This is a genomic window from Acinetobacter sp. 24-47-64 (assembly GCF_057737055.1).
The window spans coordinates 402,737-460,407 of the sequence record NZ_CM173215.1; the positions used below are offsets into that span (position 1 = coordinate 402,737).

Below are 57,671 nucleotides of genomic sequence, written 5' to 3' on the forward strand. Positions count from 1 at the left end.
ATCGCCATCATGAATATTGCACTTGCGGCATGTAGCCAGAATGAATCGCCACATATTGAACACATCAACCAAATTCAGGAGTCGCATACGCCTGAGTCTTCTAACTCATTAACGAATGTTGCAGGTAAGGCACGCCCTCCAGTTCAAGAAAAAGCGGATACAACACCGCAGTCTGTTGCTAAAGAATGGCAGAAATTTGTAGGTCGCTACCAAACCACGATGCAATGTGATGATGGCTTTGCTCGTTGTGATAAGGGTGAAGCTGAGTTTATTATCAATTTATTGGCTGATGGCACAGCTCATCGTATTTTTATGCATCGTGGTAAGGTTGAATTTACAACGCAACGTCAATATCGCCAAGACCGTTGGTTGTACGATCCGCATCACCATCAAATCATTATTTTGAGAGAGAGTGGGGTTCAATTTTTTTACGATTTGGATGAGCAGGGTAATATGGTCATGGATCTTGATAAAATTGCCAATGCAACGCAAGTGAACCAAACTTTCTTTAAAGACAATCCGCTTCCGTCACGTGCATATACTTTGCAACGTCAAAAGCTTTGAAGATATAAGAATTGATACTCTATGAGGGTAGCTTGTAGTATATTGCAGGCAATAAAAAAGCCTTTCAAGATGAAAGGCTTTTTTAAGAATCTGGTGGGTCGTCCGCGACTCGAACGCGGGACCAACGGATTAAAAGTCCGCTGCTCTACCAACTGAGCTAACGACCCATAGAGGTTTCAAAATAAGTGGTGGGTCGTCCGCGACTCGAACGCGGGACCAACGGATTAAAAGTCCGCTGCTCTACCAACTGAGCTAACGACCCATCTCGTTTTGATGTTGCGTATTTTAGCAAGTTATTTGAGTAGCGCAAGTAAAAAATATAAAACTTTGTTACGTTTGGCTAGAAATGACACAATTTCGTGTTTTCTAGCCAAAAAACAATCGATTTTAACTTAAAAACGATATTTATACTGTTCAATATTTTTCAAAATCTCTTCATTTAAATCGCAATATGCATCTTCATTTGGTAATAAAACCAAAATACGATCTGAAGTTTTGTCTGGAAAATAAGCTTCTTCCTTTAACTTACTCTTTTGATATTTAAATGTTCCTGTTGTTTCGAGTGTTTTCTGTACACGTAAGAACACTGGAACTGCATAGCTAGGCAAAGATTTCTTAAAGAACTGAGCCATATCGGATAAATCTTGCTCATTCAGTTCAGCACCTTCTGCTAAAGTGATGGCTGCCATACCTGCACGACCATTAGTATTTGGAATTTCAACGCCGTATACCACTGCTTCTGTGATCTTTTCATAATCACTACAAATATTTTCAACTTCAGTTGTAGAGACATTCTCACCTTTCCAGCGGAAGGTATCACCGAGACGGTCAACAAATTGAGCATGGCGGCACCCGATATCTCGCACAAGGTCACCCGTGATGAAATAAGAATCTCCTTTGGTAAAAACATCATGCATGATCGAGGATTTATTCTTTTCTGGATCGGTATAACCATCAAATGGCGAGCGATTGGTAATTTTACCAATCAATAAGCCTGTTTCACCTTTTTTGACTTTAATACAATGACCTTTTGCATCGCGAATAGGAGCTTCTTTTTCCTTGTCATATTGGATGATGGCATAAGGAATAGGAGAGAAACCTACGGTATTGTCGAAGTTTAAAATATTGGAAAAGCCGACATTGCCTTCACTTGAAGCATAAAGTTCGAGCACTTCTTCAATACCAAAGCGATTTTTAAATTTATCCCAAATATTTGGACGCATGCCGTTACCAATCATCTTGGTGACGCGATGATTGCGATCTTGGTGTGATTCAGGAGCATCTAGAAGATAGCGACATAGCTCACCAACATAGCCAATTGCTGAAGCATTAAATTTTTGAACATCTTTCCAAAAAGAAGAGGTTGAGAACTTACGACGAATCGCTAGTGTCGAACTACCAGCAATTACACCACACCAGCACACTACCATGCCTGTAGCATGATAAAGCGGTAAAGTGACATACATAACGTCATCTTTATTTAGATTAAGGACATGACCATATGTGCCATACGCTAACATCCAACGACTATTGGTAAAGACTACGGCTTTTGGTAAACCTGTTGTGCCAGACGTATAGATGTAGAATAAGCCGTCAGCACCAGTCACCTTATGTGTTTCAGCTAGATTATCTTTAGATTCAGATAAAATTTCTTGTGCAAGATTATGATAGCCATCAGGTGCTTGACCAGCATTTTGGCGTGTATTTTGATCAGCCAGCCAATAGAGCTTATCTTTTGCGACAGTCAGTTGTTCGCGTACTTCATCTACAGCTTCACGGCATTCTTCACCGACTATTACGCCGATTGGTTTAACCAAATTAATACTATGGGTAAGTACCTTACCTGTTTGAGACGTATTGACGAGTGCTGAAACAACCCCAATTTTTGCAAGACCAATGACGGTGGCAATAAGTTCACTACGGTTTTCAACAATGACCGCAATCACATCACCTTTTTTTGCACCCTTAGCGATGTAGTAGTGTGCAATTTGGTTTGCCCAATCATTTAGTTGTTGGTAGGTATATTTCTGATCTTCACATAACAGCGCAATACCTTGAGGATTTTTTTGCGCTGCACGCTCAAAAGCGAGGGCAAGACCTGCTGGCGTTTTAGGAGTACGTAAATAAGCCTGTTTGAGCCCGACAAGAATATTTGGCAACTTCGTGACCAAATGTGGGAGTCGTGCTGCTACGTCTTTGATTCCAATGAGATCGTTTTGATAAGTCTGGCTCATACTGGTCCTATTTTTTGTGATATTCCGTTTAGTCTTTAATTTTTCGCAAGTTTTTTACTTGGTTTTGTCACTGAATATCTTATCCATTTTGAAAAATTGATCAATTCTGAACAGGATTTTTCAGTCAAAACTTTAAAGACCATAACAAAAAAACCTAGCCACCGTAATGACTAGGTTTGTCAAAAGCTAATGTAGTTTAAGCAAATTACTCAGCTGATGGTGTTGCTTTTTTTGGTGGGCGACCACGAGGGCGACGCGGACGAACAGGTTTATCTTCTTCCTGCTGTTCTGCATCATCCTTATCTGCTTCAGCATGTGCAGATTTATCCTCAGCACTTACGGCAACTTCCGCCACTTCAACTTTCGCAGTTTCTGCTTCTGTAGACGCAACTTCAGTTGATTCTGAAGATTTTTCTTCAGGTTGCTGTTGTGAAGAAGTTTGAACTTTTTCTTCAGTCTTCACTTCAGATTGAGTCACTTCAGCTGTCTGTGTTGCTGTTTCTTGATGTGCAACTTCAGATGTTGCATCAGCTGCTTGTGGAGCATCCGTAACAGGTGCTTCAACTTTCACGGCTTCTTGTGCTGCAACTTCTTCAAGGCGCGCTTGTTTTGCTTGCTCTGCTGCAAGTTTTGCAAGACGACGACGCTCACGTGGATCGTTTGCAACACGCTTATCAGACACTGGTTTTGGAGGTGTTAAGTCCAACACAGGTGCAGGCTCTTTTTCAGCTGGAGCTTGTTGAACAGCGACATCACGTGTTACTGGTTTTTTCTCAGTAGCAGGTTCAGCAGATTGAGTATTTAAACTCGCTGCATACTGTTCAGTGAACTTTTGCAATGCGCGATTGAAGGTTGGAATTAATCCAAACTGCTCAATCAATACAGAGCAATCCGCACCATAAACATGTTGAATTAAGCTTAAAACCGTATGTTGTGCTAAAGCTGGCACTTGTGAAGGGCGAAGCTTCGGCGCATCTGATTTTGCTTTCTGGTCATGTTGATGCTTGTTACGACGACGTTGACGTGGGTCGTTACTTGCACGTTGTGGTGCTTGTTGAGGTTTAACCTCAGCTTCAATGACAGGTTCATCAACCGTAATTTCCACTTGAGGTGCTGACACTTCAGCGTCTGTCACAACAGGTGCTGGAGCAGTTGCTACAGGTGCTGCTACTTCAGGCGTTAATGCAACAATCTCACTTTGTGCTTGATCAACATTAACCACTAACGCTGTTTTAAGCTCATCATTACGAGGTACATCAATTAAATCAACTTTAACTTGAGCTTCTGGAGCAACAGGTGCTGAAGATTGCTCTTGATTTAATACACTTTGATCGCGGTGACGATTTGGACGTTGTGGACGTTGTGCATTACGGTCACGACGTGGCACAGCTTGTTCAGTTTGTGCTTCGAAAGCTGTCTCGTTTTGTTGAGGGCGCTTTTGATGACGTTTCTGATCACGCTGTTCTTGGCGTTGCTCATGACGGTTTTCATTGCGTGACTCATGACGATTGTCTTGACGTTGTTCATGGCGAGGTGCCTGTACAACTTCTTCAATCACATGTTGATCTGCGTTAACTTCGCGTGTGTCACGTTGCTTATTGCGATTTTTCTTGTTATGACGTTGTGGACGCTCGTCTTTTTCAGCTTGACGTTCTTGGTCGCGTGTATCATTTTTCGCAACAGGCGTATGTGAAATATACGCATTTGTTTCAACTGGTGCAGATGCTTCAATTGCCACAGGTGTCACAGGTGCAATTTGACCGAATTGACCACGACTTACGGCACCACCGTTCACCATTTGTTCAATTGCAGCCGCTGCAGAATTGGCTGTACGAGATTGATCAATCGTACTCGCTTGTTTTTGAACAAACAGATTTTCTAACCATGCGCATGGGCTAGTTGCTGGAGCAGCTACTGCTGGGGCAGTTTTTTGCGCTACCGCAGGTTGTGTAGCATTTTGGTTATTTTTATGACGCTTATTGCCTTTTTCCTGCGTTACAGGGGCATGCGTAGGTGGAGCTGTATGCTCTTCTTCTAAGTGCCATTCTGAAGACTCATAACCCAACTCTTTTTCACTAGAACGAGTCGCTTCAGTACGTTCATAGCTGGTTGGTGCAAAGCCTTCCGGATTATACGAGATTTCGTAATGTGGCGTTTCTAAATGCGGGTGTGGGAGTACAGTCACACGTACATTTGAAGTTTGCTCCAAATACACGAGGCTATGACGTTTTTCATTGAGAAGGAATGCTGCAATTTCAACAGGAACTTCTACTTGAACTTCACCTTGACGCTCACGAAGTGCAATTTCTTCAACTTTACGCATGATCGAAAGTGAAAGAGAGCGTAAGTCACGAACCATACCTGTGCCATGACAACGTGGACATACATAGCCAGTCGCTTCTTCTAAAGAAGGACGTAAACGTTGGCGACTCATTTCCATTAAGCCGAAACGAGACAATTGACCGAACTGGATACGTGCACGATCACTTTGAGTTGATTCACGCAGTTTCGCTTCAACCATACGTTGATTACGTTCTTTGGTCATATCAATGAAGTCAATCACGACCAGACCACCGATATCACGTAAGCGAAGTTGGCGAGCGATCTCTTCTGCTGCTTCTAAGTTAGTACTAAGCGCAGTTTCCTCTACATCGTGACCACGAGTAGATTTTGCAGAGTTAATATCGATCGAAACCAATGCTTCTGTTTGGTCAATGACAATTGAACCACCAGAAGGAAGTTTCACTTCACGCTCGTAAGCTGTTTGAATTTGACTTTCGATACCAAAATGAGCAAATAAAGGCTCATTCAAAGTATATGTTTTTAACTTGTCTAATTGGTTCGGCATCACGGCTTTAACAAAGTTATAGGCTTCGTTATAAGCTTGTTCAGAATCAATTAAAATTTCTGCAACATCATCACGTAAATAGTCGCGAATTGCACGAGTAACTACACCAGCTTCCTGATGAACCAACATTGGAGAAGGTCCAGAATTTGCTGTACTTTGGATGCGTGCCCAAAGATCGAGAAGGTGCTGAAGATCAAGTTGCAGCTCTTCTTGTGAGCGACCAATCCCTGCAGTACGTACAATCACGCTCATCCCACGAGGTACATTTAAAGACGCCAACATTTCTTTCAATTCTTCACGAACTGAACCAGAAATTTGACGACTAATACCACCACCTTTCGGGTTGTTTGGCATTAAGACCAAGTAACGACCAGCAAGGGAAATAAAAGTTGAGAGAGCAGCGCCTTTGTTGCCACGTTCCTCTTTTTCAACTTGAACTAAAAGTTCAGTACCTTCAGTGATTAACTCACGAATGTTTGAAGTTTGACGAGGGTCAGCTTTGTAATATGAGTTTGCGATTTCACGCATTGAAAGGAAGCCTTGACGGCCTGCACCATATTCTACAAACACAGCTTCAAGAGATGGCTCAACGCGAGTCACATGACCTTTGTAGATATTGGCTTTCTTTTGTTCACGAGTACGATTTTCTAAATCGAAATCGTAAAGACGGTGACCAGTGATGAGTGCAACGCGAACTTCTTCGGCATGTGTTGCATTGATCAACATACGTTTCATGGGTGTAACACCTAATAGTGATACACAAGCAAAACATCGCGATTTACGTAGCGAACATCAACCCGCATGGATCAATTCCTAGATCACCATAATTAGATTGATCTAAGTGTATTACCGGCCTTTATTGATGGGCTTCGGTATTTTGATTCACGTATTGATGATGGCAATACGGCTTTAATCCTGTCACTGATTAAAGAAGCCTGAACATTCACTGGCGGACTAACGGTGCATTGGATGTTCGTTACTTTCACTGTCACATTGCTCGAAGATCATCTCTTCAATTTTTTGATAGAGTGTCTTGATACGGAATTATCGTCGTATCTTTACAAATTGTGCAGATCCAATGCATCTAACGTTATAGCCTGAATGAGAAATCAGGTTGCGACCATTCTGATGTGTATCAGTTAACGTTTAAAAACCAACATAATTTGTTGGCGACATATTTTTTTAAACAAACTGATTTATGTGCAAAAGCACAATTAAACGCAACAGTTTGTCTTTTTGCCGATATAATAAGCCTTCGGCGTTGGCATATTCTTTTGGGACCATTCCGAGTTTATGCTAAACAAAAATTTAGTTTGAATTTCAAAATTTTGAAATCTCTAAACAAATGTTCACTTACGGCGGTATCCGTGCGCTGACTATAGCAAACCTTAGATCATCTGCCTATGGGCTACACAGACATTTCTAGTCAATTGGGTAGTCTAAATGATCAGTTTTTAATCGAATTTAGTATTTTTTTAGGTCAACGTAACTGTATGAATTCTACGCAAGAATGGCAAAGCGTCACTTGGTTTGAAGTGGATGAGCACCAATTGGGGCAACGCATCGACAATTTTCTATTCGCTCGTCTTAAAGGAGTACCGAAAAGTCGAATCTATCGTTTAATTCGTGAAGGTCAGGTGCGGGTCAACAAAAAGCGTGTGAAAGCGGAAACTAAATTGAATATTGGCGACCAAATCCGTGTTGCACCGATTCGTTATGAACAAAAAGATGAATCTCAAGCTCCAGTATCAGACAAAGTCGCGCAGGGCTTGTTAAGCCGTGTGATTTATGAAGATGAAGGTCTTTTAGTGGTGAACAAACCTTCTGGGATTGCGGTGCACGGTGGAAGTGGTGTGGCGTATGGCTTAATTGAAGGCTTACGCGCAGCGACAGGGAAAAAATATTTAGAACTGATCCATCGTATTGACCGAGATACTTCAGGCTTGGTGATGATTTCTAAAAAGCGTAGCGTATTAAAAACACTTCAAGATATGCTTCGTGAACACAAGATTCAAAAAACTTATGCTGCTGTGGTGAAAGGCCAAGTAACACTAGATTCCCAATTAATCGATGCACCATTACATCGCTATGAGTTAGCCAATGGTGAACGTCGAGTGCGTGTATCTAAAGAAGGAAAGCCTTCAAAAACCCAATGGAAGGTAGCAGAACGCTTTATGCATGCATCACTCGTGTATGCATCACCGCTTTCTGGTCGTACACATCAAATTCGCGTACATGGACTCAGTATTGGTCATCCCTTGGTGGGTGATGAAAAGTACGGGCATGAGACGGAATATCGTGGACCTAAACCACGTCGTTTATGTTTACACGCAATGCGCTTAGAGATTCCTGGATATCCAGTAATTGAAGCACCATTGCCTGAGGATATGCAAAGCCTGGTTGCACAACTTCGCGCACAAAAAGCGGATAAACCTGTAGTGCAGTCTCAACAAGACTGATTGCGTCTCAGTGGTTGTGTAAGGATTGAATCATTGTGTCATGACGAGGTCATGCAACGATGAGATCTTAATATGTCAATATGATATTTAAATGGCATCTACCCGATCAAAATTAGGATACAAAATATGACATCAGCGGTAAAACTCATTATTTTTGATTGGGATGGCACCTTATTTGATTCAGTGGGTCAAATTGTTGAAAGTTTAAAATTTGCCGCCAAACAATTTAATCAACCTTTGACTGATGAGGATGCTAAAAGCATTATTGGCTTAGGATTACCTGAAGTAGCGCAGGTTTTATTTCCTCAGGTTCCTGATTTACACGAGGCAATTTTACAGTCTTATTCAGCGCATTATGTTGAGCACTCGAAACATGATCGTTGGTTTGATGGTGTGGCTGAAATGTTGCATGATCTCAAAGAGTCAGGTATTCATTTGGCTGTTGCGACAGGAAAAAGTCGTAAGGGGCTAGATCGAGTACTGGGGCAAACTCAGAGTGTGAGTTTGTTTTCAGCGACACGTGCAGCCAGTGAAACAAAATCAAAACCAGATCCGTTGATGTTGGCTGAAATTTTAGCCGAAACTGGTTTTAATGCAGATCAAGCGATAATGGTAGGAGATACTTCATACGATCTTGAAATGGCATTGAATATTCGTATGCCAAGTGTAGGGGTGACGTATGGCGTTCATGTACCTGAGGTACTACAGCAATATCATCCACTTGCGGTCGTGGATTCCATTGATGAATTACATCAACTTTTAAAAAATTTGATTAATCAGTCAGTTGCTTGCTAAATCACATCGATAAAAAACCCGCTCAATTCAGCGGGTTTTTTATTCACGTTGAACTTTGATTAAAGTCTAAATAAAAGACTTTTGAAAGTAACTCCATAAATTTTTGCACAGCAATACCAGTGGCATTCTTGCGATAACTTACAAAGAGATCAAGCGAAGGTAGCTCTACATCGAGTGGACGAGTCACACTATTTTCCAAGAGAAGTGGCATAATATAGCCAGGAAGAATCGTACACCCTAAGCCAATACCAATAGAGTTAATGTTAAACAAGATATTGTCAGCTTTTTGAACAATTTTAAAAGAAACACCATTTTGTTCAGCAAAGCCTAAAATGGTGTCATGCAGGGTCTTAGATTGCTCATCTGAAGGGATCACAAAATCAATGCCATCAAGCGCTTTTACAGGAATACGATCGTACTTTGCCAAAGGGTGATCTTTAGGCAGAATAAAAACTAAAGGCTCACGGAGTACAAAGCGACTCTCGATCTCTTCAGAATCTAAACGTTGACGAGTAAAAGTAATGTCCAATTCACCTTTCTTTATGCCTTTGAATTGCTCAATATTATTTAAGCTTTGTAATTCAATTTTTAATTCGGGATTTTGAACACGTAAGTTAGGTAATACATAAGGAAAGATTTTCATTTCTGCAACTGGCACAAAACCAATGCGTAGCATTTTTTGTTTTGCTTTAGACACTTGGCGCGCCATATTAATTGCTTTTTCTGCTTGAGCAATGGTGAGTCTCGCCTGTTCCAGAAACACAGCGCCTTCTTCGGTCAATTCAACTTTTCGTTTGGTTCGATTTAGTAAACGCACACCAACATCTTCTTCTAAATCTTTGATTTGTTGGCTGAGTGAAGGCTGTGCTGTGTAGAGCTTAAGTGCAGCTTTGCTAAAATTAAGCTCTTCTGCAACTGTAATAAAATAGCGCAAATGCCGTAATTCCATATAGCCTTCCAGAGAATAATCTAAAAAATGTCTTAATGTTGCTAAAGATGAGTATAAGTGAAATTGATCAATAAGTAGATGTATTTTGGTATTTAGTTAGTGAATGAAGCATTTTTTTGTATTTTAAAATTTACATGCATTTAATTTCTTACTTAGATAGAAATTTTAGATTTCAAGATCGAACTCTCATCGTGAATGAGTGACTGATTTGTATAGGTTTAGAAAAGATTGTATCTATTAAAGTTGAAACCAATTGTTTCGGCTTTAAGTCTATGAAAAATAATAATGTAGAGAAAAGTACGTTGAAGCTTTGGGAGATCAGTTGTTCAGCGTTAAGTCACATCCTAAACAAAATTTAACTTCCTCTATTTAAGATTTCTGTGGGTGATTAAAAAAACATCAAAAATCAGAAAAAAACAACAAAATCATAAACAAAAAGAAAGTCTGAGTTGTATATGATGAATAATAGAGGGATGATTGGTGTTCTATTTCACAATTTATTGATGAAATTATAACCACTTCATGGGAATTGAGATTGATGTTGTCTTAAATGAAACACGAACAGTGTATCTTTTAAAAACATAATTTAAAAATGCGAATAGATGATGAACATAATCTATTTATATAACTGAATAATCAACTATTTCAAAATCGCTTCGGTTTAAGGTGCTTACATTTATTATGTCTAATTTGACTGATATTCCAACGACGACTTCGAGTAATCCAGAGTCTACACTTGTTGTTGGACGGAAGCCGCAAGATTCTAATCTGCACTATCAACTAAAGACTGAAGATTGTATTCGGCATGTGTGGTTTAAACCAAAACTTAAATTGGTTTCACTGGATCACCATAATGGGCAAAGATTCGTTAATCAGGAACCACGTCCTGCACAGCTCAACCAATGGAATTTATATAAATGGTTGATGGCTCGTAAAAGCTTTACCTGGCAAGGTGATTTCGCGAAAGAGCAACAGGACTTTATTCAAACCAAACGTGCTAAGCCTGAGGCTCGTCCGCATGCAGATTTAGAAGATTGGCAAGTATGGTTTGTTGGTCATGCTACGGTTTTAATTCAAATTGGTCCATATAACTTCTTAACCGACCCTGTATGGGCGGATTATGTAAGCCCAAAGCACGGGAGTGGACCGAAACGTGTTATCCCTGCAGGGATTGCACTTGAAGATTTACCACAGATTCACGCAGTATTACTCAGTCATAATCACTATGATCATATGGATTTAGCGAGTTTGAATTGGCTACATCAAAAATTTGCTATGCCGATCTATACAGGTCTAGGAAATGCAGCCTATTTACCGAAAGCATTTCATGTGATTGAGATGGATTGGTGGCAGTCTGCCTTATTCAAAGATTTTAAAATTGTCTACACGCCTGCCCAACATGGTTCTGGTCGAGGGCTTCGTGATCAAAACCTTGCATTATGGGGTGGTTTTTCAATTTTATCTGAGCATGGTCATTGTTACTTTGCTGGTGATACAGGCTATGCACAACATTTTAAAGAGATTCACCAGCGCTTAGGTGCACCAAGGATTGCTTTACTGCCAATCGGTGCATATGAACCAAGAGTATTGATGCAATATCTACATATGAATCCTGCTGATGCATTCCAAGCACATAAAGATTTACACGCAAAACGTTCACTAGCGATTCACTATCGTACTTTTCAGTTAACAGATGAAGATCGGAATCAACCTGAGTTGGATCTGCACCAAGCGATGAAAAATGCATCTAAATTTATCAGTCCGTTTTATTGTATTCGGGAAGGTAAAAAACTAATTGTTTGAATAAAAAAAACCGCTGATAACAGCGGTTTTTTTATGGAGATATTAATTAAAGTAAGCCTGGATTTCCTTGTGCTGGGTCAGTTGCACGTGCAGCCTGTGCATCAGCTACGGTCATGCCTAATGCTTTTGCAACACCCTCGCCATATGCTGGGTCACAAGCATAGCAGTTACGAATATGACGATACTTAATGAAATCTAATGCATCGCCCATTGCTGCGGCTGTATTGTCAAATAAAGCCTGTTTTTGCTGATCATTCATGAGATTGAATAATGCGCGTGGTTGACTGAAATAGTCATTGTCATCTTCGCGGTAATCCCAGAAATCTGCCGCACCAGAAATTTTTAATTGTGGCTCTTTATATTGTGGCTGTTCCTGCCATTGGCTGAAACTATTTGGTTCATAGTGTGGCAAAGCACCATAGTTACCATCAGTACGACCTTGACCATCGCGACGGTTTGAGTGAACAGGGCAACGTGGTGCATTCACTGGAATTTGATAATGGTTAACACCAACACGGTAGCGTGCAGCATCTGCATAGTTGAACAGACGTGCTTGAAGCATACGGTCAGGTGAGAAGCTGATGCCTGGCACTAAGTTACTTGGGGCAAAGGCAGCTTGTTCTACGTCTTGGAAGTAGTTTTCAGGGTTACGATTAAGTTCGAATTCACCGACTTCGATCAAAGGATAGTCCCCTTTAGGCCATACTTTGGTTAAGTCAAATGGGTGATATGGAACTTTCTCTGCATCTAGCTCAGGCATGATTTGGACGTACATTTTCCATTTCGGGAAATCACCACGTTCAATCGCATCAAATAAGTCAGTTTGAGAACTTTCGCGATCTTTCGCAATAATCGCTTCAGCTTCTGCATCAGTTAAATTCTTAATGCCTTGTTGCGTGCGCATATGGAATTTAACCCAGAAGCGTTCGTTGTTGGCATTGATAAAACTGAAGGTATGGCTACCAAAACCATGCATGTGACGGTAACCATCTGGGATACCGCGGTCTGACATGACAATCGTCACTTGATGTAATGCTTCTGGAAGTAAAGTCCAGAAATCCCAGTTGTTGGTTGCACTACGTTTGTTGGTTTTAGGATCGCGTTTTACTGCTTTGTTTAAGTCAGGGAACTTACGCGCATCACGTAAGAAGAAAACTGGAGTGTTATTACCTACTAAATCCCAGTTACCTTCTTCAGTGTAAAATTTCATTGCGAAACCGCGGATATCACGTTCAGCATCTGCTGCACCACGTTCGCCAGCAACTGTAGAGAAGCGCACAAAAATATCGGTTTTTTTACCGATTTCAGAGAATAATTTAGCGCGAGTATATTGCGTAATATCATGGGTAACAGTGAAGGTACCAAATGCCCCAGAACCTTTCGCGTGCATACGACGCTCAGGAATCACTTCACGAACGAAGTTACCTAGTTTTTCATTCAGCCATAAATCTTGTGCAAGTAAAGGACCACGTGCACCTGCTGTCATACTGTTTTGGTTGTCTACTACAGGAGCACCAGCATCAGTTGTTAAGTGGGTGACAGGACATTTTTTTGAGTCATCGCTCATATTCATTCTCCATTTATAATATATGTCTTTCTTGATGGTTGGCTGAGCATTCACTTTTATAAGATCTAGCGCTTCCAATACCAGAGACATGAACCGTTTTGTTCGATCATTCTAAAGCAACATTGTGACAAGAATGTGTGTTTTATTGAGTTTACAAATTCATCATAAATCATGATGCGTTCAATTGGAGAGTTTAATTTGTAAATAAAATTCCAATTACCCTCATATAAATTAAGGGTTTATTTGAATATTCACCAATAGAATATTTGGTTCAGGTTAAAAGGATTTAACGATGATTTACAGTAAGGTTTTGGTTGTGCAATTCTTGGATATGAATCATAAGTTTGGTTGTTTAAGTGTTTGAATCTTACTGTCATGAAGCATTGCATGATTACTTCATGACGGCGATTAACTTAAGAATCTTTGTTAAACATCAAGCACAATGATTGGTGAGCGAGCTACAGTGTTGCATAGGGTAATGCGATGTTGAATAGTGGATGAGTCAACTTCTAACTGAGTTTGACCTTCCAATTTAGTGCATACACAGGCTTTGCATAAACCTTGTTGACAACCGCTTGGCAGTTTCAGTCCAGCTTGACGCGCGGCTTCAAGTAAAGTGACATTCCCTTCAATGTCGATACTTGAATTACTCTTTTTGAAAATCACTCGACGTGTAACCCCATCAGACTCAAAACTGAGAGGAGCAGGTTTAAAATTTTCTGTGTGAAATGCTGCTGCTTTAACGCCTGCTTGAATAAGTTGTTGGCGAGCAGAATCGATTAATGCTTGAGGGGCGCAGGCATATACGTGTTGGCATTTAAAATCTCGAATATAAGGTTGGAAAATTTCAAGACTAAAACGTCCTTGTCGTAAATCAGATGTCGACTCGTTCTGAACTTTGGAGCAGATGAAGTGAACATTCAAATTCGAATGCCCCGCGATTTGACGAATCTCATTTTCAAACAAAATAGAGTTTTCATCGTGGTTAAAGTAAAACAAATGAGCTTCAGCTTTACTTTCGATACGCTGATATTTTCTTAACATACTTAAAATTGGTGTAATACCGACTCCTGCTGCGATAAAGATTAACTTCGGCGGGAGGGCGTCTAAAACAAAATCAGGTGTAGATTGTGGTGGACTTACAATCGTCACCTCTGTATTTACAGGAACATGATCATGAATATAGTGAGAAACGATGCCCGCAGGTGTACGTTTCACTGCTATTTCAAAATAGCCATCTGCGCTTTGGCTTTCATGCAATAAGCTGTATTGACGAATATAAGTTTGCCCATTTATTTCAAAGCTTAATGAAATAAATGCACCTGCCTGCCATTTTAAATGTTCCCAGCCTTGAGGCTTGCTCATTTTGAGTGTTTTGACTTGACCATTAAGCTGTATTTCGACTTGTATAACTTTTGCCGACGCATTATAGAGCTGTGGCTTGTGTAAATATGTCATGGTTGAGGGTGGCTGATATTGAATTCCTCGTTTGATACGTTTTAATAATTCTTTTGGTCGAATGAGTAATTTGAAAGGGTTATTTTTTTCTTGATTACCAAAAGGTAGAGTTCTTTTAATGAGGCTGAGCGGTATCGCTGGAATCAGCTTTTCCATGGGTGAATTGTGATAAGGCAAATGATATTTTTCACAAATACTACGTACTACAGCTTTGATTTGTCTTTGACGATTACATGCTAAATCTGGAAATAAATGATGCTCAAGATGTGTATCTAATCCGCCATAAAAGATTTCAAATGGAGGTGGATTTGGATACGGGACCTCATCATCAAGGATTTTTTTGAGAAACTGATCCAGCGGTGCATATGGGATAAAATTGGTGGTACTTTTAATCTGTCGTATGAAATATTCTTCTTGCGTCTCATCAGGTCCAGGATCTGAATAAAGCTCCAAATTTTCAGCGTGATGTTCTAAGAAGAGGATATGAAGTAAAAAACCATAGCCTATCGTTGTTGTAAGATAATTTCCGATAAAAACAGGTAATTTTTTTGACCATTTTGCAGCGACAGGTGCTTCAATAAACTGTTTTTGAGCATGAGCTTTTATGAGACGAAGTGATTGAGTAAAGGTTTCTTTGGAAAGGATCTTTCGACCTTCTGTACGTGCTGCTGATGTGGCTGTATAGAGTGTGAAATAGTAGGATGGAGTGATCATCAGCGCACTGTAAATCAGCAATTGAACACTGTGATGCCCGTACCAGCTTTGACCTGCCAAGCTTCTTAAAAAGGAATACCCTAAATCATGATCTTTGCCAACGATGTTGGTAAATGGATGATGATTTTGATGATGCATGACGCGCCATTCACGAGGATCAGTCACAAAGTCCCATACCCAGCGTTCTGAATGAAACTCGGTTGCTTGGGGGAGGTGATCATAACTTCCGTGCATGATGTTATGACCGAGCTCTGAAAATTCGAGTAGGGTGTGTAAACAACCCAGAATAATGCCCCGTCCCCAAGATTCTAAACTTATACATTCACGAATAAGTTGCTCACTGCGTAATTTTATAGCCTTTGAATATGCAGCAACATTTCGAATATGATCAATATCTTGGTCGTTCATCTCGGCTTTGGTTTTTTGATATAACGCCGTGAGTTCATTGACCAGGCTTTGCTGTTCCTCAACAAGATTGGCATACATGTTCATAAAAAATTCCATTTTCTTTTATTTATGAATATAAGAGATTGAATTCACTTGTAGAATGATAATTAAACAGTTAAATTTGACATTAGATGACAAATAAAAACGCGAATAATGATGCTTAATTCATGGAAGTTTTTAAGGGAAGCGAATACAGCTCGGGTACTATGTCATGTTGCAGAAAGCTACGGTATTACTTTTGAGCAATGCCTAGAAAATACACAACTGACGAAACAAGATCTTTATCAAGAAAATTTTGAAATCCAAGAGCGAAATGAATTACAGATCATCAGAAATATTCTGAATCTAATCTCTGATGAACATCCCATTGCGCTCGAAGCTGGGCTTCGACATCACACCACCACATTAGGGGCTTGGGGATTTGCAATTTTAAGTAGTGCCAATGTCAGAGAAGCGTTGCTGATCGCGATACGATATCTGAAATTAGGCGCAATTTTTTCTGATGTGGCTTTGCAAGAAGATGGTGAATTTACACATTTAAATTTATTTCATCATGACCTAAGTGCTGATATGCAATTATTTATTTTAGAAAGAGATATTGCGACCATCATCACACTTCAAAATGACATTCTTGGTGCTCAATTACCATTTCAGATAGATTTAGCGATGACCAAGCCTTGCTATGCAAATCAGATAGAAGAATTAACTGGTTATCCTATTTTTTATGAGAAACCACAAAGTCGAATCACGATTCAATCTGAATTGTTGCTTACCCCATTGCGTCAAGCTGATGACTTCACTTTTATCCGTTACCAAAAAGAGTGTGAGCATGTATTTCGACGCCGAAAAAGCTTAGGGGACTATAGTAAAAAAATACGCGAGTTTTTATTAAAGAATGCATCACAAATGCCGACGATTGAAGATATATCCAAAGCTTTAGCTGTCAATGTTCGTACCATTCAGCGCAATTTAGCCAATGAAGGGATTACGTTTCACCAATTGGTTAAAAATTTACGTGAGGATTTGGCAGATGATTTATTGCTGGGTACTGATCTCACAATAGATCAAATTTCTGAACGGTTGGGTTATGCAGAAGTATCTGTTTTTTCTAGAGCATTCAAGCGCTGTAAGGGTATGCCACCAGCAAAATATAGAAAGATGATGCAACAATAGCAGAACACAATACTGAGATCATATTAAGACGTTAATAAAAATTTAATGACAATTTAGGTCATCATTTGCACTAGATAATCTACTTTCAAAAGCTATACTCGATAATATAAATAATGAAGTTATAGATAAAAATTCCAAAGAGGGTGCGTTTATGTCGGCATGGATGACACATCAAATACATAATCAATTTGATGAGCTTCAAGATTACAATCTATATACAACAGATCCAATCTTACAAGAAATCTTACAGCGTTATGGCAGTAGAAACTCAGTCCATTTAAGTGAGTTTGGCGCAGTCGTAGGTTGTGAAAGCTTTTATCACCATGCTGATCTTGCCAATAAACATCCTCCTATTTTACATAGTTTTGATGCTCGAGGCAGGCGGGCAGATTTTGTTGAATTTCATCCTTCATGGCACAAATGGATGGCGTTAAATCGTAAATATGCGGTTCATGCACATCCTTTTCTAAATTTTACTCAAGAATCTGGTTGGGTGGATTGGGCAGCAAAATTCTTCCTCAGTGGTCAAGTGGAGTGTGGAAACTTATGTCCAAATTCAATGACCTTGGGCAGCATTCCATTGATTCAAAAAGAACCTGAGCTGTGGAAAAAGCTAGGAGATAAACTTTTATCCACTGAATATGATGAACGTGATTTACCAATTGCTCAGAAAAAATCGATTTGGATTGGAATGGGCATGACTGAAAAGCAGGGTGGTTCTGATGTGCGTGCTAATGAAACGACAGCTGTTCCAGTTGGGCAGTCTGGAAGAGGACAAGCTTATTTACTAACTGGGCATAAATGGTTTTTTTCAGCACCTATGTGCGATGCACATTTGGTTGTTGCTAAAACTGAGCATGATGGCTTGGCATGTTTCTTTGTTCCGCGATGGTTGGAAGATGGCACAAAAAATGCGATTCATATTCAACGACTCAAAGAGAAGGTTGGAAATCGCAGCAACTCCAGCTCTGAGGTCGAATTTAAAGAGGCTTGGGGCATTATGATGGGGGAGGCTGGACGCGGCATTCCAACGATTATTGAAATGGCAAACTATACCCGATTAACGTGTGCGGTAGGTTCAAGTGGCATTATGCGTCAGGCCCTAGTACAAAGCATTGCCTATACACGTCAACGTCAAGCATTTGGTAAGAGACTCATTGAGCAACCATTAATGCGGTCGGTGCTCACAGATCTTGCTTTAGAGACTGAAGCGGCAATGCAGTTGAGTTTCCATTTGGCTCATTGTTATGAACATGACAGTGAACTTTGTTTGGCATGGAAACGTATCATGACACCAGCAGCAAAATTTTGGGTTTGTAAAAGAGCAGTAGAAATGACTGGTGAAATGATGGAAGTCTTTGGTGGCAATGGCTACGTTGAACATGGCATCATGGCTCGTCTCTTTAAAGAAGCACCTGTGAACACCATTTGGGAAGGGTCAGGTAATGTCATGTGTCTCGATGTGCTTCGTGCTATTTCACGTGATCCTGAATCAATCGAGCATTTATTTAAAGATTTAGCATCTACTGCAAGTCACGACAAAATACTTAATGAAGAGTTGCAGGGACTGTTTAGATTATTTCATCAGGAACCTGATGATTTACAATTTATGGGGAGAAGCTTAGTCAGTCGTTTGGTTGTGCTCTCTCAAGCAGTATTGCTGAAACGTTATGCGCCAGATTTTATTGCCAATGCTTTTATTGCGACGCGTTATCAAAAATTTCATGGTCAAGTGGTGGGAATGCTTGATCCTAAACAAGTAGATGTGACCTCAATTTTAAATCGAGTATTTGCCGCTTAATTATTTTCCAAAACCCTTTTCTGATAGACAGCCAACACATAGATGCGGTTGGCTGTTATCGATACATAAAAATAAATAAGTACGACAGTGTGAAAAAATAGAATTCACTAGAATCGTGTCATTAAAAATTTTTAAATTTTGATCATATTAAAGTGAATAAAACATGTTGATCAAAAGTTATCTCCTCAATAAAGATTATTCGTCATTATGCACATGCAAAAAAAATCAAAAAAATTAAAGTATTTTTTGGTCTTAGTGGTATTGGTTGCTTTAGCTCTTTCTGTTTATTTCTATATTCAGTCACAAAAAAAGCAGCCAGAACCGCAGACCGTTGAAGTCACTCAAGGTGATCTAACGCAGATTGTTAAAGCCACAGGTGAAATTTATGCATCTGATATTGTCTCCGTGGGTGCACAAGTCTCAGGTCAAATTCAAAAGCTGTATATCAAGTTAGGACAGGATGTAAAAAAAGGCGAATTAATCGCTGAAATTGACTCGACAACACAGTTGGACAAGCTCAATACCAGTAAAGCCGAACTTGAAGCTGCGAAGGCAGACTTGGCAGCGAAACGTGTCGCTTTACAAACTTTAAAACAAAACTATCAGCGTAAATTAACCTTATACAAAGCTGAAGCAGGCTCTCGTGAAGAGCTCGAACAGGCGAATAATCAGCTTAAACAAGCGATTGCAGATGTTGAGTCAAATGAATATCGGCTGAAACAATTACAGATTAATGTGAATACAGCACAAACTGAATTGGGCTACACACAGATTCGCTCTCCATTGACGGGTACCGTGGTTTCCATGCCTGTTGAAGCTGGTCAAACCATTAACTTTGCACAAACGACACCTTTGATCGCGACGATCGCCAACTTGAATAAGATGGAAATCCGAATGCAGGTCGCAGAAGGTGACTACACTAAATTAAAAGAAAACATGCCAGTTAAATTTAGCACCTTGGCAGACCCCAATGTGAAATTAGATGGTGTGATTCAAAGTATTGATCCTGCTTTAACGACCCTGACCAAAGGAACTTACGACGATAAAAATGAAAATGCGAATGCAGCAGTGTTCTACTATGCAAGAATGTTGGTGGACAACCCTGAGCGTAAACTCAGTATCGGTATGACAACCCAAAATGACATTATTGTAAATCAAAAAAAGAATGTGCTGAAAATTCCGAAAACAACGGTGATTGGATATGGATCAGATGCCATTGTTTACCTCTATCAACCTGATACAAAACCTCAACCAAGAAAAGTCGTGACTGGAATTTCTGACTCAAATGATATTGAAATCAAGTCTGGTTTAAAGTTGGGTGAAAAAATTTTGGCAGAGGCACCTGACGATAGTGCGAATACATCAGGCGATACTTAATGAGTTTGATTGAACTAAAAAAAATAAATAAATTTGTAGGTCCAGAAAATAATCAACAACACATCCTAAAAGATGTCAGTCTCAGTATTGAACAGGGTGAGTTTATTTCGATTATTGGGCAATCAGGTTCAGGTAAGTCTACTTTAATGAATTTACTTGGATGTTTGGATCAAGCCTCTTCAGGACAGTTTCTGTTTCGTGGACAAGATATTTCCTTATTGAGTAATGATGAGCTTTCATCGTTACGTTTAAAAAGTTTTGGGTTTGTGTTCCAACGCTATAATTTATTGAATGCTTTATCTGCTTTAGAGAATGTCGCCTTGCCCGCGATTTATTCAAATTTGAATGCAGAAAACCGTGCAGATCGAGCACTGCAACTTTTAGCTCAGCTCGGTTTAGCTGATAAGAGTGACAATAAACCCAATGAAATGTCGGGTGGACAGCAGCAACGAGTCAGTATTGCCCGCGCGCTTATGAATGGTGGTGAGGTTATTTTAGCCGATGAACCCACAGGCGCTTTGGATTCTGAAAGTGGTGAAATGGTCTTGCAAATTTTGGAAGATTTACACCGTCAAGGGCATACGATTATTTTAGTTACTCATGATAAAAGTATTGCAGAACGTGCAGATCGTGTCATTGAAATTAAAGATGGACGCATTCTTTCGGATACGCAGCGTAAATCTTTAGGGCAAGTTTCTCCATCAAAAGTTTTTCATGCGGACATGAAATTCAGCTTTGTTTCCCAAGTGTATGAAGCGATGAAAATGTCTTTGCACTCAATTTTCGCCAATCGTTTAAGGTCATTTTTGACCATGCTAGGGATTATTATTGGCATTTGCTCAGTCATCATTGTCATTGCCATTGGTAATGGCGCAAAAGAAAAGTTTTTGAATGATTGGGGAGGATTGAAAACAGCAACACTTGAGATTTATCCGGGGGGAACAGCTTTAGCTGCATCTGCCAGCCGTTTAAATATGGATGATTTAAATGCTCTCAATGAGATGAAAGAAATTACCCATGTTTCTCCACATGTCAGTTTAAGCGGGAACATGATTTATCAAAATCGTAATATTGATGTGAGTGCAACAGGTGCAGATGGTTTTTATTTAAAAATTAGAAACATGAAAGTTCAACATGGTCGCTTTTTTACACAGAGCGATGTTGAACAGCGCTCCCAAATCGTAGTGATTGATAAGCAAGCTGCTGAAAAATTATTTGGACAGCAAAAATTAGCTTTAGGTAAAACAGTCTTATTTAATAAGCGTTCTTATGAAGTTGTTGGAATCGCTGAACCTCAATATAGCTCAGGTTCTTCACAAATTTGGATGCCTTATAATGTATTGATGTCGCAAATTTCAAGTAGTGATAATGTCAATCTGCTGACTGCGGTACTACATCAAAATACTGACTCAGTGAAAGCCGAAAAGAAAGTGAGGCAACTATTGATTGCTCGTCATGGTGTGGAGGATTTTGATATATACAACAGCGATGAGTCTATGAAGTCCTTTGAAAAATATTTAGGAACGATGACTTTCTTTATTTCTGCAGTAGCCTTTATTTCATTGGTCGTAGGTGGCGTTGGTGTGATGAATATCATGCTCGTTTCTGTGACCGAGCGAATTAAGGAAATTGGCTTACGAATAGCAGTTGGTGCTCGCCAAAGTGATGTGCAGGCTCAGTTTTTGATTGAATCTGCAGTTTTATGTTTAATTGGTGGCGTAATTGGTGTTGCGATCGCCTTGATCGCCAGTTTTATTTTTAATGCGATTAGCTCAGATTATAAGATGGTATTTTCATGGTCAGTTGCTATTATCGCACTGCTATTTTCAACGCTGGTTGGTTTGATCTTTGGTTATATGCCCGCTAAACGTGCTGCAAACTTAAAACCAATTGAAGCCTTAGCCCATGAATAAGAAAAAATTAGAGATGGCTGTTCAGTGAGTATTGTCTGTATTAACAGGTATTCAAAGTTCAAGATACTAAAGTTAACATTTTTTATCGTGGAATTTATTGTTGCAAATCAGTCTAATATTTTAACTGCAAATTCAATTTTTTTACTTACTAAACCGTAAGTACTTCTCATCCTTCTTCTGCCTCAAGAAGCTTTTAATTCGCCTTGTTGCACTGCCACATCCGCAGTATGACGAGGGGGAATATGGCACTTTTGCTTTAAAGCTTATTTAAAAAATAAAGATCAATAAGAACCATAGATAAATTTATCTCATGAGGCTGATATGACAAAACTCCTAACCACTAGTTTATTTGTGACCACCATTGCTTTAAGTGGCTGTAATGATTCTGATGATAAAAGTCCAAAAGATTCATCAAATCCATCTCCACTCACTTTGCAGACTTATACTCCTGGAGAGGATGCTGTTTTTGCCGTTGCATCAACTTTAATTTCAGGAAAAAAAGATGCTATTTTGGTCGATGCTCAATTTCAGAATCAATACGCTAAAGACGTAGTCAATCTGATTAAGAAATCAGGTAAAAATTTAAAATATATTTATATTTCCCATAGTGACCCTGACTATTATTTTGGAACCAATGAAATTTTAAAAGCATTTCCAAATGCTAAGGTTGTTTCAACCGCGCAGACAGCTTATTTGATACAAGCCTCTAAAGAAGATAAGTTATCAGTTTGGCAGCCACAATTAGCAAAAGGCGATGCCCCTGAAAAGATTATTATTCCTGAAGCCTTAAATTCAGGATATATGGAATTAGATGGGCAAAAGATTCAAGTCCAACTTGATCCAGAGGATTCCGCACATAGTTTCTTATGGATTCCAAGTTTAAAAACAGCATTGGGTGGTATTTCGGTCGCTTATGATGAGCATTTGTGGATGGCCGATACCAATGGTGTGCAAGGGATCGATCTTTGGAAGAAGCAAATTGATAAAATACTGAGTTTAAATCCTGAAAAAGTGATCCCAGGTCATTATGTAAAAAGTGACTTTTCACCTAAGCCATTGGATTGGATTAAAGGGTATTTAACGAACTTTAAAACAGCAGTTACTGAAAATCAAAGCTCGGAGGGGATTTTGGGATATATGAAAGCAAAGTATCCAGATCTTGAGTCGAGTGAAGAAGTGCTAAAAATGTCTGCACAAGTATTTGCCAAAGAAACCGATTGGAAAGTTGCATCTCCTTATCCGCCAATAGGACAAAAAATTCAAGTCGATTTTACGAGTTTGAAATTTGATCTTGATGTCAAAGACCATCAGAACCTAACTTTTACAGGTGCTGGTGGCGCAGTTGGGCCAGATCTTTCTGAAGCGGTAAAATATACACCTGTTGAGATTGCTAAAAATATTTTTATGGTTTATTGGCATGAGGATAAATCAGGAGATAATGTCGTTCATATTCAAGATTATAATCGAGATATCGTTTACACCAACATTGCTGGGAATGATGGAACAATTCATCTTAAAGGCAAAATACTAGGCGTCAAAGGTGTAATCAAGGACATCGGTTTACAACAAGCATTGAATAAACCATTCTTCGCTATTGGACAGACTTTGGCGTTAAACATCAATGGTCAAACGCAGCGTCTTGAATTCAAAGACCAAGGTCTTTTAAATATCACATCAGGACAAAATACATCTGCCAATATTGAATATGTAGCCACACAGGTTGGACCTGAGCAGTTTATGGTGTATTGGACAGATGATGCGACTAGAGAAAATGTTGTATTAGTCATCGATCAAAAGCAAAAGATCGTTTACCAAAATATCGCAATGCCAGATGGAAAATTTAATCATCATCGAGGTACATTTAGTCTTCTACCGAAATAATGATGATTTAGTCCTTTCTATGCTGTGTAAGAGCACCTTTGGGTGCTCGAGTTATTGATCAATTTAACATAGAAAAATGGCAGAGCTAATCTTAAACATTGTATACCTTCGATGTAGGTCATTGAAAAAACCATTATCAAGTTGCTTGTATAATGTACAAAAAAGCGTAATATCGCTTTCCCATCATGAAGGATGGATAAACTGAAGGTGATTAAAAAATGGCAAAGAAAAAAGCGTTGCCAGAAGTTGTGATTCACAACTTTGTGGCAAAACATATGCATGAAGTCAACAAAAGCCAAGTTTTTGTAGATCGTAAGAAAAATGCAAAACGTGGCTACAGCAAGCATAAAAAAGGGAGATATTCGAATGACTATCTCCCTTTTTTATATGCCTAAACACGTGAAGATTATTCTGCTCCACCGATACTTCCACAGCAATCTATATCAACATGTGATGATAATTCGCCCAGTTGGTATTCAAAACTCATCGTTGAGCCATGACCTAGCGTATGATTTGAAATAGATTTGTTAGGTGTTGAACTACTTTTTAATTTACTAACATATAAATGAAATAGAATTACCGAGATCGCTACGATCGACATGAAGATAAAAAAAGCCAATTGATCATGTTGTTACTCAGCTGTATCTCTGCTTAAACGGGGATTCGTATTAAGCATTTACAATACGATTCGATTTCACCATATCCGCTAAACCATGGTGACGGAAATAATATTCCATCCAACTTTTCACAATGAGTGGATTACTCATTTTCACCACTTCATCTAAAAGCGTTTGCGCATCTACCATTGGAACATGACAAATTGCTTTACGGACTCTGAGAATATTGCTCGAACTCATTGAAAGCGTATTAAAGCCCATTGCCATCAGTAAAATTGCTGAGAGTGGATCGCCAGCCATTTCACCACAAATACTGACAGGTTTGTCATATTTATGACACTCTTGAACTAAGCGTTGCAATGCTCGAAGCACTGAGGGATGGAAGTGAGAATAAACACTCGATACACGTGGGTTATTACGGTCGACTGCCAACAAATATTGGATTAAATCATTCGAACCCACAGAGAAGAAATCAACTAATTCTGCAAACTCACCAATTTGAAGTAAAACACTAGGTACTTCCACCATGATGCCAATTTTAGGACGATTAATTTTAACTTGTTCTTCTTCCTGAACCGCAGCTAAGTCACGCTCAATAATATAAAGCGCTTCTTCTACTTCACTGACGCTGGTGATCATTGGCAGCAAAATATGCAAATTATTCAAACCAACACTGGCTTTTAACATCGCACGAATTTGTGAAGAGAAAATCTCAGGATGATCCAAGGTAAAACGAATCCCTCTCCATCCTAATGCTGAGTTTTCTTCTTCTATTTCGAAATAAGGTAAATCTTTATCTGCACCAATATCCAAAGTACGCATCACGACTGGTTTATTGGCAAAGTGACTAAGTTGTTGACGGTAAATCGCCCGTTGCTCTTCTTCACCCGGGAAACGATCACGCAACATAAATGGAATTTCTGAACGATAGAGTCCGACACCTTTGGCACCACGTTGTACACCACGCACGACATCAATCATTAAACCTGTATTCACAAATAAGCGTACTGCAACACCATCAGGAGTGATGGCATCTTTGGTTTCATACTGTTTAAGATCTTTGGCAATTTGTTCTTCTTCTTTTTGGATGTCACGATAACGTTGACGTAAACGACGTGGTGGATTGATAAATACACGTCCTTGATAGGCATCAACAATCATTTCCACATCATCAAGTGTGGTTACTGGTAGCTCGGTGACCCCAACGACTGTCGGGATACCCAAAGCACGTGCCACAATCACCATATGTGAATTGGCAGCCCCTTCAGACGTCACAATCGCTGCAATCTTATCGACAGGTAGTTCAACCAATGCTGCCGTACTGATTTCCTCACCCACGATGATACTGTCATTACTCAGTTCACGATGACTCAGATCATCTTCTTGAAGTGCTGCTAAAATACGACGCCCAAGGTCTTTTAGGTCTGCAACACGTTCTCGTAAATAATCGTCTTCCATTTGTGCAAAGATTGCCACATGACGATCAATAACGTGTTTAACTGCACCTTGAGCCCAGTGACCATCACGGATTAACTCTTTGATTTCAGCAGGCAGGGCATTCTCATCCAACATTCTCAAGAATACGCTAAATAATGCACGTTCCTCAGACATCAAAGAATCTTGCATTTTATCATCAAGTGATTGAATTTCTTGGCGAACTGAATCAACCGCATGATCAAGTAATTCAAGCTCTTCACTGATATCTTCAGCTTCGCGGTCAGGTACTGAACCTAAATCTGCGGGTGGATAAAGAATAAGTGCACGACCTAATGCAATACCACCTGCACCTGATGATCCTTGAAATGTTTTATAGGTTGGAGAATTATTTGGCTTACGGAAAACATCAATATTTCCAACTGCATGCGCATGCGCGATAACGCCAGAAAGTTGCGCACAAAGTGTGACTAAAAAGGATTCAGCAGCTTCGCTAAAGTCTTGTGGTTCAGTATTCTGAACCACGAGAACACCCATGACTTTTCGACGATACATAACAGGAACGCCAAGGAAAGAGTTATAAATCTCTTCACCCGTTTCTGGGAAATACGCGAAACGCTCATGTTTAAACGCATTCTCGATATTGACGATTTCCTCGCGTTGCCCAACAAGTCCGACCAAACCCTCACCCAACTGCAGTGAGACATTGCCAATGGATTCAGCGTTTAAGCCTTTGGAAGCCATCAGAACATAACGTTGGTTACGTTCATCAAGTAAATAAATAGAGCACACATCTACATGCATTGCTTCAGAAATTTGGTTGACCATAATTTCTAACGAATCATGCAAACTGACAGACGCATTGATTTCTTGGACAATGCGCCGTAAAGAGTCTAATTGCATGTTCGACATGTAGCGGTGCTCCTCTTAAAGGGATGTAATTATGGTGATTATTCAAATAGTCGAAATAAAAATCAAACATTTAAATTCAATGTTTAATATAAATCATGCTATGGCAGATGCATACACAATTCCAACATGGCACGACGGTAAACATCTTTTTTGAAGTTCACCACTTGGCCTAGTGGATACCAATAGCTGACCCATTGCCATTGATCAAACTCTGGCGGATCATTTAAGTTCAACTGAATATGATTCGTTGACGCGACTAATTTCAATAAAAACCATTTTTGCTTTTGTCCGATACACACAGGATCAGAATCTGATCTGATGTAGCGAAGTGGCAAACGATAATGTAACCAACCTTCGGTCTGAGCAATTATTTGGACGTGCTCCGGCAATAACCCGACTTCTTCACGGAGTTCCCTGAAAAGTGCCTGTTCTGGAGTTTCACCAAATTGGATGCCTCCTTGAGGAAATTGCCAAGCATTGTGACCAATGCGTTTTGCCCATAAAACTTGTCCAATATCATTTGCCAAAATGATCCCGACATTCGGTCGGAAACCTTCTGAGTCGATCATTTGGCACCTAAAATTTATTAAATTCGTTGACTTTGGGTTCGGGGGCATCCACTCTCTATGCCCAACTCGAAAAGTTCAAAGTAATAATGTTTTAAAATTGCTATGATCTTAACGAATTTCTATCGACTAGCGGAGATAGATTTACATTTTTTTTCTTAAATTTCAGTTTGAACGAGTAATTTCATGAAATTGGCGTTGTTTGATTTAGATCACACCTTGTTAAATACCGACTCTGACCATTCTTGGGGCGAGTTTTTAGTCAATGAAGGCTTGGTTGATCCAGTTCGACATCGTGCCATGAATGATAAATTTTATGAAGATTACAAAGCGGGACAACTTGATCCAATTGCCTACAACGAATTCGTATTTGAATTTTTAACACAACATGACAATGAGTATTTAACCGACTTACATCAGCTTTTTATGCAAAAAGTCATTCGTCCACAAATGCGCCCAGAAGGGTTTAAAGCCATTCAGCGTCACAAAGATGCTGGGCATCAATTAGTAGGGATTACCGCAACATCAGATTTTATTACTGCACCTATTTTTCGTGAATTTGGTATTACAGAAATTATTGCAACCAATGCAGAAGTGGTTGATGGTAAATATACGGGTAAAGTCATTAATATTCCGTGTTATCAAAAAGGTAAATTGGCACGATTAGATCAATGGCTTGAGGGACGAGACGTTACTGAATCATGGGCATATTCAGACTCTATTAATGATCGATTCTTATTGGAATATGCGGATCATGCGATTGCAGTCAATCCAGATGATCGTCTTGAAGCATTGGCTAAAGAGCAGGGTTGGGATATCCAAGACTGGTCCATTTAAGACAATTTTATTCTCAAAATTCAAAATTGCTAAAGCCATTGTATCAATGGCTTTTTTTCATTTATCAGAATTGAAATAACTTGAGATGAAATTCAGCATAAATTTACAGACGCTTTCATCGCTTGTTGATATCTTATGCGGAAACAATTAACTTAAAATTAATCAAAATCATAAGGAATACAGGATGCTAAATACAGAGCCAAGAATGACCAACTTATTTGAGCAATTAGGATTGGATTCTAGCGAGCAAGCTATTGCAGAATTTATTGAAACACATCAGTTAGAAGCTGAAACCTTTTTGACTGAAGCAAGTTTTTGGTCTGAAGGTCAACGTCAATTTTTGAAAGAAAAATTATGTTCAGATGGTTCATGGGCATTAATTATCGATCAGCTCAATGAGTCTTTACATGAAGATTCATTGAAGAAAAAAGCTTAAGTAGCTCACTTGTCTTAATAAAGTAAAAAGTCATCTTATTAGATGACTTTTTAAATATCGAGTGCCGAAATTATTTCATTAAATCAACCAGTGCCTTGGCTGCCTTAGATTGGGTGCGTCCCGGATGCCAAACCATACCCAATTGACGCTGCATTTCTAAATTAATATCCAGTCTGACCAAGTCTTGATTGACTAAAGTACTTGGCAAGACAGACCAACCTAACCCAATAGAAGCCAACATGCGAATGGATTCAAGCGGATTATTGCTCATGGACACTTTAGGTTTTAATCCATTTTTTTCAAATTCTGCAAGGGTGATCTGCGCTGTATATGTTTGAGCTGCAGGTAATAAACTTGGATACTGCATGAGATCTTCAAGGCTTAAATTTTTCATATTTGCCAATGGATGAAAAACTGCAGCAACGAAAACCAAAGGATCACTCCATAAAGGAACATATTTTAAACGTTCATCTAGGACAGGGGGTAAGGTTAAGAATGCCAGCTCAAGGTCACCGGCTAACACTTTTTCATGCGCTTGTTCTGAATCTACAAAATGCACATCTAATGTCACATCAGGATATTGCTGAACATAGCTTTTTAAATGTTGCGGTAAATGATGTAATCCAATGTGATGGCTGGTACCAACTTTGAGCTTTCCTTTAATCTGATTTTGGTCGTGGCTTAAGGTGTGATGAATATCACCTAGTTCATTTAACCAATTTTTAACTTTAGGAAGCAGTGAGTGAGCCGCATGCGTGGCTTGTACACCTCGGCCAGCAGATTCAAATAATTTGACACCAAAATAATCTTCTAAACTATGGATACGTTTGGTGACAGCAGGCTGAGTGATAAATAGTTGATCAGCTGCCATAGAAATCGAACCCGTTTCCATGACTTTTATAAAAGCTTCAAAGGCAGCAAGATTCATAATTTAAACTCGGTTATGAAAATATTATTTAATTATAAAATAAATTTATATCTATTGCGAAGTAATTCTTCATAAACTGTTGCAAAAAAAGCCGCATAGTGCGACTTAGATGAGGAGGATCACAGGTGAAACTATGCGACGATATTTTCTTCCTGTTGTATCGTTTTTTTCTCCCACACTCGTTCGTGAATGAAATAAGCTACGGCTTGTACAGTAGGCTCAAGTAAACTCAAAGTAATTGCCATCCAAATGCTGCCTGTGACAAGGTAGCCTACAATCATGGCTACCGTAATGTGCATAATGTAGTAGCTTAATGTTTTTTTGAACATGCGTTGATTATCTTCAACAAATTTTTGAATATGTGCCATGTGAACATCCTCAGTTGGTGGTGATCTTGGAGATGTTTAAATGATAAGCATTCTTATTTAATCTGTAAAAGCGAATATTGTTTTTAAATTAATCGTTTTTATAGATGGTTTTTGGTGTTTAAATTGATTCTAAAAAGTTTTTAAACTAATAAAAATGATAAATTAGATTTATGTGAATAGGCCGTTATAATCGTAATTAATGACAGAATTACCCAGTCCAGTGGAGCAAATCGACATGGCAGGCGAAACCCAAAAAGCAGAAACTCAAACAAAAAAAACGTTGTACGATAAATTGTGGGACGATCATTTAGTTAAACAACGCGATGATGGTTCTTCTTTACTTTATATCGATCGTCACTTGTTGCATGAAGTGACTTCTCCACAAGCTTTTGAAGGCTTACAACTTGCAGGACGTAAACCTTGGCGTTTAAGTGCAAACGTGGCAACTCCTGACCATAACGTACCAACGTCTACGAAAGAGCGTTCTGAAGGGATTGCGGGGATCGAAGATGATACTTCACGTATCCAAGTGCAAACTTTAGATGATAACTGTAAAACATTTAATGTTGCACAGTTTGATATCAACGATGTCCGTCAAGGGATCGCACACGTTGTTGGACCTGAGCAAGGTTTAACTTTACCGGGTATGACGGTTGTTTGTGGTGACTCTCATACAGCGACGCATGGTGCGTTTGGTTGCTTGGCACACGGTATTGGGACATCAGAAGTTGAACATGTATTGGCAACGCAATGCTTAGTTCAAAAGAAAATGAAAAACATGTTGGTACGTGTTGACGGTAAATTAGGTCAAGGCGTAACACCAAAAGACGTGGTTTTAGCGATTATCGGTAAAATCGGTACAGCTGGTGGTACAGGTCATGCCATCGAATTTGGTGGTCAAGTATTCCGTGATATGTCGATCGAAGGTCGTATGACGGTGTGTAACATGGCGATTGAAGGCGGTGCCCGTGTCGGTATGGTGGCTGTTGATGAAAAAACCATTGAATACGTAAAAAATCGTCCATATGCACCGAAAGGCGAGCAGTGGGATCAAGCGGTTGCGTATTGGAATACTTTGCATTCTGATGAAGGTGCACACTTTGATACAGTGGTTGTATTACAAGGTGAAGAGATTGAACCACAAGTGTCTTGGGGTACATCTCCTGAGATGGTGATTCCTGTTTCTCAAGCAGTACCGACTTTAGAACAAGCCAAAGATGATGTGCAACGTAACGACTGGACACGTGCTTATCAATATATGGGCTTAACCGCGGGTCAAGCATTGTCTGATATTAAATTGGATCGCGTATTTATCGGTTCTTGCACCAACTCTCGTATTGAAGATATCCGTGCGGCAGCTGAAGTTGCAAAAGGCAAAAAAGTTGCAAGCACGATTAAGCAAGCGATGGTTGTTCCGGGTTCTGGCTTAGTCAAAGCACAAGCAGAAGCTGAAGGTTTGGATAAAATCTTAATAGAAGCTGGTTTTGAATGGCGTGAGCCGGGTTGCTCAATGTGTTTAGCAATGAACGCAGATAAATTACAACCGGGTGAGCACTGTGCGTCTACTTCAAACCGTAACTTCGAAGGTCGTCAAGGTAATGGTGGTCGTACACATTTAGTGAGTCCAGCGATGGCAGCAGCAGCCGCAATTGCGGGTCATTTTGTTGATGTACGTTCATTCTAAGAGGAGCAAACAACATGAAAAAATATACCGTTGAACAAGGTATCGTTGCACCTTTAGACCGTGCCAATGTCGATACAGATTTAATTATTCCAAAACAGTTCTTGAAATCAATTAAGCGTACAGGTTTCGGCGCGAATTTGTTTGATGAGTTACGTTATTTAGATGAAGGCTACTTGGGGCAAGACAACTCAAAACGTCCTTTGAATCCAGATTTTGAGTTGAACAAACCACGTTATCAAGGTGCTTCAATCTTGATTTCACGTGCCAACTTTGGTTGTGGTTCAAGCCGAGAACATGCGCCATGGGCTTTAGAAGAATATGGTTTCCGTACCGTAATCGCACCAAGCTATGCAGACATTTTCTACAACAACAGCTTTAAAAATGGCATGTTACCAGTGATCTTGTCTGAAGAGATTGTGGATCAATTATTCAAAGAGTGTGCAGCACAAGAAGGTTATCAGTTAACGATTGATCTTGAAGCACAAGAAGTGCGTACGCCTACAGGCGAAGCATTTAAATTTGAAGTTGATCCATTCAGAAAGCACTGTTTGTTGAATGGTTTAGATGATATTGGTTTAACGTTACAAGCGGCAGAAGACATTCGTGCTTATGAGGAAAGAACTAAGGCTGTTCGCCCATGGGTATTCCAAGAAATCAAAGCGTAACTGATACTTAAAGCTATAGTGCTCTGATTCAAGTCTTGCTAATATCGGTGCAAAATTATTCTTTTAGTTTTGCGCCGTTTGGTGAGGTTGGGCACAAATGAAGGCAAAAGTTTTATTACGCTATGCGTTTTTCGGATTGTCTGTCGCCGTTTTATCCGCTTGTCAGACCGTAGACCGATTACAACTGAAAAAGATTAAAGAAACGCCTGAAACCAGAAATCATGCTTTGATTTATTGCTCAGGAACGCTGAATTGTGAGTTTGAAAGATTCGATGAGCATCCCATTGTTGATGCTCAATCTCGAAGATTAGATCAGCGTGCGATCAAGCAAGGTATCGTGCGATTAAATGCTGGCTCTTTGAAAGATCCGCAAGCCTTATATCTTTCAGTTCCTGCTGGACTGCATGAAGTGGTGGTTCGCTTTTATCCGATTTCAGAGGAAAAAGCAGAAACTATTAATGTCATCCATCGCTTCGAAGCAAAAAAAGATTACCGATTTGTAATGTTTAGAGATCGAAGCAGTGGGAAAAAAAGTTTACTTGATGCTTCTGCACCAGAGCCATTATGTGTTGACTTGTTGCAAGAGCAACAAACCATTCGTCGTTTCTGCAAACCCTATAATGTTCTCAATGGACTAGGTGAGTTTGTGGAACAAAAAAATTTAAAAACACGTTAGTTCATACTAACTTTATAAATGGAAAATCTCATGTCTAAACAAATCTTGATTTTAGCTGGTGACGGCATTGGTCCTGAAATTGTAAAAGCAGCTGAACAGGTCCTCACCCGTGTCAATGAAAAATTCAATCTAGATTTAACATGGGAACAAGGTTTATTGGGTGGCGCTGCAATTGATGCGCATGGTTCACCTTATCCAGAAGTTACCTCTGAACAAGCAAAAAAAGCAGATGCGATTTTGTTAGGTGCTGTTGGTGGTCCGAAGTGGGACACAATTGAGCGTTCAATTCGTCCTGAGCGTGGTTTATTGAAATTACGTAGCGAACTTAACCTTTTCGCTAACTTGCGCCCAGCGATCTTGTATCCTCAATTGGCAGATGCTTCAAGTTTGAAACCTGAAATTGTTTCAGGCTTAGATATTTTAATTGTCCGTGAATTAACTGGTGGTATTTACTTTGGTCAACCACGCGGTATTCGTGAATTAGAGAATGGTGAGAAGCAAGGCTTTAATACCGACGTATATGCAGAGTCAGAAATCAAACGTATTGCTAAAGTGGCGTTTGAAATGGCGAAACTACGCGGTGGTAAAGTGTGTTCAGTGGATAAGGCGAATGTTCTTGAAGTCACTGAGCTTTGGAAACAAACAGTAACTCAGTTACATGCTGAACAGTATGCTGACATTAACTTGTCACATATGTATGTCGATAATGCAGCAATGCAATTGGTTCGTGCACCTAAACAATTTGATGTGATCGTAACAGGTAACTTGTTCGGTGATATCTTGTCTGATGAGGCAGCGATGTTGACTGGTTCAATCGGTATGTTGCCATCAGCTTCTTTAGATGAAAATGGTAAAGGGATGTATGAGCCTTGTCATGGTTCAGCACCAGATATCGCAGGTCAAAATATCGCAAACCCATTGGCAACAATTTTATCTGTTGCAATGATGCTTCGATATACGTTCCGTCAAGAAGCTGCAGCAAAAGCGATTGAAGATGCAGTAGGGAATGTTTTAGATCAAGGTTTACGTACAGCTGACATTATGTCTGAAGGCATGAAGAAGGTCGGGACAATTGAAATGGGTGAAGCAGTTGTTGCAGCGCTTAACTAATTTCAGTTGATTCATTCAAAACGCAGCCTATGAGCTGCGTTTTTTATTGCCGAGCTTTCGAAAGCGATATTTTTTTTAACTAAAAACACTTGAGCAAGTCATTACGTTACCGTATCACAGCTTTGCTGAAGCTGCACGTACAGGAATAACAAAATCATTTTCATCTCTCATCGAATTTCCCATTGGAATCGAGGTGTTGACTATACGTTCAAAAGTGAAAATTGCCCGCTCAGCTTGAATCACAAGATTAGACTTCAGATTAATGTTAAAAGAATTCAAATCGGTAGTTTCCCGAATATGTTGTATATCTTGCCCTACAAATTGTGAAACATAAGTGTTCATATTTTTTTGTTTTGAAAATTTGCTGTTTGGCACGCCGTAAATAGGAAAAGTGTAAATATGCAGATGAGCAAAACCACAATTTATTTAATGCGCAAAATAGTGGGGCAGTACGACGATTTTTTAGATTGAATGTGCAAATGGGCTTTGTTGGTATATATGATTGGATAGTAAATTAATAAATAGTGAGTTTAATTATTCTATAACATCTGAGTATTGATCTTCTCACAAAGACAGACGATTGCTTTAGTAGAATGGATCTCCTGTAGTTTATAAAATAAAAGTACAAAAACAAAAAAAGCCACTCAATGTGGCTTTTCGCTTACTAACACTTAGCGTGCACGGTAAGTAATGCGACCCTTAGATAAGTCATAAGGTGTCATTTCAACTTTAACACTGTCGCCAGTCAAAATACGAATATAGTGTTTACGCATTTTACCAGAAATGTGTGCAATTACTTCGTGACCGTTTTCTAAACGTACACGGAACATAGTATTAGGAAGCGTTTCGGTGACAACGCCTTCGAACTCGATAAGTTCCTCTTTATTGGCCATAGCCTACCTGATGATCAAATTGGAAAGGCGCAAATTATAGGCAAAATTTTAGAAAAAAACAAGGTTAAACCAAGTTCAGTCGGCGTTTCTATGGTCAAACTTGTCGAACAAACAAATAAAATTTTTAAACAAAAAAATGCTTAACTATGTTGTCAGTTTGGTCAATCGACTGTAATCTAATTCATAAGTTTTAAGTAAATATTAATAACATACAAGGAAGGGCACTGCGTGAGTCAGCTAACTGATGCTTCGGTTGTTCTACGATTAGGTTATCAAGCAATTCGTCGTGCTGGATTGCCCACAGAAGAAATTTTAACAAAAGCGGGTGTGGCCTTAAATCAAGTAGATCAAAATGCGCGTACGCCTTTAAGCGCGCAGTACGCTTTCTGGGTTGCTGCCGAAGAAGTCAGTAAAGATCCAGATATTGGTCTACATTTAGGTGAGCATTTACCACTGTATCGTGGTCAAGTGATTGAACATCTTTTTATTTCATCTGAAAATTTTGGCGAAGGCCTCAAACGGGCTTTAGCGTATCAACGTCTAATCAGTGATGCATTTCATGCCAAATTGGTTATTGAAGATGATCGTTGCTACCTAACCAATGGTGAACAACCTTTCTCTGAAAACCTAGTCAATCGTCATTTTTCTGAGTGCGCGATTTCAGGCATTTTAAGATTCTTCAAATTTATTACTGAAGGTCGTTTTCAACCTATATATATCGATTTTAACTTTAGCGAGGGTGCTTCAGACGATGAGTATTTCCGTGTATATGAGTGCCCGGTAAGTTTAGGCCAAAAAGAAACGCGACTTTATTTTGATCCTGCAATTTTAGATTATGTACTTTGGCAAGCCGAGCCAGAATTACTTCAACTGCATGAGCAGTTGGCGATTGAAAAATTACAGGAGTTGGCTCGATACGATTTAGTGGGTGAGGTGCGCCGTGCTATTGGATCAACACTTGAGAGTGGAGAAACAACGCTAGAAACTGTGGCAGCTCAGTTGAATATTACCCCACGTCGTTTGAGAACACAGCTCAGTGAAGCTAATACAAGCTTCCAGCAAATTTTATCTGACTATCGTTGTCGTTTAGCTAAAAAACTTTTGGCAAACACCAATGAAAGCGTAGAGAGAATTGTCTATCTGACGGGTTTCTCAGAACCAAGTACGTTCTATCGTGCCTTTAAACGATGGACCAATGAGACACCTGTTGAATATCGTAAGCGTAAACAGCGCTAAAAAAGTCCCTTCTTATGAAGGGATTTTTTTCAATTCAAAATAAAAAATCTATTCAGGCATGTTTAACCAATGAGGGCCTAGCGGAACTTTAGGCAAGTTAAACTCTTCAGGATAGTGTGCTTGGATAAAGTAAAGGCCGTCAGGTGGTGCTGTGATCCCTGCTGCTTTACGGTCTTCTGCTGCGAATATTTCATCAATATGGTCAATGTCGTACATCCCCTGACCAATTTCCAGTAAACAGCCCATAATATTGCGAACCATGTGATGTAAAAAACCATCTGCTTGGATGTCAAGAACAAGGTAAGCACCGTGTTTGATGAGTTTGCAATGGCTCACATGGCGTACAGGTTGGTTGGATTGACACGCAGCAGCTCGAAAACTTTCAAAGTTATGAGTACCCTCAAATTTTGAGGCTGCAGCAATCATTTTATCTACATCAAGTGGGTAATAAGCATGCGTTACTTGTTTGTGGAGTAAGGCAGGGCGCATGGGGCTGTTATAAACGACATAACGATAACGGCGAGCCTGCGCTTTAAAGCGTGCATGAAAATCACTATCCATTTCTTGAATCCATTGGATGGCAATATCTTTAGGGAGTGTACTGTTAGCCCCCATAAGCCAGCCACGAATTGGACGTATTGCATTTGTGTCAAAGTGAGCCACCATATTTGTGGCATGAACACCTGCATCTGTTCGACCCGCACCATGCAAAATGATGGGTTCATCAGCAATTTTGCTCAACACTTTTTCCATGGTTTCTTGTACGCTCGGCACGCCTGGTTGCTGTGTTTGCCAACCTCGATAACGAACGCCACTAAACTCAATTCCGATTGCAAAACGTGGCATTTGAACCTCTAATTTGATGAATCATACCAATGCTGTAACCATTGATCTGTGGAGGGGTATTGTAAATACATTTTTAGAATTTTGGCATAAAGATCGGCATCACTGAGTGTATCGTCGATCAAAATATCAGATGCTTGAATCCAACTGCTAATTGCATAGCGTTGATCTAATTCTCCAAACATGACCTGACTACTTAATACAATATGGCAGCCTAAGGCACGAAGCTGCTTCAAAATATCTGTGGTATCCGCATTAATTGCTAAATTACCGGTTCCATATGCTTGAAGTATGAGTACATGAGGCGGGTTGTCGATAAAACGCGTTAAATGCTGATTGAATAATTTGATTTCAATGGGGCGAAGACTCAGATTCGCAATATTGAGTTGTGTCGAGCGTTCAATATGTTGCTCAGTAATGTCGACAAAAGAACTTGATATGGGCTTGATGACATTTGTAAATGCTTCACCACAAAATGCATTTAGTGCCGTGCGATGAGTCTTGACTGCAGTTCTGGCATGAAAAATTTGATGGTTAAAGCATAAGTAAACACCATCAGACACATTTTCCATATGTTGGATGGCATGATTCAGATTATCTAAAGCATCGCTCGATGGATGCAAAGATGTCGCTACATGATTGAGCAGAGGAAATTGGCTACCTGTGATAATGACTCGACACGTATCATGGAGAAATCGAGAAAGAATAGCCGCAGCATAACTCATGGTATCGGTACCATGAATGACAATAAAATTTTGAAATTGTTTAGCTTGCAATTGTTGAATTTTTTGGATTAACAGCAACCAATCACGCGCCGTACATGCACTACTGTCTTTAATCTCATGAGCCTGAACAAGCTCGATTTGATTTTGAACGGGCAAAATTTCTTTTAATTGCGGGAAAAAATCGGCAGCAGGCATAGGCGCTAAAGGTTCACCAACGCAACCAAATGTCCCACCCATATAGATTAAAGCTATTTTTGAACTCATAAAAAAAGCAGCCTGATTAGACTGCTTCATATTAAGATTAATTGGAATCAGATTCCATGCTCTCTCGGAGTTTTGCTGCACGCATTTTTTGTTCGTCATTGTAATGCGATTCATATTCCGTAATTAATTTTTCTGCTTCATCAAACGCGCCAAATTTAATGTATTGATCCGCTAAATCTAAGTTAAGTTGAATTTCATCAACGTTGAGTAATTCAGGAAAACGTTGTACAAGAGGATCATCAGGACGATTCGGATTCATTTTTATCGCAGATGTTTCATGCGAATGACTCTGTTGCACATCCACGTTTTCATCTGATGAATTGAGGTCAAAATTAAACTCGTTTGTCGGTTCAATTGAGCTTTCTATTGTAGATTTTGAATCAAGATTTTCCTCAAAGTCGAAAGTTACAAAATCTAAATTTTGATCATTCACGCTTTGTTCTGGAACTTTTGCTGAGCTAGATATTTCAGCATCAAAGTTAAAATCATCTGAAAGATCAAAAGTGAGTTCATCCTTAGATGTTGTTTGAGAATGAGGCTGTTCCGACTGATCTGAAAAGCTAAATTCCAATGGATCTATTTCAATATTCAGTTCTTGTGGATTTTTTTCTAATGGAGAAGAGCTCAGTGCTGAATGAGAGAGATCTGTTTTTTCAACCCATTCTTGACTTAAATCAAGTGTGAAGTCGAGATTTTGGATGGACTCATTTTCTGAAGCAAGGTTCTCAGCATCAGTTGAGTGCACTGATGCTGTTTGTGATTTATTTTCAGACTGAAAACTGGAGAAATCTAAATCAAACTCTAAGGGTGCGCGATCTCCAGTCGATTGATTGGTTGTTTCAGATTCAGTCTGTGTTTGAGCATTTGGCTCGAAAGTTAAATCTGTCGTTATAAATTCTAAAGGTGTTTGCTCTTTTGATGCAGGAGTCTTCTCATCATCTTGCTCGAATGGGTGTTGTGAGGTTGGTTGCGGTGTATCTTCCATAAAAAAATCGAGTTCAAAATGCTCGTTTTGCGATGGAGTCTGTTGTTCAGTTGCCTGCTGATTTTCAGCCTGATCAGAAGGGAGCTGGTCAATGATTTCTTCATTGGTTTTATTGAGCGTAAACTCTTCTGCTAAATCCAGCTGTTCTGAGCTAAATACAAAATGAGCAGTAGGTTCAGCAGAGACATGCTCAGTTTCTTCCTCAGGAGTGCTTTTCTTCTCTTTGGCTTGTAAGGGATGTGGGTATTGTTCTGTTTCAAACACAAAGGTTGAGCTTTGAGAAGGAAGAGAAGATTGCTCTGTGGTCTCATTTGTTTCAGTGGGTGTGCTTTCCTGAGTGCTATGTTGTTCATCCTGTGATTTGATGAGATGATCAAAGGCTTGTTCTGATTGAACTGCAGGAATTTCAGTTATAAAACTGGTGCTATGAAACTGTGCAGCATGACGAGGCTGATTCTCGGTGTTCGATATATCCCGTGATTCTTTCGCAATTTCTTTATTCTGTTCCGCTTCTTTTGCAGCTTTAAGTTTGTCTTCAGCTTCATCCGCAATGTAATGTAATCCAGTGGAGCGTAAATAATTACTTAATTGTTTTAAAGCAAATTCATCATTCTGTAGGATGTGAATATCAATCAAATACGAGTAAAGCTCATGTTGTCTAGGATCACGATTCAATGCTTGATTGATTTTTGCTTCGGCTGACATATAGCTTTCTGATTGAATTAAGTATTCAATGCTGGCTTTAAGTTCATCAGCCACTGGTTCGGCACTTAAGTCTTGTGGTGCGCCATGACCGTGCTGTGAATAGGCTTGTTGTGGGGTGGAGCGAGTTTTAGGGCTTTTCTTAGCGCGTTTTACACTCACATTTTTTTTAGATTTTGTTGATCCTGTGTCACCATTTTTTTGTTTATCCTCACGTTTTTTGAGCACCAGTGCGATTAACAGCAAGACGACAAATGGAATGACATACAACATAATTTTTCCCCTTCATTGAATTCAATGAATTTATTGCAAATCTAATACCTGAGTGCTCGAAATATTGGACTGTTTTTAATCTCGATTTTTTATATTCTCAGTTCATCATTATGCATCGATCAAGATGTTCGAAATAAGAAGTGATGAGATTGTAATTTAACTGTTTTTTGTATAGATGTCATAATATTTCCTTTCAAATAGCACTCCAAGCTCTAATCAATTCAAATTGCATAAAAAAAGCCGATCTAATCAGACCGGCTTTTTATTGAAGTGACTATTAAAAATTAAGCATTTTTATAGTCAATCAAGATGCGGAGCATACGGCGTAAAGGTTCAGCAGCACCCCAAAGTAATTGGTCACCAACAGTGAACGCGCCTAAATACTCTTTACCCATATTAAGTTTACGTAAACGACCTACTGGAACAGTAAGCGTGCCTGTTACTGCAACAGGTGTAAGATCAGTCATTGATGCTTCACGTGTGTTCGGCACAACTTTAGACCAGTCATTTGCACTTGCAATGATGTCTTCAATTTCATTTAAAGGAACATCTTTACGAAGTTTTAAAGTCAATGCTTGTGAGTGACAGCGCATTGCACCAATACGTACACAGTGACCATCAATAGGTACAATTTGTGAATTACCAAGAATCTTATTGGTTTCAACTTGACCTTTCCATTCCTCTTTCGATTGACCGCTTTCAAGCTGTTTGTCGATATAAGGAATTAAAGAACCTGCTAAAGGTACACCGAAGTTTGCTGAAGGGAATCCTTCACCACGTTGTAATTCAGCAATTTTAGAGTCGATATCTAAAATTGGAGAACGTGGATCGTCTAATAGATCTTTTGTATTGTTATACAAATAGCCCATACCTGTGATGAGTTCACGCATATTTTGCGCACCCGCACCAGAAGCAGCTTGGTAAGTCATTGAAGTCGCCCATTCAACAAGATTGTTTTGGAACAGACCACCAAGACCCATTAACATCAATGAAACAGTACAGTTACCGCCTACAAATGTTTTCGTACCTTTTACCAAACCGTCTTTGATCACATTCATGTTGACTGGATCTAATACGATGATTGCTTCATCGTCCATACGCAATGTAGATGCAGCGTCAATCCAGTAACCATTCCAACCATCAGCTTTCAACTTAGGGAAAACTTCAGTGGTATAATCACCACCTTGGCAGGTAATAATGACATCCATTTGCTTCAGACTATTAATGTCTGTCGCATCCATAAGTGCTGGGGCAGTTTTACCACCAAACGCAGGGGCTTCACCACCTGCATTACTGGTAGAGAAGTAGAATGGCTCAAAATGAGCGAAATCATTCTCTTCAACCATACGTTGCATAAGGACGGAACCAACCATCCCGCGCCAACCGACCAGACCTACTTTCATGTCACTTTGCCTCGGTGCGTTAAAATAAAAAAGGGGGTTCGAGTGTATCAAAAGAGTGTATAACTGCAAGTGGTACACAATCAAAACAGCAAATATATTGTGCAATATATCTTGTTTATGTTACATGCAAAACTAATATAAATTTATGAATCATCGAAAAATTAAGAATATATAAAGAGAAGCGCTATGCTATGGATTGAGATACTGGCTGTTGTTGTGATTTGGTTAAGTTTTTGGTCTTTGATTCCGCGTGATGAGTGGTGGTTTCGAGGTGCCGATTTTCCAAGACTACAAATTTTAGCCCTAGGCTTTATCGCATTTATCCTCCTGTTGATTTGGGATGGGGAATGGGATTTAAGACGCCAAGTCATATTTGTTGGATTAATTGCTGCATTAGCATATCAATTGAAGATGGTTTTGCCTTATACCTTAATTTGGAAAAAACAGGTGAAACAGGTCCAACCAGATCAACTTGATCCATCAAAGCAAATCTCTTTAATTGTGTCGAATGTTTTAACACCAAATACAGAATATCATCGTTTGATTGAACAGATTCATCAGCATCAACCCGATATCGTATTGACGCTTGAAACAGACCAAACCTGGCAGAATGAACTTTCAGTCATCGAAGCGGATTATCCTTATCGTGTTCCAGTACCTTTAGATAATCTCTATGGAATGCATCTCTACAGTAAGTTGGAATTGAATGATACCGAAGTCAAATTCATACTGAGTAATGAGATTCCTTCTATTCATACCACAGTGAAATTACGTTCTGGACAGCCAGTTCAATTATATTGTTTACATCCCAAACCGCCGAGTCCAACTGAAGCCAAAGACTCTACATTACGTGATGCTGAATTGTTGATTGTGGGTGATCAAATTAAAGACTTGGATGAAAGTTGCATTGTCATGGGAGATCTAAACGATGTGGCATGGTCTCGTACCACACGACTATTTCAACGTATCAGTGGTTTGTTAGACCCGCGTGTTGGACGTCATTATGTCAATACCTTCCATGCGGACTATCCGCTATTACGATGGTCACTCGATCATGTATTCCACAGCACTGATTTTGCTTTGGTGAAAATGGAGCGATTACCGCATATTGGTTCGGATCACTTTCCTGTGTACGTTGTTTTACAAACTGGACGACAATTTGAGCAAGTACAGCAAGAATTAGAACAGACGGATGCTGATGAGCAAGAGGCTCAGGAGGCGATTCAAGAAGGTATTGCGAAAGCTGAGAAAGAAGAGAAACAAGTGACAGATGAAATTGCGCAAGATTATAAAGATGGCAAACAAGTGTGAATGGATGCGTGTAAGAAATTGCTTACAATGAATGTGTCTGTTGACCCATAGTCACGAAGCGAGCTTAAGCGTAATCTAAGGTTATCGGCACAGGGAGTGGGAATGGAATGATCCCAATATGGAAGACGACGCCGACGGAAAATCATCATGGAGATGATGTAGGAAAGGAAAGCCAATAAAACAATAATATGATTTTTGAAAAGCACAACCTCATCGACCCGAGTTTTACAGGATGTAGAACTCGGGTTTAGTTTATGGTGGATTTAAACGTTTAAATGCATACAGGTCGAATGAATTAAATCTCGTTATTCAGCTCTAATCTTTTATTAATGCTATGATTTGCCAAAATGAAAATATTGAGCAGATGGGGTATGAGTTTGTTTCTTAAAAATATGAAAGACATAACTACAAGCAAATCCTTCGCTTCGATCGTTGTGTTAAATGTACTAATGAGTACCAATGTTTTTGCACAAGAAGCTGATGAAAAAATGATGGATGCGGTTCCATCTCAAGAACAGGTCGTGAACACTGAAGCTAAAGAAGCTAAAGAAGCTAAAGAAGCTAAAGAAGCTAAAGAAGCTAAAGAAGCTAAAGAAGCTAAAGAAGCTAAAGAAGCTAAAGAAGCTAAAGAAGCTAAAGAAGCTAAAGAAGCTAAAGAAGCTAAAGAAGCTAAAGAAGCTAAAGAAGCTAAAGAAGCTAAAGCACAGTCTTTTGCTCAAAAAGTAACGCCTGAACCAACAGCCTATCAATGTTTTGCTGAGCAATGTCCAAGGGTGGATTTAAAAGAGATTCAAATTGATCTCAACGGAAAAGTACCAAAATTTATAACCCCTGTTGCTGTCGGTGAAATTCATGCAAATCAATGGACTCGTTTAGGTACGGAGTTCAATGTAAATTGGACAGATCAGAATCAAAATAAAACTTCAGAAAAGCTGATATTAAATGTCTTGGACATGCAGCATATCACTTTAAAAGATGAGTTAGGTCGTATCAACCGCTATAAGATGGTAGAGGCGAAAAAGCCTGATACTGATAAGAATTCAGATGTATTAGAAACACAATAAAAAAGCGGCTCCGCCGCTTTTTTTAATAAATTTTTTCAAAACCTTCGGGACGTGTTTTAAATCTACGGTGGAACCACATATATTGGGTTGGTGCTAAACGAAGTTGATTTTCAATAATCAAATTTGTTCGTGTCGCGTCTGCAATTTCATCTTCACTTGGCATATTGTCTAACGCAGGTTCAATCAAAATATGATATTTCGGATTTGTAATATCACCTTTACGGTAGAAGTAAAGTGGAATCGCGGCAGCTTTGGTCATTTTTAATATACGGCGATGTGCAGTTACAGTGGCTGCGGGTACACCAAAAAAGGGTGCCATAACGCCTTGTTTAAGACCAAAATCTTGGTCGGGACTATACCAAATAGGTCGTCCTTCTTTTAAATGACGGATTAATCCACGCATATCATCATGGTCGATTTGATTGGTATAAATCGTGGCACGACAACGGTAAATCAGCATATCTAGCAATGGATTATTTTGCGGACGATATACGACATCTGGATCAAAATACTGGGCACAGACATATCCACCTGCATCGAGTAGGGTAGAGTGTGTACCGAGTAGTAAAGCCCCACGCCCTTCAGCTTGCGCTTGTTGAATATGTTCTAAACCTTCAATCGTTACACGATCTTTAAACCATTTGGGACAATACCAAGCATTCAGTGTTTCAAAAACACCGACCATTTGATCAATAAAGACTTGGCGAGCATTTTCATAACGAAGTTCGGGCATCCATTCAGGAAAGCAGACTTCTAAATTTCTTAAAGTTGTTTCACGACGTGAACGCAAGTATTTGAAAGCTACATTTCCCATCAGATAAGCTAAACGATGCTGAATTGCCCAAGGTAATATCGCAAGGAGCATCAGAAATATAATACCAATCCAAATGCCCCAATATTTTGGCATTAAGAAAGACCACTGGAACTCTCCCGGTTGGTAGTTTTTCTGTTTACTCATATTCAAACTTGATAACAATTTAAGGTAATTCACTATATTAGCACGAACTGTTTTTTTTCGGCGAAGGCAACAATCGGATTCTTTAGCAAAACGTTCTTAGATTTTTCACATGAATTACTCATCAATAACAACATTAAGTGCCTAAAAACCTTTAACCAAAATTAGCTTGAGCAAACTTGGTGCAATTTTTGCAGAACATTTACTGAAAATGATATGAATACGAAGATGACCGTGAATGAATCAAGTATTGTTCAATGAGCCAGTCAAAAATGCACAGTATTGGTTTGCTAAATTAGAGTTAGGTTTTACCAAAGATTCAAATCGCACAATTTTGGCGCATCGTAAGCACTTTGGACCTGTTCGCGTGCAAAAGATGCTCTGGCCTGAAAAAACAGGAGTATGTCACGCCATTATTGTTCATCCACCTGCTGGAATTGCTGGTGGAGATCATCTTACCTTTGAAATAAAAATAGATCAGGATTCGCATGCTTTGGTTACCACACCTGGCGCAGGGAAGTGGTACAAAACCAATCTTAAACAAGCATTTCAACATATTCATATTCATGTCCAAGATGAGGCGATTTTCGAATGGCTTCCTCAAGAGACGATGCTCTTTAATGGTGCGAATGCAAATTCAGAAACGATCGTACATTTAGACGTTGCTGCCAGTTTTATCGGTTGGGATATGTTGGTGATTGGACGGCAAGCAAGACATGAAACTTTCTCACAGGGTGCTTACCAAAATAAATTTCAGCTTTATCAAAATCAGAAAATATTGGTTGTAGACTGTTTAAATTTTAAAGGCAATGATCGTTGGTTAAAGTCTTGTTTAGGGATGAACGGTCATGCAGTGATGGCCAGTTTTTGGGCAGTGCCTCCAGAACAATACCGGTCAAATTTCTATCTTGATCGACATATTGATCGAATTCGTGAATTAATCATGCGTATGAATATTAACGTCACATTGACGTTACTCGGTTACGTCGTGACCGCACGTTATCTCGGAAATGATGTACGTGAGTGTCATGATGCATTTGCTGCAATTCGTGCAAAGCTTCGTCGTTATTGGTTTGATCTTGATGAAGAATTCCCAAGAATTTGGCGCACATAAATTTATTCTTGTCATAGCAACATAGTTAAGTTGTTTTAACACAAATATTTGAGCACACATCTTGCATCAATATTTAAAGATAGTGAGGAAAGCATTATGGAACTAACACCTACAGAAAAAGACAAAATGCTGATTTTTACTGCGGGGCTTGTAGCGGAAAGACGCAAGGCCCGTGGATTAAAGCTGAATTATCCAGAAGCAGTGGCTTATATTTCTGCCGCACTATTAGAAGGTGCACGTGATGGAATGAGTGTGAGTGACCTCATGCATTTTGGAACAACATTGCTAAAACGGGATGAAGTAATGGAAGGCGTAGCTGAAATGATCGCAGAGGTCCAAGTGGAAGCGACCTTTCCTGATGGTTCAAAACTGGTCACTGTACATCAACCGATTGTGTGATGTCTGAGAGGAAAAATTAAATATGATTCCAGGTGAAATCATTACGTCCGATACAGACATTGAAATGAATGTCGGACGGGCAACGCTCAAAATGACGGTAGCAAATGCAGGGGATCGACCGATTCAGGTTGGGTCACATTATCACTTTGCTGAAGCGAATGATGCGTTGCAGTTTGATCGTGAGTTAGCACGAGGATATCGACTGAATATTGCGGCAGGTACAGCGGTGCGTTTTGAGCCAGGACAGAGTCGAGATATTGAACTTGTTGCACTCGCAGGTAAGCGTGAGGTGTATGGCTTTGCGGGTCGTGTTATGGGTAAGTTGGATTAAGGGAAAATAATAATGAAAATGTCACGCCGTGCTTATGCGGAAATGTTTGGTCCAACGGTAGGTGATCGAGTTCGTCTCGCGGATACTGAGCTGTTTATTGAAGTTGAGCAAGACCTCACTACCTATGGTGAGGAAGTGAAGTTTGGCGGTGGTAAAGTCATTCGTGATGGCATGGGACAATCACAACTGTTGGCTGAAGATGTTGCGGATACTGTAATTACAAATGCGCTGATTGTGGATTGGTGGGGTATTGTCAAAGCCGATGTCGGTTTAAAAAACGGCCGTATTTGGAAAATTGGGAAAGCAGGCAATCCTGATATTCAACCCGATATCACCATTCCACTTGGTGCAGCGACGGAAGTGATCGCTGGTGAAGGACAGATTCTCACCGCAGGCGGTGTCGATACGCATATTCATTGGATTTGCCCGCAGCAAGTGGAAACGGCACTGATGTCCGGTGTGACCACCATGATTGGTGGTGGTACAGGCCCTGCGGCAGGGACTTCTGCAACAACAGTGACACCGGGGCCTTGGCATATCGGGACGATGCTTCAAGCCATAGATGATTTACCGATGAATATTGGTCTACTCGGTAAGGGAAACCTAAGTCAGCCCGACCCAATTCGTGAGCAAATTCGTGCAGGGGTAGTAGGTTTAAAGCTACATGAAGATTGGGGTTCAACCCCTGCAGCGATTGATACGTGTCTGACCGTTGCCGATGAGTTTGATGTCCAAGTGGCGATTCATACCGATACCTTAAATGAAAGTGGTTTCTTGGAAGAAACCCTCGCTGCATTTAAAAATCGTACCATTCACACCTACCATACCGAAGGAGCAGGCGGTGGACATGCCCCTGATATTTTAAAAGCCATTGGTCAGCCGAATGTGTTGCCATCTTCCACCAATCCAACTCGTCCTTATACCATCAATACCATTGATGAGCATTTGGATATGCTGATGGTTTGTCACCATTTAGACCCTGCGATTTCTGAAGATGTGGCTTTTGCGGAAAGTCGTATTCGCCGTGAAACCATTGCAGCAGAAGATATTTTGCAGGACTTAGGTGCCATTGCCATGATGTCATCAGACTCGCAAGCGATGGGGAGAGTTGGTGAAGTGGTGATTCGCACATGGCAAACCGCACATAAAATGAAAATACAGCGGGGTCCTTTAGAAGGTGACAATGCCACGCATGACAATAATCGGGTCAAACGTTATATCGCCAAATATACAATTAACCCTGCCATTACGCATGGTTTAAGCCATGAAATTGGCTCGGTTGAAGTGGGGAAACTTGCAGATTTAGTGTTGTGGAAGCCTGCATTTTTTGGGGTGAAGCCTTCGATGATTATTAAAGGTGGCATGATTGCAGCTGCGCCGATGGGAGATATTAACGCTTCGATTCCAACACCACAGCCTGTGCATTATCGTCCGATGTTTGGGGCAAATGCGCGCGGTGTGCATAACACCTGTATCACCTTTTTATCCCAAGTCGCCATTGAGGCAGGTGTACATGAAAAATTGGGTCTGAAAAAGTTGATCAGTCCATGTAAAGGTACACGCGATATTCAGAAGAAAGATATGAAACTAAATACCTATTGTCCTGTGATGGAGGTTGATCCTGAAATTTATGAAGTGCGAGCCGATGGGAAATTGCTAACCTGTGAGCCTGCGGAAGTATTGCCGATGGCACAGCGGTATTTCTTGTTTTAAAGTTGTCTCTAGAAAAGATAATTACTGTGATAGGTGATAAAGTCTTATGTAATTAATAAGACTTTATCATTAGATAGAATTCATCGATTTATTTTAAATACATAAAAATTTCAGCGGAATAAACGCGTTTGCTAAAAGAAATTAAACACTGAATTAAAATATATAAATTTTAAATTTAATCGATATTAGAAGTTTTCCAAGCACAAAAAATATTAAATTTAATAGATTCATAGAGGTACTCTAATGATTGAAACTGAGAGACTAATATTAAGACAATGGAAGGAAGCAGATTACTCATCTTTTATAAAAATGGGTTTAGATCCAGATGTTATGAAATATTTTCATGAAGTTTTGACCCCACAACAGAATATTGAGATGGCGGAAAAAAATTTATGAGTTAATTGAACGAAACGGGTGGGGCTTTTGGGCTGTAGAGTTGAAAGATACTAGTGAGTTTATTGGTTTTATTGGATTGCACAATCAACCAGTGTTATTCGAATTTTCTCCATGTGTTGAAATTGGATGGCGGTTATGAAAAAGATATTGGGGAATGGGGTACGCAACAGAAGGTGCAAGAGCTGCATTGATATATGCTTTTGAAGAGCTTAATTTAAATAAAGTAGTTGCATTTACAGCTTTGACAAATAAGCCTTCAGAAGCAGTTATGAAAAGGCTAGGTATGACCGAAGTTAAGCAATTCAAGCATCCAGAATTACCTACAGGGCATATTCTTGAAAATCATATTTTATATGAAATAAATAAAGATACCTTTATAAAATAATTTTGAAATTAATTTATTAAAACTAATCTTTCTTAGACAAGGAATATACAGACCATTTTTTATCTTGAAATTGTTTGAGCCAATGTCTAATCATGACTTCAGTTTCAGAAAAAAGTGGTTGTGGAAGCTCATCAATGCTAAACCATTCCCAACGCTCAAAAATCTCAGATTCTGTCACGCAAATTTGAGTTTTTAAACGTTCATCTAAAAGTTGATAAATCGTTCCGAACGTAATCTTCACCGCCTCAGCATTTTGATCAATGATCGTATTTAAGGGTTGAATAGACTCAATATATTGACTCAGATCTAAAGCAGTTTCCTCTAACAATTCGCGTACTGCAGCATCTTCAATTGATTCATGGGCATCCATTTTTCCACCCGGGAAACACCATGAGGCAGGTTCATCATTTTTGTTTCTATAACCCAATAGAACTTTTTGACGTTGATCAATCAACATGATGCCCACGCCGATGATGGAGTTGCTTTTAATATTCATGATTGTGCACATCTAGCTGCTCTGTGTTCTACAAAGTACAACAGCGATATGACAACGCTAACTTTCAAATGTTTCAAAACATGTAATTTAAATAAAAAATCATTCACATTTATAGGGGATTTTACCTATCACTATAGTGAAGAAAACCTATTTTATTTCTCTAAAACCTCTATACCAGTGAGAATAAATCAATATTTCTACAAGATAATCCCTTAATTCAACATAGATTCATCCTTATATTTCCCTGCCTCCTTTCAAGACTAGATTAAGACATGCGCTAGACGATTTAGAACATCGCCAGCAAGGAATTTAGCAACGAGGGGGATGCGGTAAATGGTAAGGAAATATCTAACTTCTGTGGCATTGACCACATGTCTTTTCAGTAGCGCAAGTTTAGCGCTTGCCGCTGAAAATGGCGGAAGTGCTTATCCAGATGGGACAGAGAGTTTTTTTGGTGGCGCAATGCCGCCACCTGGGATGTATCTCGTCAGTTATAACCAATACTACAACGCAGATAAATTTAAAAATGATTATCCAGTATTTGATGATTTTAAAATTGATACTTTTGCCACAGTTGCTCGTGGTGTCTATGTCAGTGACAAAACATTTTTAGGCGCGACATGGGGCATGCATGCATTCCTTGTATATGCCCATGCAGATCTTACATTAGGTGGTCGTCAAGATGATCACATGTCAATGGGTGATCTCATTATCGATCCATTCTTATTGGGTTGGCATAAAGGGGATTGGCATGTGGCGACAGGTGTCGACTTTTATATTCCAATTGGCTCTTACAACAAAAATAGACTCGCAAATATTGGGCGTAATTATTACACCATTCAACCGATTATCTCGACCACATACTTAAATAAACAAGGTATCGAAGTCAGTACCAAGTGGATGTATGACATCAATTTCGAGAATAAAGATACCAAATACGAGTCGGGTAATGCTTTGCATGTCGATTACTTAGTCGCGAAACACATGGGACCTTTGGCGGTTGGTGTTGGTGGTTACGTACATCGTCAGCTTGAAGGTGACTCAGGTGAAGGTGCCGTTTTAGGTGATTTTAAAGCTAAAGCAGCCAGCGTAGGACCACAGGTTCGCTATCAATTCCCTAAAGGATATGCAATCGCAGCGAAATATCAAAAAGAATTTGATGTTGAAAACCGACCAGAAGGTCAGAAGTTCGCAATTGATATCACCATTCCATTTTAAAACATTGTTACCCAAACATTAGAGCAAGCATATAGAGGTAAGGCCATGAAAATTGAGAATCAAGAATATGCAGCAGGCAGTGCTGGAGCTGTCGATTATTTAGTGGTGAATGAGTTTTCAGGCGGTATTGTGGGACCAAGCCAACGTATGCTGGGACCTTTAAAAAATGGTGGAACGTTAAAAACAGGCACACCGCCTGGCTGTTGGGGTCCAATGATTACACCTGCATTCCAAGGTGGTCATGAAGTGACACTCCCTGTCTTTATTGAAGGTGCAGAGGTAGGTGATGCTGTCGCTTTAAAGATTAAGGATATGCATGTCACTTCTACAGCAACCTCATCGGGTGTGATGCAATTTGTTGAAGGGCGTTATAAAGGCGATCCGTTTGTTGCGAAATACTGTGAAGCATGTGGTACAGAGCAACCAGCAAGTTATGTAGAAGGAATTGGTGAAGATGCGATTCACTGTAAAAACTGTGGGGCAGAAGTCAGTGCTTTTCGCTTTTCACATGGTTATGTGATTGTGTTGGATGAAGAAAACAAAGTGAGCTTGACGGTCAATCAAGAGATTGCCAACAAGTTAGCAGGCAATGCCAATGAGCTTTCTGCACTGCCTGAACATGCAGCGCAACATTCAATCTTGTCGCTTGCACGTGCTGATATGCCAGGGGTTGCTGCGCATATGCGTCCATTCCTCGGAAATATTGGTACGACACCTTCACGTGACTTACCAGACTCTCACAACTGCCACGACTTTGGTCAGTATTTGATTGATGCACCGCATAAATTCGGGATGACTGAAGAAGAACTTATCGCAGCCAAAACAGACGGTCACATGGATACCAATTCGATTCGTCCAGGCTGTATTTTGATTTGTCCTGTGAAAGTACCAGGTGCAGGTGTTTACATGGGGGATATGCATGCGCAACAAGGTAATGGTGAAATTGCAGGACATGCCACGGACGTTTCAGGCGAAACAGAATTACAAGTGGAAGTGATTAAAGGCTTAACCATTGATGGTCCAATTTTGCTTCAAGCACCAGATGACTTACCACCAATGGCACGTCCATTTACCAAGGAAGAGCGTGAAAAAGTGAAAGCTTTAGGTGCACGTTGGGGACAAACTGAAATTGAGGAAAGTGGTCCAATCACATTTATGGGAACAGGTAAGAACCTCAATGATGCAACGGACAATGCTTTAAATCGAGCGGCAAAAGTCACAGGTTTAAGTGTGGATGAGGTTATGAACCGTTGCACAATTACAGGCTCTATCGAAATCAGCCGTTTACCAGGAATGGTACGTGCAACCTTCTTATGCCCAATGCCAATTTTAGAAAAATTGGGGATCGCAAACTTAGTTCGCGAACATTACCAACTTTAATTCATCACGTGAACGGCGGTTGATTCAGATGATTCAAACGCTGTTCGAAAAAAGCATGAAATTTACTGAACTTAAAACTTAGAAACGAGAACTTGAACAGGAATGTCATATGAACAGTAATGCAAAACTCCGTTGGGGCGATTTATATCCAGAACTTGGTATTGAGCCTATTCCAACCGAACCATGTATTTCGCCAGAGATCTATCAAGAGGAAATTGAAAAAGTTTTCTCAAAAGTTTGGCTGAAAGTGGGGCGTGTAGAAGAAATACCAAAGAAAGGCGACTACAAAGTTAAACGCTTAGATTTTGCTAAAACCTCAGTCATTTTAATGCACGGTAAAGATGGTGAAATTCGTGGATTTCATAATATTTGTTCACACCGTGGCAATAAAGTTGTGGTGGAGACTGGCAATGAAACTTTTGGTTCAAATAAAGCTGCAGTCGTGACTTGCCGTTTCCATGGCTGGGTTTACGATGCTAAAGGTGATTTGGTTAGTGTACCTGAAGAAGAAAAATTTACTTCTTGTTTTGATAAAGGTCATAACGGTCTTGCACCTATTCGTACCCAAGTTTGGGAAGGTTTTATTTTCATCAATTTGGATAATGATGGCACTCAATCGGTAGAAGAATTCTTAGGTGGTATGGGACAGCATTTAGGCGGTTATCCATTCCATGAAATGGAAGAATGCTTTGCCTATAACACAGTTCTGAACTGTAACTGGAAAGTCGCTCATGACGCATTTGCTGAAGCGTATCACGTGGCGACCATTCATGCAGGCTCTTTCCCGAATGTATTCGCATCAGGTTTACAAGAAGTGCAATTGTTTGGTGATCATCGTACTTGCGCTGTGTGCTTAACCAAAAACGCCAATCCAAAACCAGCGGCTGCATTGTCAGGTGAGATCACTGGCGCATCATTGGTGAATCACTATGAACGTGTTCAGCTACCTAAATCAGTCAATCCAAATGATCGTGATGACTTCTCGTTTGAATTATCTGTCATTTTCCCGAATATCTTGGTGCATGTGACTGAAGGTGTATGGTTCACCCATCAGTTCTGGCCGGTCGGTCATAACCAAACCCGTTGGGAGGGTCGCTATTACCTGCCTAAAGCGAAAACCTATTCAGAGCGTTGGGCGCAAGAGTTTGCACAAGTATTACAACGTAATGCGTGGTTAGAAGATACTGCCACCATGGAAGATACCCAAGAAGCACTTGAGTCTCGAGCGAAAAAAGTGATGCATCTACAAGACGAAGAAATCCTGATTCGTCACGGTTACCACGTTCTTGAACAATACCTGAATCGCGCATAAGGAGAATGCACATGTCAAACATCATTTCACAATTGCCAGCTGACTTTTCAAGCTTAGAACCTTATGTCGCGAAATGGGCTTTAGGGACATCGAAACAACGTCATGCAGCACGCTTAAATTCGACTACAGCTGAATTGCAAGCTTTTTACGATGCTATTTTGCCTGAAATGCGCAAGCTACTTGCAGCACTTGACCAATACGCTTTAGGGACCTTGCCTGAAGAGCTGCACAAGTTGTACTGGTTAAGCCTGAGTTTTGCCGAAGTTGCTCCACATATTGAACTTTATAAAGGTTCAGTGGGTGTGCCATACGCCTTTGAAGAAAAGCGTTTCGTTTATGAAACTGGTGATGTAGTTAACGTTTAAAAGGATCTCGAAGATGAGCCAGCACAATCTAGAACAGCGTTTGCACTATCTGGAGACCTGCGAGGTGATTCGTAGTCTGATCGGTCGTTATGCAACAGCGGCTGATCAGCGCAACAATTCAGCCATTTTACAGCATGTATTTCATGAGGATGCCATATGGTGTGCTAAGGGTTTTGGAGAATATCAAGGACGCCAAAATATCTTGAATGCATTGTCAGAGATTGCAGAAGCACAAGTGCTTTGGAGCTTACATATCATGGCGATGCCAGATATTGAAGTCATTGATCAAAATCATGCAAACGCGTCATGGATGCTTTGGGAAGTCTGTAATCTGGCAGATTCATCAACACAACAAAACCAACCAACAACCTGTTGTTTAGGTGGTTTTTATAAAACGGAAGTACGTCGGAATCAATGGGGTGAATGGAAATTTGATCGTGTCGAACTGAATCTGACCTTCAATCAACCTTATCCGAACACAGCAATATAGGCACTGTATCAGTACGGCCTAAGGGGAATTCAAGATGAGAAAAATCGCAATTATCGGTGGTGGACAAGCAGGCTTATTACTCGCGTTCTCGCTACTCGAAAATAAATATGATGTCACTTTATATGTAGATCGCCCTGCGGATGAATTGTTACACGGTCGTATGGTCAGTACCACGATGTTCTTCGCCAATACATTAGAGTTTGAACGCAAACTTGGTTTGAATTTCTGGGATGGTAAAGCCCATCATGGTCAAGCCATTCATGTAGATTTCCGTGGCCCAGATGGTTCAATTGCATTGCCACTTACAGGATTCTTGCATCAGAACAAAGGTATCGCGATGGATCAGCGAACCAAGTATCACCGTTGGTTAGAAGAATATCCACGCCGTGGTGGCAAGCTCATCATTCAAAATGTCAGTCCAGAAGATTTGGAAGTAATCACTGCTGAAAATGATCTGACGATTTTGGCGGCAGGTAAGGGCAATATCACGAGCCTATTCAAACGCAATGAAACACGTTCAGTGCATCAAACACCGCCACGTAAATTGGCTGCTGCACTCGTCGTAGGTGATGATTTGTGTGGTCCAAATAGTTGGCAAGGTCAACCCTCACAGACCTTACATTTCAACTTCGTGGCAGGTGCAGGTGAATACTTCAGTATGCCATTCTACAGTCACACGCATGGTCCATGTCGTAGTTTCTTATTTGAATGTGTACCGAATGGTCCAATGGATATCTTCGATGATGTGACATCTGGCGAAGAAATGGTCCAACGCATGAAAGAAGCGGTTGCCAAAGTAACACCAGATCAAAGCTTCCGTATGGTCGATAATATGGAATTAAGTGATCCAAATGCATGGCTCAAAGGTGCATTCCGCCCTGAAGTTCGAGATCCTGTTGCAACCTTAGATAACGGTGCAAAAATTTGGGGGATTGGAGACACTGTCATTGTAAATGATCCAATCGCAGGACAAGGCGCAAACAATGCAACTCGTATGGTGGAGCATTATTTAGCTGCGATTTTAGCACGAGGTGATGAAGACTTTAGTGCAGATTGGATGACAGAAGTATTCGAGCAATTCTGGGAAAAGTCAGGTCGTTATACCACAGAATTTACCAACTTGCTGTTAAACCCACCAAGTGAAAGCTTATTGCAAGTGTTAGGCGCAGCATCGCAAAACCAAGCCATTGCAGATGATTTTATGGGGCATTTCAACAATCCATGCGGTTTCTGGCCAGCGGTAGATGGTGAAGCTGGGGCAAAAGAGTACTTGTCACGAAAGGAGTTTCAACATGCAGCTGCCTGAATTACTTTGGCAGGATGTTGATCTGGCGGAAGCGAAATCGCTCCGTCAGGCATTTGGTGGCTTTGCGACAGGAGTGGCAATCGTCACTTGCCTAGACCAAGATCAACAACCTGTAGGGTTGACGATTAATTCCTTTAGTTCAGTGTCTTTAGATCCTGCATTGGTGTTATGGAGTTTAGTCAATCATTCTCCGAGCCGATCCATTTTTGAAAATGCTGAATACTTTGCGATCAATATTTTAGGTGCACATCAGCGAGATGTAGGTTTGAACTTTGCTAAGCCGATTGCGGATAAGTTCCAACATGGCACGTGGACTATTCAAGATTGCAAAGCACCTATTTTAGAAGGTTGTGTGGTGCAGTTTGTTTGCAAACGTGAACAACAAATTGAAGCAGGCGATCATCAAATTTTCTTAGGAAAAATTGAGCAATGTCGTCACAGTAACCAACGTCCACTGTTGTTCTGCAAAGGTCAATTTAATGAATGGCCTGAGTACAAGGAGGTTTCATGACAGACTTAAATGGCAAAGTGGTCCTGGTGACAGGTGGTGCAACGCACATTGGTCAAGCCGTGGTGCAAGAATTAAAAAGCTTAGGTGCACAAGTCATTGTTGCCGACATTAATCAAACGCAAGGTCAGCAAGTGGCAGATGCAACCCAAGCGCAATATGAATTTTTAGATCTCGCTAATGATGACAGTATTCGCACATTAAGTGCCAAATTAACACAGTTAGATATTTTGGTGAATTTGGCGTGTTTGTATGAAGATCATGGATCTGAATCTACACGTCAAGATTGGCAAAACACGTTCAATGTCACGGTATTTGGTCACGCAGCGTTAGTACAAGCATGTCGACCACTTTTGAAAAAAAGTACTGATGGTGCAGTGATCAATATTAGCAGTGTCAGTGCACGCATTGCACAAAAAGAACGCTGGGTCTATCCAGCGTCTAAAGCAACTTTAGAGCAACTCACACAAAGCATGGCACTGGATCTAGCGCAAGATGGTATTCGTGTACATGCACTCTCATTAGGTTGGACTTGGTCAGTACCAATGCAAATGATCTCTGGCGGAGACCGTACCAAGACGGACCGCGTGGCAGGACGTTTCCATGTGTTAGGGCGTATTGCGGATGCAGAGGAAGTCGCACAAGCATTAAGTTTGTTGTGTAGCCCGAAATCAAAATTACTGACAGGCAGTGTGATTCATGCCGATGGTGGTTATCACATTCTAGGTCCTGAAGCCACAGATTCACCCATAGAGGAGTTAAGCCAATGAACATTAAAATGACCAATGTTGCTGAGAAATTTTTGTGTTCAACCTCTGATGTGGAACAGGGTGAGGGACTACAAGTCATCATTGACGGTTATCCGCCATTGGCAGTATTTCATTTAGAAGATGGCGAGTTCTATGTCACCGATGATACCTGTACACATGGTGATGCATCATTGGCAGATGGTGAAATTGATGGCTGTGAAGTGGAGTGCCCATTTCATGCAGGTGCATTCGATATCAAAACAGGTGAACCTTGTGGGGCGCCATGTACAATTCCACTGAAAACCTATCAATCCATCGTGCGTGAAGACAAAGTCTATTTGGTGGAGTGATGCCGATGTATAAAATTCAAATCGAAGGTCAGGGCACATTCAACTGCGCAGCGGATGATGTATTGCTCCGTGGTGGCTTACGTGAAGGGCTAGGCATTCCTTACGAATGTAATGCGGGTGGTTGCGGAACGTGTAAAATCGAAGTCCTGTCAGGTGAAGTAGAAAATTTATGGGCAGATGCACCTGGATTAAGCGATCGTGATAAACGTAAAGGTCGGTTACTGGCGTGTCAGTGTCGCCCCAAATCGGATTGCGTGATTAAGCTTCGTTTAGACGAACAATGTGTTCC

51 protein-coding genes, 2 tRNA genes and 1 pseudogene (2 of these 54 running past the window's edge) are annotated in these 57,671 nt (G+C 40.0%); 34 read left to right on the forward strand and 20 right to left on the reverse strand.

Annotation, left to right across the window (positions count from 1 at the left end; genetic code table 11):
* Positions 1-564 carry the 3' portion of a hypothetical protein gene (locus tag AC1M85_RS01985; RefSeq protein WP_051586498.1) on the forward strand. It extends 48 nt beyond the left edge of the window, so the window shows 564 of its 612 coding nt (coding positions 49-612); its start codon lies off the left edge, out of view; it ends in the stop codon at positions 562-564.
* Positions 565-655: 91 nt separating this feature from the next.
* On the opposite strand, the gene AC1M85_RS01990 is transcribed toward AC1M85_RS01985, so the two are convergent.
* The 4 genes from AC1M85_RS01990 to AC1M85_RS02005 form a co-directional block, all read right to left on the reverse strand.
* Positions 656-731, reverse strand: a tRNA-Lys gene (locus tag AC1M85_RS01990).
* 19 nt (positions 732-750) lie between these two features.
* Positions 751-826, reverse strand: a tRNA-Lys gene (locus AC1M85_RS01995).
* A 130-nt stretch (positions 827-956) separates the two neighbouring features.
* Positions 957-2,798: a long-chain-acyl-CoA synthetase gene (locus AC1M85_RS02000; protein ID WP_092766700.1), complete on the reverse strand. Its 1,842-nt coding sequence runs from the start codon at positions 2,796-2,798 to the stop codon at positions 957-959.
* 205 nt (positions 2,799-3,003) lie between these two features.
* Positions 3,004-6,381 carry an Rne/Rng family ribonuclease gene (locus AC1M85_RS02005; protein ID WP_488213457.1) on the reverse strand — a complete coding sequence of 1,126 codons (3,378 nt, stop codon included), beginning with the start codon at positions 6,379-6,381 and terminating at the stop codon, positions 3,004-3,006.
* A gap of 758 nt (positions 6,382-7,139) precedes the next feature.
* Between AC1M85_RS02005 and AC1M85_RS02010 the strand changes: the two genes are divergently transcribed.
* Together AC1M85_RS02010 and AC1M85_RS02015 are read left to right on the forward strand one after the other, a co-directional pair.
* A complete protein-coding gene (locus AC1M85_RS02010; RefSeq protein WP_481588736.1) occupies positions 7,140-8,105 on the forward strand; it encodes an RluA family pseudouridine synthase in 966 nt (321 codons plus the stop codon).
* Between the two features lie 126 nt (positions 8,106-8,231).
* Positions 8,232-8,900, forward strand: a complete 669-nt coding sequence (locus AC1M85_RS02015; RefSeq protein ID WP_092766702.1) for an HAD family hydrolase — start codon at positions 8,232-8,234, stop codon at positions 8,898-8,900.
* 43 nt (positions 8,901-8,943) lie between these two features.
* Here the strand turns inward: AC1M85_RS02015 and hcaR are convergent, their stop codons facing one another.
* A complete protein-coding gene (gene hcaR, locus AC1M85_RS02020; RefSeq protein WP_092766703.1) occupies positions 8,944-9,849 on the reverse strand; it encodes a DNA-binding transcriptional regulator HcaR in 906 nt (301 codons plus the stop codon).
* Positions 9,850-10,530: 681 nt separating this feature from the next.
* On the opposite strand from hcaR, the gene AC1M85_RS02025 reads away from it, so the two are divergent.
* Positions 10,531-11,652 carry an MBL fold metallo-hydrolase gene (locus AC1M85_RS02025; protein ID WP_092766704.1) on the forward strand — a complete coding sequence of 374 codons (1,122 nt, stop codon included), beginning with the start codon at positions 10,531-10,533 and terminating at the stop codon, positions 11,650-11,652.
* A gap of 46 nt (positions 11,653-11,698) precedes the next feature.
* Here AC1M85_RS02025 and AC1M85_RS02030 read toward each other — a convergent pair whose 3' ends face one another.
* Together AC1M85_RS02030 and AC1M85_RS02035 are read right to left on the reverse strand one after the other, a co-directional pair.
* Positions 11,699-13,219, reverse strand: a complete 1,521-nt coding sequence (locus AC1M85_RS02030) for a catalase (protein ID WP_488213458.1) — start codon at positions 13,217-13,219, stop codon at positions 11,699-11,701.
* 426 nt (positions 13,220-13,645) lie between these two features.
* Positions 13,646-15,883 (reverse strand): fatty acid desaturase, encoded by a 2,238-nt coding sequence (locus AC1M85_RS02035; protein WP_488213459.1) that lies wholly within the window; start codon positions 15,881-15,883, stop codon positions 13,646-13,648.
* A gap of 108 nt (positions 15,884-15,991) precedes the next feature.
* Between AC1M85_RS02035 and AC1M85_RS02040 the strand changes: the two genes are divergently transcribed.
* The 6 genes from AC1M85_RS02040 to AC1M85_RS02065 all read left to right on the forward strand — a co-directional run bounded on the left by AC1M85_RS02040 (position 15,992) and on the right by AC1M85_RS02065 (position 24,378).
* On the forward strand, positions 15,992-17,011 hold the full coding sequence (locus AC1M85_RS02040) for an AraC family transcriptional regulator (protein ID WP_081403219.1): 1,020 nt from the start codon (positions 15,992-15,994) through the stop codon (positions 17,009-17,011).
* A 151-nt stretch (positions 17,012-17,162) separates the two neighbouring features.
* A complete protein-coding gene (locus tag AC1M85_RS02045) occupies positions 17,163-18,812 on the forward strand; it encodes an acyl-CoA dehydrogenase family protein (RefSeq protein ID WP_488213460.1) in 1,650 nt (549 codons plus the stop codon).
* 213 nt (positions 18,813-19,025) lie between these two features.
* Positions 19,026-20,189: an efflux RND transporter periplasmic adaptor subunit gene (locus AC1M85_RS02050; RefSeq protein WP_481587336.1), complete on the forward strand. Its 1,164-nt coding sequence runs from the start codon at positions 19,026-19,028 to the stop codon at positions 20,187-20,189.
* Positions 20,189-22,102, forward strand: a complete 1,914-nt coding sequence (locus AC1M85_RS02055; RefSeq protein WP_488213461.1) for an ABC transporter permease — start codon at positions 20,189-20,191, stop codon at positions 22,100-22,102. The genes AC1M85_RS02050 and AC1M85_RS02055 overlap by 1 nt, the downstream gene beginning before the upstream one ends.
* A gap of 321 nt (positions 22,103-22,423) precedes the next feature.
* Positions 22,424-23,983 (forward strand): MBL fold metallo-hydrolase, encoded by a 1,560-nt coding sequence (locus AC1M85_RS02060; protein WP_180028637.1) that lies wholly within the window; start codon positions 22,424-22,426, stop codon positions 23,981-23,983.
* Between the two features lie 218 nt (positions 23,984-24,201).
* On the forward strand, positions 24,202-24,378 hold the full coding sequence (locus AC1M85_RS02065; protein WP_180028638.1) for a DUF7230 family protein: 177 nt from the start codon (positions 24,202-24,204) through the stop codon (positions 24,376-24,378).
* Between the two features lie 11 nt (positions 24,379-24,389).
* On the opposite strand, the gene AC1M85_RS02070 is transcribed toward AC1M85_RS02065, so the two are convergent.
* The 3 genes from AC1M85_RS02070 to AC1M85_RS02080 form a co-directional block, all read right to left on the reverse strand.
* Positions 24,390-24,584 carry a hypothetical protein gene (locus tag AC1M85_RS02070; protein ID WP_481953525.1) on the reverse strand — a complete coding sequence of 65 codons (195 nt, stop codon included), beginning with the start codon at positions 24,582-24,584 and terminating at the stop codon, positions 24,390-24,392.
* Positions 24,585-24,651: 67 nt separating this feature from the next.
* A complete protein-coding gene (gene ptsP / locus AC1M85_RS02075; protein WP_035264179.1) occupies positions 24,652-26,946 on the reverse strand; it encodes a phosphoenolpyruvate--protein phosphotransferase in 2,295 nt (764 codons plus the stop codon).
* A 98-nt stretch (positions 26,947-27,044) separates the two neighbouring features.
* Complete coding sequence (locus AC1M85_RS02080; protein ID WP_035264177.1) at positions 27,045-27,515, reverse strand: RNA pyrophosphohydrolase; 471 nt, start codon at positions 27,513-27,515, stop codon at positions 27,045-27,047.
* Between the two features lie 183 nt (positions 27,516-27,698).
* Here AC1M85_RS02080 and AC1M85_RS02085 point away from each other — a divergent pair, with 183 nt between their 5' ends.
* Together AC1M85_RS02085 and AC1M85_RS02090 are read left to right on the forward strand one after the other, a co-directional pair.
* Positions 27,699-28,349 carry an HAD family hydrolase gene (locus AC1M85_RS02085; protein ID WP_180028639.1) on the forward strand — a complete coding sequence of 217 codons (651 nt, stop codon included), beginning with the start codon at positions 27,699-27,701 and terminating at the stop codon, positions 28,347-28,349.
* Positions 28,350-28,533: 184 nt separating this feature from the next.
* Positions 28,534-28,785 carry a DUF2789 family protein gene (locus AC1M85_RS02090; RefSeq protein ID WP_180028640.1) on the forward strand — a complete coding sequence of 84 codons (252 nt, stop codon included), beginning with the start codon at positions 28,534-28,536 and terminating at the stop codon, positions 28,783-28,785.
* A gap of 70 nt (positions 28,786-28,855) precedes the next feature.
* Here the strand turns inward: AC1M85_RS02090 and AC1M85_RS02095 are convergent, their stop codons facing one another.
* Both AC1M85_RS02095 and AC1M85_RS02100 read right to left on the reverse strand, forming a co-directional pair.
* Complete coding sequence (locus AC1M85_RS02095) at positions 28,856-29,713, reverse strand: LysR family transcriptional regulator (protein ID WP_035264171.1); 858 nt, start codon at positions 29,711-29,713, stop codon at positions 28,856-28,858.
* A 131-nt stretch (positions 29,714-29,844) separates the two neighbouring features.
* A complete protein-coding gene (locus AC1M85_RS02100; RefSeq protein ID WP_035264169.1) occupies positions 29,845-30,081 on the reverse strand; it encodes a DUF2061 domain-containing protein in 237 nt (78 codons plus the stop codon).
* Positions 30,082-30,316: 235 nt separating this feature from the next.
* Between AC1M85_RS02100 and leuC the strand changes: the two genes are divergently transcribed.
* The 4 genes from leuC to leuB all read left to right on the forward strand — a co-directional run bounded on the left by leuC (position 30,317) and on the right by leuB (position 34,216).
* Positions 30,317-31,765, forward strand: coding sequence for a 3-isopropylmalate dehydratase large subunit (gene leuC, locus AC1M85_RS02105; RefSeq protein ID WP_180028647.1), 1,449 nt, complete (start codon positions 30,317-30,319; stop codon positions 31,763-31,765).
* Between the two features lie 14 nt (positions 31,766-31,779).
* Positions 31,780-32,430, forward strand: coding sequence for a 3-isopropylmalate dehydratase small subunit (leuD, locus tag AC1M85_RS02110; protein WP_481588649.1), 651 nt, complete (start codon positions 31,780-31,782; stop codon positions 32,428-32,430).
* A gap of 97 nt (positions 32,431-32,527) precedes the next feature.
* Positions 32,528-33,106: a hypothetical protein gene (locus AC1M85_RS02115; RefSeq protein ID WP_179998722.1), complete on the forward strand. Its 579-nt coding sequence runs from the start codon at positions 32,528-32,530 to the stop codon at positions 33,104-33,106.
* Between the two features lie 30 nt (positions 33,107-33,136).
* Positions 33,137-34,216 carry a 3-isopropylmalate dehydrogenase gene (gene leuB, locus AC1M85_RS02120; protein WP_179998721.1) on the forward strand — a complete coding sequence of 360 codons (1,080 nt, stop codon included), beginning with the start codon at positions 33,137-33,139 and terminating at the stop codon, positions 34,214-34,216.
* 114 nt (positions 34,217-34,330) lie between these two features.
* Here the strand turns inward: leuB and AC1M85_RS02125 are convergent, their stop codons facing one another.
* Together AC1M85_RS02125 and infA are read right to left on the reverse strand one after the other, a co-directional pair.
* Complete coding sequence (locus AC1M85_RS02125) at positions 34,331-34,558, reverse strand: hypothetical protein (protein WP_488213462.1); 228 nt, start codon at positions 34,556-34,558, stop codon at positions 34,331-34,333.
* Between the two features lie 329 nt (positions 34,559-34,887).
* Positions 34,888-35,109, reverse strand: a complete 222-nt coding sequence (gene infA / locus AC1M85_RS02130; RefSeq protein ID WP_004692529.1) for a translation initiation factor IF-1 — start codon at positions 35,107-35,109, stop codon at positions 34,888-34,890.
* Positions 35,110-35,337: 228 nt separating this feature from the next.
* Between infA and AC1M85_RS02135 the strand changes: the two genes are divergently transcribed.
* On the forward strand, positions 35,338-36,345 hold the full coding sequence (locus AC1M85_RS02135; RefSeq protein ID WP_035264130.1) for an AraC family transcriptional regulator: 1,008 nt from the start codon (positions 35,338-35,340) through the stop codon (positions 36,343-36,345).
* A 48-nt stretch (positions 36,346-36,393) separates the two neighbouring features.
* On the opposite strand, the gene truA is transcribed toward AC1M85_RS02135, so the two are convergent.
* The 4 genes from truA to asd all read right to left on the reverse strand — a co-directional run bounded on the left by truA (position 36,394) and on the right by asd (position 41,540).
* Positions 36,394-37,191, reverse strand: a complete 798-nt coding sequence (gene truA / locus AC1M85_RS02140) for a tRNA pseudouridine(38-40) synthase TruA (protein WP_035264128.1) — start codon at positions 37,189-37,191, stop codon at positions 36,394-36,396.
* Positions 37,192-37,199: 8 nt separating this feature from the next.
* Complete coding sequence (locus AC1M85_RS02145; protein WP_488213463.1) at positions 37,200-38,177, reverse strand: asparaginase domain-containing protein; 978 nt, start codon at positions 38,175-38,177, stop codon at positions 37,200-37,202.
* A gap of 37 nt (positions 38,178-38,214) precedes the next feature.
* Positions 38,215-40,137, reverse strand: coding sequence for a hypothetical protein (locus tag AC1M85_RS02150; RefSeq protein ID WP_488213464.1), 1,923 nt, complete (start codon positions 40,135-40,137; stop codon positions 38,215-38,217).
* A gap of 284 nt (positions 40,138-40,421) precedes the next feature.
* Positions 40,422-41,540 carry an aspartate-semialdehyde dehydrogenase gene (gene asd, locus AC1M85_RS02155; RefSeq protein WP_035264122.1) on the reverse strand — a complete coding sequence of 373 codons (1,119 nt, stop codon included), beginning with the start codon at positions 41,538-41,540 and terminating at the stop codon, positions 40,422-40,424.
* A gap of 186 nt (positions 41,541-41,726) precedes the next feature.
* Between asd and AC1M85_RS02160 the strand changes: the two genes are divergently transcribed.
* Positions 41,727-42,851 carry an endonuclease/exonuclease/phosphatase family protein gene (locus AC1M85_RS02160; protein ID WP_488213465.1) on the forward strand — a complete coding sequence of 375 codons (1,125 nt, stop codon included), beginning with the start codon at positions 41,727-41,729 and terminating at the stop codon, positions 42,849-42,851.
* 371 nt (positions 42,852-43,222) lie between these two features.
* Entirely contained in the window at positions 43,223-43,915 is a 693-nt protein-coding gene (locus AC1M85_RS02165; protein WP_488213466.1) for a hypothetical protein, read from the forward strand.
* A gap of 22 nt (positions 43,916-43,937) precedes the next feature.
* On the opposite strand, the gene AC1M85_RS02170 is transcribed toward AC1M85_RS02165, so the two are convergent.
* Positions 43,938-44,873 (reverse strand): LpxL/LpxP family acyltransferase, encoded by a 936-nt coding sequence (locus AC1M85_RS02170; protein WP_481613204.1) that lies wholly within the window; start codon positions 44,871-44,873, stop codon positions 43,938-43,940.
* Between the two features lie 235 nt (positions 44,874-45,108).
* Here AC1M85_RS02170 and AC1M85_RS02175 point away from each other — a divergent pair, with 235 nt between their 5' ends.
* From AC1M85_RS02175 to AC1M85_RS02195, 5 genes and pseudogenes are all read left to right on the forward strand, one after another.
* Positions 45,109-45,984: an urease accessory protein UreD gene (locus AC1M85_RS02175; RefSeq protein WP_488213467.1), complete on the forward strand. Its 876-nt coding sequence runs from the start codon at positions 45,109-45,111 to the stop codon at positions 45,982-45,984.
* 96 nt (positions 45,985-46,080) lie between these two features.
* Positions 46,081-46,383, forward strand: a complete 303-nt coding sequence (ureA, locus tag AC1M85_RS02180) for an urease subunit gamma (protein WP_035270654.1) — start codon at positions 46,081-46,083, stop codon at positions 46,381-46,383.
* A gap of 22 nt (positions 46,384-46,405) precedes the next feature.
* Positions 46,406-46,714 (forward strand): urease subunit beta, encoded by a 309-nt coding sequence (locus AC1M85_RS02185; RefSeq protein WP_035270651.1) that lies wholly within the window; start codon positions 46,406-46,408, stop codon positions 46,712-46,714.
* Between the two features lie 12 nt (positions 46,715-46,726).
* Complete coding sequence (gene ureC, locus AC1M85_RS02190; RefSeq protein ID WP_488213468.1) at positions 46,727-48,427, forward strand: urease subunit alpha; 1,701 nt, start codon at positions 46,727-46,729, stop codon at positions 48,425-48,427.
* Between the two features lie 243 nt (positions 48,428-48,670).
* A pseudogene (locus tag AC1M85_RS02195) lies at positions 48,671-49,208 on the forward strand (GNAT family N-acetyltransferase).
* Positions 49,209-49,230: 22 nt separating this feature from the next.
* On the opposite strand, the gene AC1M85_RS02200 reads toward AC1M85_RS02195, so the two are convergent.
* Entirely contained in the window at positions 49,231-49,704 is a 474-nt protein-coding gene (locus tag AC1M85_RS02200; RefSeq protein WP_481588656.1) for a nucleotide triphosphate diphosphatase NUDT15, read from the reverse strand.
* Between the two features lie 333 nt (positions 49,705-50,037).
* Here AC1M85_RS02200 and AC1M85_RS02205 point away from each other — a divergent pair, with 333 nt between their 5' ends.
* From AC1M85_RS02205 to AC1M85_RS02250, 10 genes are all read left to right on the forward strand, one after another.
* Positions 50,038-50,922: a SphA family protein gene (locus AC1M85_RS02205; RefSeq protein ID WP_481596222.1), complete on the forward strand. Its 885-nt coding sequence runs from the start codon at positions 50,038-50,040 to the stop codon at positions 50,920-50,922.
* A gap of 45 nt (positions 50,923-50,967) precedes the next feature.
* Positions 50,968-52,302, forward strand: coding sequence for an acetamidase/formamidase family protein (locus AC1M85_RS02210; protein WP_225530670.1), 1,335 nt, complete (start codon positions 50,968-50,970; stop codon positions 52,300-52,302).
* A 109-nt stretch (positions 52,303-52,411) separates the two neighbouring features.
* Entirely contained in the window at positions 52,412-53,614 is a 1,203-nt protein-coding gene (locus AC1M85_RS02215; RefSeq protein ID WP_481587618.1) for an aromatic ring-hydroxylating oxygenase subunit alpha, read from the forward strand.
* An 11-nt stretch (positions 53,615-53,625) separates the two neighbouring features.
* Complete coding sequence (locus tag AC1M85_RS02220; RefSeq protein ID WP_481587617.1) at positions 53,626-53,979, forward strand: hypothetical protein; 354 nt, start codon at positions 53,626-53,628, stop codon at positions 53,977-53,979.
* Between the two features lie 13 nt (positions 53,980-53,992).
* Positions 53,993-54,469, forward strand: a complete 477-nt coding sequence (locus tag AC1M85_RS02225; protein ID WP_481613209.1) for a nuclear transport factor 2 family protein — start codon at positions 53,993-53,995, stop codon at positions 54,467-54,469.
* A gap of 34 nt (positions 54,470-54,503) precedes the next feature.
* The gene (locus AC1M85_RS02230; protein WP_481591578.1) at positions 54,504-55,775 is read left to right on the forward strand and encodes a styrene monooxygenase/indole monooxygenase family protein; all 1,272 of its coding nucleotides are present in this window, start codon (positions 54,504-54,506) and stop codon (positions 55,773-55,775) included.
* Positions 55,762-56,286, forward strand: a complete 525-nt coding sequence (locus AC1M85_RS02235) for a flavin reductase family protein (RefSeq protein WP_481608984.1) — start codon at positions 55,762-55,764, stop codon at positions 56,284-56,286. Before AC1M85_RS02230 ends, AC1M85_RS02235 begins: the two co-directional genes overlap by 14 nt.
* On the forward strand, positions 56,283-57,053 hold the full coding sequence (locus tag AC1M85_RS02240; RefSeq protein WP_488213469.1) for an SDR family oxidoreductase: 771 nt from the start codon (positions 56,283-56,285) through the stop codon (positions 57,051-57,053). The genes AC1M85_RS02235 and AC1M85_RS02240 overlap by 4 nt, the downstream gene beginning before the upstream one ends.
* Positions 57,050-57,382, forward strand: coding sequence for a non-heme iron oxygenase ferredoxin subunit (locus tag AC1M85_RS02245; protein WP_168379990.1), 333 nt, complete (start codon positions 57,050-57,052; stop codon positions 57,380-57,382). Before AC1M85_RS02240 ends, AC1M85_RS02245 begins: the two co-directional genes overlap by 4 nt.
* Positions 57,383-57,387: 5 nt before the next feature.
* Positions 57,388-57,671 carry the beginning of a 2Fe-2S iron-sulfur cluster-binding protein gene (locus AC1M85_RS02250; RefSeq protein ID WP_488213470.1) on the forward strand. Its footprint extends 709 nt past the window's final position, so 284 of the gene's 993 nt are visible here — the first part of the coding sequence; its start codon is at positions 57,388-57,390; the stop codon falls past the right edge of the window.

Coding starts and splice junctions, on each gene's coding strand:
- AC1M85_RS02000 (WP_092766700.1), bottom strand. CDS start 2,798: ATGAGCCAGACTTATCAAAACGATCTCATTGGAATCAAAGACGTAGCA.
- AC1M85_RS02005 (WP_488213457.1), bottom strand. CDS start 6,381: ATGAAACGTATGTTGATCAATGCAACACATGCCGAAGAAGTTCGCGTT.
- AC1M85_RS02010 (WP_481588736.1), top strand. CDS start 7,140: ATGAATTCTACGCAAGAATGGCAAAGCGTCACTTGGTTTGAAGTGGAT.
- AC1M85_RS02015 (WP_092766702.1), top strand. CDS start 8,232: ATGACATCAGCGGTAAAACTCATTATTTTTGATTGGGATGGCACCTTA.
- hcaR (WP_092766703.1), bottom strand. CDS start 9,849: ATGGAATTACGGCATTTGCGCTATTTTATTACAGTTGCAGAAGAGCTT.
- AC1M85_RS02025 (WP_092766704.1), top strand. CDS start 10,531: ATGTCTAATTTGACTGATATTCCAACGACGACTTCGAGTAATCCAGAG.
- AC1M85_RS02030 (WP_488213458.1), bottom strand. CDS start 13,219: ATGAGCGATGACTCAAAAAAATGTCCTGTCACCCACTTAACAACTGAT.
- AC1M85_RS02035 (WP_488213459.1), bottom strand. CDS start 15,883: ATGAACATGTATGCCAATCTTGTTGAGGAACAGCAAAGCCTGGTCAAT.
- AC1M85_RS02040 (WP_081403219.1), top strand. CDS start 15,992: ATGATGCTTAATTCATGGAAGTTTTTAAGGGAAGCGAATACAGCTCGG.
- AC1M85_RS02045 (WP_488213460.1), top strand. CDS start 17,163: ATGTCGGCATGGATGACACATCAAATACATAATCAATTTGATGAGCTT.
- AC1M85_RS02050 (WP_481587336.1), top strand. CDS start 19,026: ATGCAAAAAAAATCAAAAAAATTAAAGTATTTTTTGGTCTTAGTGGTA.
- AC1M85_RS02055 (WP_488213461.1), top strand. CDS start 20,189: ATGAGTTTGATTGAACTAAAAAAAATAAATAAATTTGTAGGTCCAGAA.
- AC1M85_RS02060 (WP_180028637.1), top strand. CDS start 22,424: ATGACAAAACTCCTAACCACTAGTTTATTTGTGACCACCATTGCTTTA.
- AC1M85_RS02065 (WP_180028638.1), top strand. CDS start 24,202: ATGGCAAAGAAAAAAGCGTTGCCAGAAGTTGTGATTCACAACTTTGTG.
- AC1M85_RS02070 (WP_481953525.1), bottom strand. CDS start 24,584: ATGTCGATCGTAGCGATCTCGGTAATTCTATTTCATTTATATGTTAGT.
- ptsP (WP_035264179.1), bottom strand. CDS start 26,946: ATGTCGAACATGCAATTAGACTCTTTACGGCGCATTGTCCAAGAAATC.
- AC1M85_RS02080 (WP_035264177.1), bottom strand. CDS start 27,515: ATGATCGACTCAGAAGGTTTCCGACCGAATGTCGGGATCATTTTGGCA.
- AC1M85_RS02085 (WP_180028639.1), top strand. CDS start 27,699: ATGAAATTGGCGTTGTTTGATTTAGATCACACCTTGTTAAATACCGAC.
- AC1M85_RS02090 (WP_180028640.1), top strand. CDS start 28,534: ATGCTAAATACAGAGCCAAGAATGACCAACTTATTTGAGCAATTAGGA.
- AC1M85_RS02095 (WP_035264171.1), bottom strand. CDS start 29,713: ATGAATCTTGCTGCCTTTGAAGCTTTTATAAAAGTCATGGAAACGGGT.
- AC1M85_RS02100 (WP_035264169.1), bottom strand. CDS start 30,081: ATGGCACATATTCAAAAATTTGTTGAAGATAATCAACGCATGTTCAAA.
- leuC (WP_180028647.1), top strand. CDS start 30,317: ATGGCAGGCGAAACCCAAAAAGCAGAAACTCAAACAAAAAAAACGTTG.
- leuD (WP_481588649.1), top strand. CDS start 31,780: ATGAAAAAATATACCGTTGAACAAGGTATCGTTGCACCTTTAGACCGT.
- AC1M85_RS02115 (WP_179998722.1), top strand. CDS start 32,528: ATGAAGGCAAAAGTTTTATTACGCTATGCGTTTTTCGGATTGTCTGTC.
- leuB (WP_179998721.1), top strand. CDS start 33,137: ATGTCTAAACAAATCTTGATTTTAGCTGGTGACGGCATTGGTCCTGAA.
- AC1M85_RS02125 (WP_488213462.1), bottom strand. CDS start 34,558: ATGAACACTTATGTTTCACAATTTGTAGGGCAAGATATACAACATATT.
- infA (WP_004692529.1), bottom strand. CDS start 35,109: ATGGCCAATAAAGAGGAACTTATCGAGTTCGAAGGCGTTGTCACCGAA.
- truA (WP_035264128.1), bottom strand. CDS start 37,191: ATGCCACGTTTTGCAATCGGAATTGAGTTTAGTGGCGTTCGTTATCGA.
- AC1M85_RS02145 (WP_488213463.1), bottom strand. CDS start 38,177: ATGAGTTCAAAAATAGCTTTAATCTATATGGGTGGGACATTTGGTTGC.
- AC1M85_RS02150 (WP_488213464.1), bottom strand. CDS start 40,137: ATGTTGTATGTCATTCCATTTGTCGTCTTGCTGTTAATCGCACTGGTG.
- asd (WP_035264122.1), bottom strand. CDS start 41,540: ATGAAAGTAGGTCTGGTCGGTTGGCGCGGGATGGTTGGTTCCGTCCTT.
- AC1M85_RS02160 (WP_488213465.1), top strand. CDS start 41,727: ATGCTATGGATTGAGATACTGGCTGTTGTTGTGATTTGGTTAAGTTTT.
- AC1M85_RS02165 (WP_488213466.1), top strand. CDS start 43,223: ATGAGTTTGTTTCTTAAAAATATGAAAGACATAACTACAAGCAAATCC.
- AC1M85_RS02170 (WP_481613204.1), bottom strand. CDS start 44,873: ATGAGTAAACAGAAAAACTACCAACCGGGAGAGTTCCAGTGGTCTTTC.
- AC1M85_RS02175 (WP_488213467.1), top strand. CDS start 45,109: ATGAATCAAGTATTGTTCAATGAGCCAGTCAAAAATGCACAGTATTGG.
- ureA (WP_035270654.1), top strand. CDS start 46,081: ATGGAACTAACACCTACAGAAAAAGACAAAATGCTGATTTTTACTGCG.
- AC1M85_RS02185 (WP_035270651.1), top strand. CDS start 46,406: ATGATTCCAGGTGAAATCATTACGTCCGATACAGACATTGAAATGAAT.
- ureC (WP_488213468.1), top strand. CDS start 46,727: ATGAAAATGTCACGCCGTGCTTATGCGGAAATGTTTGGTCCAACGGTA.
- AC1M85_RS02200 (WP_481588656.1), bottom strand. CDS start 49,704: ATGAATATTAAAAGCAACTCCATCATCGGCGTGGGCATCATGTTGATT.
- AC1M85_RS02205 (WP_481596222.1), top strand. CDS start 50,038: ATGGTAAGGAAATATCTAACTTCTGTGGCATTGACCACATGTCTTTTC.
- AC1M85_RS02210 (WP_225530670.1), top strand. CDS start 50,968: ATGAAAATTGAGAATCAAGAATATGCAGCAGGCAGTGCTGGAGCTGTC.
- AC1M85_RS02215 (WP_481587618.1), top strand. CDS start 52,412: ATGAACAGTAATGCAAAACTCCGTTGGGGCGATTTATATCCAGAACTT.
- AC1M85_RS02220 (WP_481587617.1), top strand. CDS start 53,626: ATGTCAAACATCATTTCACAATTGCCAGCTGACTTTTCAAGCTTAGAA.
- AC1M85_RS02225 (WP_481613209.1), top strand. CDS start 53,993: ATGAGCCAGCACAATCTAGAACAGCGTTTGCACTATCTGGAGACCTGC.
- AC1M85_RS02230 (WP_481591578.1), top strand. CDS start 54,504: ATGAGAAAAATCGCAATTATCGGTGGTGGACAAGCAGGCTTATTACTC.
- AC1M85_RS02235 (WP_481608984.1), top strand. CDS start 55,762: ATGCAGCTGCCTGAATTACTTTGGCAGGATGTTGATCTGGCGGAAGCG.
- AC1M85_RS02240 (WP_488213469.1), top strand. CDS start 56,283: ATGACAGACTTAAATGGCAAAGTGGTCCTGGTGACAGGTGGTGCAACG.
- AC1M85_RS02245 (WP_168379990.1), top strand. CDS start 57,050: ATGAACATTAAAATGACCAATGTTGCTGAGAAATTTTTGTGTTCAACC.